Source organism: Corallococcus sp. EGB (assembly GCF_019968905.1).
Taxonomy (GTDB): domain Bacteria; phylum Myxococcota; class Myxococcia; order Myxococcales; family Myxococcaceae; genus Corallococcus.
In genome coordinates this window covers 7093528-7151198 of the sequence record NZ_CP079946.1, presented here as the reverse complement: position 1 = coordinate 7151198, position 57671 = coordinate 7093528, and the positions used below count along the sequence as shown (strand labels likewise).

At 69.4% G+C, this 57671-nt stretch carries 44 protein-coding genes and 1 other RNA gene (2 of these 45 only partly in view); 18 read left to right on the top strand and 27 right to left on the bottom strand.

What is annotated here, in order from left to right:
• The 5 genes from KYK13_RS29070 to KYK13_RS29050 all read right to left on the bottom strand — a co-directional run.
• Positions 1–145, bottom strand: the start of a protein-coding gene (locus KYK13_RS29070) for a non-ribosomal peptide synthetase (RefSeq protein ID WP_223636166.1). It extends 13706 nt beyond the left edge of the window; the window shows 145 of its 13851 coding nt (coding positions 1–145); the start codon lies at positions 143–145; its stop codon lies beyond the left edge, outside the window.
• A 218-nt stretch (positions 146–363) separates the two neighbouring features.
• A complete protein-coding gene (locus tag KYK13_RS29065; protein WP_223636164.1) occupies positions 364–2241 on the bottom strand; it encodes an OmpA family protein in 1878 nt (625 codons plus the stop codon).
• A 187-nt stretch (positions 2242–2428) separates the two neighbouring features.
• Entirely contained in the window at positions 2429–4030 is a 1602-nt protein-coding gene (locus KYK13_RS29060; RefSeq protein ID WP_223646815.1) for a pitrilysin family protein, read from the bottom strand.
• Positions 4030–5391 (bottom strand): pitrilysin family protein, encoded by a 1362-nt coding sequence (locus KYK13_RS29055; RefSeq protein ID WP_223636162.1) that lies wholly within the window; start codon positions 5389–5391, stop codon positions 4030–4032. The genes KYK13_RS29060 and KYK13_RS29055 overlap by 1 nt, the downstream gene beginning before the upstream one ends.
• A 141-nt stretch (positions 5392–5532) precedes the next feature.
• Positions 5533–6540 (bottom strand): NAD(P)-dependent alcohol dehydrogenase, encoded by a 1008-nt coding sequence (locus KYK13_RS29050; RefSeq protein WP_223636159.1) that lies wholly within the window; start codon positions 6538–6540, stop codon positions 5533–5535.
• 157 nt (positions 6541–6697) lie between these two features.
• Between KYK13_RS29050 and ssrA the strand changes: the two genes are divergently transcribed.
• The 4 genes from ssrA (at position 6698) to KYK13_RS29030 (ending at position 13082) form a co-directional block, all read left to right on the top strand.
• Positions 6698–7061: a transfer-messenger RNA gene (ssrA, locus tag KYK13_RS29045) on the top strand.
• Positions 7062–7738: 677 nt separating this feature from the next.
• Positions 7739–8320, top strand: coding sequence for a bacteriocin fulvocin C-related protein (locus tag KYK13_RS29040; protein ID WP_223636157.1), 582 nt, complete (start codon positions 7739–7741; stop codon positions 8318–8320).
• A gap of 681 nt (positions 8321–9001) precedes the next feature.
• Positions 9002–10246: a PQQ-dependent sugar dehydrogenase gene (locus tag KYK13_RS29035; protein ID WP_370645448.1), complete on the top strand. Its 1245-nt coding sequence runs from the start codon at positions 9002–9004 to the stop codon at positions 10244–10246.
• A 250-nt stretch (positions 10247–10496) separates the two neighbouring features.
• Positions 10497–13082: a galactose oxidase-like domain-containing protein gene (locus KYK13_RS29030; RefSeq protein ID WP_223636151.1), complete on the top strand. Its 2586-nt coding sequence runs from the start codon at positions 10497–10499 to the stop codon at positions 13080–13082.
• 152 nt (positions 13083–13234) lie between these two features.
• Here KYK13_RS29030 and KYK13_RS29025 read toward each other — a convergent pair whose 3' ends face one another.
• Positions 13235–14350, bottom strand: a complete 1116-nt coding sequence (locus KYK13_RS29025) for a sterol desaturase family protein (RefSeq protein WP_223646813.1) — start codon at positions 14348–14350, stop codon at positions 13235–13237.
• 223 nt (positions 14351–14573) lie between these two features.
• Positions 14574–15410 carry a dienelactone hydrolase family protein gene (locus KYK13_RS29020; RefSeq protein WP_223636148.1) on the bottom strand — a complete coding sequence of 279 codons (837 nt, stop codon included), beginning with the start codon at positions 15408–15410 and terminating at the stop codon, positions 14574–14576.
• 74 nt (positions 15411–15484) lie between these two features.
• Here KYK13_RS29020 and KYK13_RS29015 point away from each other — a divergent pair, with 74 nt between their 5' ends.
• Entirely contained in the window at positions 15485–16483 is a 999-nt protein-coding gene (locus KYK13_RS29015; RefSeq protein ID WP_223636144.1) for a GlxA family transcriptional regulator, read from the top strand.
• A 46-nt stretch (positions 16484–16529) separates the two neighbouring features.
• Here KYK13_RS29015 and KYK13_RS29010 read toward each other — a convergent pair whose 3' ends face one another.
• The 7 genes from KYK13_RS29010 to KYK13_RS28980 all read right to left on the bottom strand — a co-directional run bounded on the left by KYK13_RS29010 (position 16530) and on the right by KYK13_RS28980 (position 27280).
• Positions 16530–16991 (bottom strand): nucleoside deaminase, encoded by a 462-nt coding sequence (locus tag KYK13_RS29010; protein ID WP_223636142.1) that lies wholly within the window; start codon positions 16989–16991, stop codon positions 16530–16532.
• 137 nt (positions 16992–17128) lie between these two features.
• Entirely contained in the window at positions 17129–18280 is a 1152-nt protein-coding gene (locus KYK13_RS29005) for a TIGR03118 family protein (RefSeq protein WP_223636140.1), read from the bottom strand.
• Positions 18281–18449: 169 nt separating this feature from the next.
• On the bottom strand, positions 18450–20042 hold the full coding sequence (locus KYK13_RS29000) for a DUF1501 domain-containing protein (RefSeq protein WP_223636138.1): 1593 nt from the start codon (positions 20040–20042) through the stop codon (positions 18450–18452).
• A gap of 10 nt (positions 20043–20052) precedes the next feature.
• The gene (locus KYK13_RS28995; RefSeq protein ID WP_223636136.1) at positions 20053–21057 is read right to left on the bottom strand and encodes a hypothetical protein; all 1005 of its coding nucleotides are present in this window, start codon (positions 21055–21057) and stop codon (positions 20053–20055) included.
• A gap of 1 nt (position 21058) precedes the next feature.
• Positions 21059–22885 carry a hypothetical protein gene (locus KYK13_RS28990; protein ID WP_223636134.1) on the bottom strand — a complete coding sequence of 609 codons (1827 nt, stop codon included), beginning with the start codon at positions 22883–22885 and terminating at the stop codon, positions 21059–21061.
• A gap of 233 nt (positions 22886–23118) precedes the next feature.
• Positions 23119–24354 carry a hypothetical protein gene (locus KYK13_RS28985; protein ID WP_223636132.1) on the bottom strand — a complete coding sequence of 412 codons (1236 nt, stop codon included), beginning with the start codon at positions 24352–24354 and terminating at the stop codon, positions 23119–23121.
• A gap of 547 nt (positions 24355–24901) precedes the next feature.
• Positions 24902–27280, bottom strand: coding sequence for a N,N-dimethylformamidase beta subunit family domain-containing protein (locus KYK13_RS28980; protein WP_223636130.1), 2379 nt, complete (start codon positions 27278–27280; stop codon positions 24902–24904).
• 506 nt (positions 27281–27786) lie between these two features.
• Here KYK13_RS28980 and KYK13_RS28975 point away from each other — a divergent pair.
• Positions 27787–28746, top strand: a complete 960-nt coding sequence (locus tag KYK13_RS28975; RefSeq protein WP_223636128.1) for a polysaccharide lyase — start codon at positions 27787–27789, stop codon at positions 28744–28746.
• Between the two features lie 217 nt (positions 28747–28963).
• Positions 28964–29728: a hypothetical protein gene (locus KYK13_RS28970; protein WP_223636125.1), complete on the top strand. Its 765-nt coding sequence runs from the start codon at positions 28964–28966 to the stop codon at positions 29726–29728.
• Positions 29729–29791: 63 nt separating this feature from the next.
• Here the strand turns inward: KYK13_RS28970 and KYK13_RS28965 are convergent, their stop codons facing one another.
• The gene (locus KYK13_RS28965; protein WP_223636122.1) at positions 29792–29944 is read right to left on the bottom strand and encodes a hypothetical protein; all 153 of its coding nucleotides are present in this window, start codon (positions 29942–29944) and stop codon (positions 29792–29794) included.
• A gap of 749 nt (positions 29945–30693) precedes the next feature.
• Between KYK13_RS28965 and KYK13_RS28960 the strand changes: the two genes are divergently transcribed.
• Positions 30694–31299 carry a hypothetical protein gene (locus tag KYK13_RS28960; RefSeq protein WP_223636119.1) on the top strand — a complete coding sequence of 202 codons (606 nt, stop codon included), beginning with the start codon at positions 30694–30696 and terminating at the stop codon, positions 31297–31299.
• A 206-nt stretch (positions 31300–31505) separates the two neighbouring features.
• On the opposite strand, the gene KYK13_RS28955 is transcribed toward KYK13_RS28960, so the two are convergent.
• Complete coding sequence (locus tag KYK13_RS28955) at positions 31506–32309, bottom strand: hypothetical protein (RefSeq protein WP_223636117.1); 804 nt, start codon at positions 32307–32309, stop codon at positions 31506–31508.
• Between the two features lie 344 nt (positions 32310–32653).
• Between KYK13_RS28955 and KYK13_RS28950 the strand changes: the two genes are divergently transcribed.
• The 3 genes from KYK13_RS28950 to KYK13_RS28940 all read left to right on the top strand — a co-directional run bounded on the left by KYK13_RS28950 (position 32654) and on the right by KYK13_RS28940 (position 35468).
• A complete protein-coding gene (locus KYK13_RS28950) occupies positions 32654–33946 on the top strand; it encodes a hypothetical protein (RefSeq protein WP_223636114.1) in 1293 nt (430 codons plus the stop codon).
• A gap of 338 nt (positions 33947–34284) precedes the next feature.
• Positions 34285–35127, top strand: coding sequence for a DUF2092 domain-containing protein (locus KYK13_RS28945; protein WP_223636111.1), 843 nt, complete (start codon positions 34285–34287; stop codon positions 35125–35127).
• On the top strand, positions 35124–35468 hold the full coding sequence (locus tag KYK13_RS28940) for a hypothetical protein (protein WP_223636108.1): 345 nt from the start codon (positions 35124–35126) through the stop codon (positions 35466–35468). Before KYK13_RS28945 ends, KYK13_RS28940 begins: the two co-directional genes overlap by 4 nt.
• A gap of 52 nt (positions 35469–35520) precedes the next feature.
• Here the strand turns inward: KYK13_RS28940 and KYK13_RS28935 are convergent, their stop codons facing one another.
• Complete coding sequence (locus KYK13_RS28935; protein WP_223636105.1) at positions 35521–37065, bottom strand: FAD-dependent monooxygenase; 1545 nt, start codon at positions 37063–37065, stop codon at positions 35521–35523.
• Complete coding sequence (locus tag KYK13_RS28930; RefSeq protein ID WP_223636103.1) at positions 37055–38377, bottom strand: amidohydrolase family protein; 1323 nt, start codon at positions 38375–38377, stop codon at positions 37055–37057. Before KYK13_RS28930 ends, KYK13_RS28935 begins: the two co-directional genes overlap by 11 nt.
• 204 nt (positions 38378–38581) lie before the next feature.
• Between KYK13_RS28930 and KYK13_RS28925 the strand changes: the two genes are divergently transcribed.
• Entirely contained in the window at positions 38582–39181 is a 600-nt protein-coding gene (locus tag KYK13_RS28925) for an SRPBCC family protein (RefSeq protein ID WP_223636100.1), read from the top strand.
• Positions 39182–39238: 57 nt separating this feature from the next.
• Here KYK13_RS28925 and KYK13_RS28920 read toward each other — a convergent pair whose 3' ends face one another.
• From KYK13_RS28920 to KYK13_RS28910, 3 genes are all read right to left on the bottom strand, one after another.
• On the bottom strand, positions 39239–42466 hold the full coding sequence (locus tag KYK13_RS28920) for a type 2 lanthipeptide synthetase LanM family protein (RefSeq protein ID WP_223636097.1): 3228 nt from the start codon (positions 42464–42466) through the stop codon (positions 39239–39241).
• A gap of 116 nt (positions 42467–42582) precedes the next feature.
• Positions 42583–42813: a mersacidin/lichenicidin family type 2 lantibiotic gene (locus KYK13_RS28915; protein ID WP_223636094.1), complete on the bottom strand. Its 231-nt coding sequence runs from the start codon at positions 42811–42813 to the stop codon at positions 42583–42585.
• Between the two features lie 202 nt (positions 42814–43015).
• On the bottom strand, positions 43016–43951 hold the full coding sequence (locus KYK13_RS28910; RefSeq protein ID WP_223636091.1) for a hypothetical protein: 936 nt from the start codon (positions 43949–43951) through the stop codon (positions 43016–43018).
• A 384-nt stretch (positions 43952–44335) separates the two neighbouring features.
• Between KYK13_RS28910 and KYK13_RS28905 the strand changes: the two genes are divergently transcribed.
• From KYK13_RS28905 to KYK13_RS28890, 4 genes are all read left to right on the top strand, one after another.
• Complete coding sequence (locus tag KYK13_RS28905; RefSeq protein ID WP_223636088.1) at positions 44336–45136, top strand: efflux RND transporter periplasmic adaptor subunit; 801 nt, start codon at positions 44336–44338, stop codon at positions 45134–45136.
• Positions 45133–46080 carry an HlyD family efflux transporter periplasmic adaptor subunit gene (locus KYK13_RS28900; protein WP_223636085.1) on the top strand — a complete coding sequence of 316 codons (948 nt, stop codon included), beginning with the start codon at positions 45133–45135 and terminating at the stop codon, positions 46078–46080. The genes KYK13_RS28905 and KYK13_RS28900 overlap by 4 nt, the downstream gene beginning before the upstream one ends.
• The gene (locus KYK13_RS28895) at positions 46070–48268 is read left to right on the top strand and encodes a peptidase domain-containing ABC transporter (protein ID WP_223636083.1); all 2199 of its coding nucleotides are present in this window, start codon (positions 46070–46072) and stop codon (positions 48266–48268) included. The genes KYK13_RS28900 and KYK13_RS28895 overlap by 11 nt, the downstream gene beginning before the upstream one ends.
• Positions 48269–48578: 310 nt before the next feature.
• Positions 48579–49160, top strand: coding sequence for a hypothetical protein (locus KYK13_RS28890; RefSeq protein WP_223636081.1), 582 nt, complete (start codon positions 48579–48581; stop codon positions 49158–49160).
• Here KYK13_RS28890 and KYK13_RS28885 read toward each other — a convergent pair.
• Positions 49141–51282 (bottom strand): M28 family peptidase, encoded by a 2142-nt coding sequence (locus KYK13_RS28885; protein ID WP_223636079.1) that lies wholly within the window; start codon positions 51280–51282, stop codon positions 49141–49143. The two genes, KYK13_RS28890 and KYK13_RS28885, sit on opposite strands and share 20 nt — an antisense overlap.
• A 211-nt stretch (positions 51283–51493) precedes the next feature.
• Positions 51494–52063: a hypothetical protein gene (locus tag KYK13_RS28880; RefSeq protein ID WP_223636077.1), complete on the bottom strand. Its 570-nt coding sequence runs from the start codon at positions 52061–52063 to the stop codon at positions 51494–51496.
• A gap of 290 nt (positions 52064–52353) precedes the next feature.
• On the opposite strand from KYK13_RS28880, the gene KYK13_RS28875 reads away from it, so the two are divergent.
• A complete protein-coding gene (locus KYK13_RS28875) occupies positions 52354–53904 on the top strand; it encodes a glycosyltransferase family 39 protein (RefSeq protein ID WP_223636074.1) in 1551 nt (516 codons plus the stop codon).
• Here the strand turns inward: KYK13_RS28875 and KYK13_RS28870 are convergent.
• The 4 genes from KYK13_RS28870 to KYK13_RS28855 form a co-directional block, all read right to left on the bottom strand.
• Entirely contained in the window at positions 53819–54952 is a 1134-nt protein-coding gene (locus KYK13_RS28870; RefSeq protein ID WP_223636072.1) for a sensor histidine kinase KdpD, read from the bottom strand. The two genes, KYK13_RS28875 and KYK13_RS28870, sit on opposite strands and share 86 nt — an antisense overlap.
• Positions 54949–55623, bottom strand: a complete 675-nt coding sequence (locus KYK13_RS28865; protein WP_223636069.1) for a response regulator transcription factor — start codon at positions 55621–55623, stop codon at positions 54949–54951. Before KYK13_RS28865 ends, KYK13_RS28870 begins: the two co-directional genes overlap by 4 nt.
• Before the next feature lie 125 nt (positions 55624–55748).
• On the bottom strand, positions 55749–56165 hold the full coding sequence (locus KYK13_RS28860) for an EamA family transporter (protein WP_223636066.1): 417 nt from the start codon (positions 56163–56165) through the stop codon (positions 55749–55751).
• 18 nt (positions 56166–56183) lie between these two features.
• Positions 56184–57161 (bottom strand): metallophosphoesterase, encoded by a 978-nt coding sequence (locus tag KYK13_RS28855; protein WP_223636063.1) that lies wholly within the window; start codon positions 57159–57161, stop codon positions 56184–56186.
• Between the two features lie 27 nt (positions 57162–57188).
• Here KYK13_RS28855 and KYK13_RS28850 point away from each other — a divergent pair, with 27 nt between their 5' ends.
• Positions 57189–57671, top strand: partial view of a hypothetical protein gene (locus KYK13_RS28850; protein ID WP_223636061.1) — the beginning only. The gene runs 561 nt beyond the window's last position; the window shows 483 of its 1044 coding nt (coding positions 1–483); the start codon lies at positions 57189–57191; its stop codon lies off the right edge, out of view.

Genomic DNA, 57671 nt, shown 5'->3' with positions numbered 1-57671 from the left:
GGTCCTGGAACCACATGCGCTCCTGGCTGAAGGACACCGGTGCATGCGTGGGGCGGACCTTGCCGCGCAACAGCTCCGCCAGCCGCGCCCGCTTCTGCTCCGGGGTCAGCTCCGCGCCAATACCTTCCCCTTCAAATGTCCCCATGTTTCGAGAATATCCGGTCAGCGCGGGTCACTGGGTAAAAGCGACCCACGGCGATATTCCCGAGAATTTCGACGCAGCGCGCCCGACCAGGCGCGTCGTGCGGCGCGGGACGACGACGCGCGGGCGGGGCATTTCGCCCCAGTCCTCCCGCCACCCGGAGGAGAAACAATGCCGGTGATTTGGGACGGCCCGGGGAGGGGCCGTCCCAACGGCGCGGGTTACTTCTTGCCGGCTGGCGTGCCCGGCGCGGGCGTCGCGGGAGGCGCGCCGGGGCCGGGGACGGGCTCGGTGCCGGGCGGCGGCGGCTGGCCGTGGGGCACCACCGTCTCCTTCGGCCCGGTCTCCACCTCCGACTTCACCAGCTTGAAGTCCACGCGCCGGTTCTTCGCGCGGCCCAGGGCCGTGTCGTTGCTGGCGATGGGCCGGTCGAACCCGAAGCCCTCGGACGTGAGGCGCTTGCGGTCGATGCCCTTCTTCACCAGGTAGTCGAGCACCGACTTCGCGCGCCGGTTGGACAGGTCCATGTTCAGCGCGCGCGAGCCCTTGTTGTCCGTGTGCCCTTCAATCTGCACCGGCCCCAGCGTCGGGTTCTTGTTGAGCACCGTCGCCACCTCGTCCAGCAGCGGGTACGACTGCTTCTGGATGATCGCGGAGCCGGTCTCGAAGAGGATGTTGCCCTTGATGCGGATGCGGTCGGACTCCACCACCACGTAGGGCGGGGCGTCGTACGGGCAGCCGTTGTTCTCCGGCGGTCCGGCCACGTCGGGGCAGTCGTCCTCGCCGTCCGGAATCTCGTCGAGGTCCGTGTCCGGGCAGCCGTCGAAGTCCTTCGGGCCGGGCACCAGCGGGCACTTGTCCAGCCGGTCGACGACGCCGTCGCCGTCGGTGTCCTTGTCCGGCTCCACCGGGCAGCCCTTGTTCTCCTTCGGGCCGGGCTTGTTGGGGCACGCGTCCTCGCCGTCCGCCACGCCATCGCCGTCGTTGTCCGGATCCGGGCAGCCGTCTTCGTCCGCGAAGCCGTCCTTGTCCTCGGGCAGCGTGGGGCAGCGGTCGCGCACGTCGGGCACGCCGTCGCCGTCCGAGTCCGGGCCCTCGTCCTTGAAGGTCTTGTCGTAGCGCACGGCCAGCATCACCCGCAGGGCCTCGCGGCCGTAGCCAGTGGTGGCGTTGAGGCCGCGGCCCACGTCCAGCTCCACGCCCCAGTCGCCCCACACCTTCGCGCGAGCGCCCACCAACAGCTCCCACGGCGACTTGAGCGAAGCCGCCTGGTCGAAGTTGAAGGGGCGCGCCAGCGGCGTGCGCAGGTGCATCTCCGCGGTGGCCTTCACCTCGTGCAGCCGGCTGATGTCAGGCAGGTCCACGATGCCGCCCGCGCCCAGCGTCAGCTCGTCGTCCACGCGCAGGTTGAGGTACTGCGCGGCGGGGCGGATCAGCACGCCCGCGTTGCCCAGCACGCGCACCGGGCCGAACTTCCGCTCCACCGCCAGGCGCGGGGCCACGACCACGCCGCGCTCACCCGTGAAGCTCTGCGCGCTGCCCGTGGGCAGCCGCACCTCCGCCACCAGCGAGAGCCCCACCGGGAAGTGGTTCGGGTTGAGCAGGCTCACGCGCGGCAGCACGCGGATGTCGCCCAGCGTGGTGCTGCTCACGCCCGCGGCGCCGGGGAAGTTCGGGGAGTTCAGCGCGTCCCCGAGGAGCGAGAAGTTGTCGCCCTGCACCAGCGTGACGGGCAGGTCCACGCCCAGCTCCAACCGCTCCAGCAACTGGTAGGAGAACAGCAGGTGCGCGTCCAGCCGGTACGGCAGCAGGTCCCCCAGCTTGTCGTCACCCAGCTTCAACGCGAGGATTCGCCAGTTGAAGTCCAGGAGCAGCGCGCCCCGGTAGCTGCCCACCGGCTCCACGGTGGCGCCCTCCAGTCCAATGCCGCTGTCCTGCGCGGGCGTCGGTTTCACCGGGACGGCGTCGAAGCCGCGGGAGAAGGGGTCTGGCTGGGCGTGGGCCGCTGCCGTGGTGAGCAGCAGGCCCAGGAGCGCGAGTCGCAGGGCCGCGCCGCACGCGGACCGGCTCCACGAAGGTTCGGAGTCGGGGCATTGCATCCTGAGGCTCTTAGCACCCACCTCCTCCCGCCGGAAGAAAACCCACCCTCCGCGTGCGCGCTACAGCTCCATGCCATTTCTACACATGCGGGATGCGTGGCTGTGTTTCAGGGGGTGTTGCTCAAGACACACTTCCAGGCTGCCCCGGCGCTCGAAAAGAGCTCGAGCGCCGGGAGGAGCGCGGACCTCAGCGCTCCATGAACTGCGCCGCCGGGACGACCTGGATGGCGTCCGGGCGCACCGGCAGCTTCTGCTGGATGAGCGTCTCATCCAGCTTGAGCAGCTCCGGCGTCTTGGGCGACGCATAGGTGATGGGCGATGGCGCGCCTGACTTCAGCTGCTGCGTCAGCCCCTGCGCGTCCTCCGTCACGTAGACGAACGCCAGCTTCTCCGGCGGGAGCTGGCGGCGCACGGCGGCCTGCACGGACTCCGGCGTCATCGTCTTCAGCGCCTCGCGGTACGCGTCCAGGAAGTCCGGCGTGCCGTAGTAGAGCGAGTCGATGGCGTAGCCCAGCCGCCGCTGGTCCGTCTGCTCCCACAGGCGCGTGTAGCCCTGGAGGAAGCCGCGGACCAGGTCGAAGCGGTCCTGCGAGAGGGGCTCCTTCGACATGCGCTCCAGGAAGTACACCGCGCCACGCGTGGCGAACACGGCGTTGGCGGGCACCACGGGACGCAGCCAGAGCGAGATGTCCTGCTGCGTGCGCACCAGGTTGGTGCGGTTGAAGGTGCCGTTGCCCCGGTCCTCGATGAAGTGCTCGGCGTAGGCGTAGTCGCCGTAATTGAGGCCGCGCTGCTCCCGCAGCTCGTTGAAGAGCACGCCGATGAACTGGCGGTGCTCGCCCAGGTTCGACAGCGCGAACGCCACGGGGAAGAAGTCCGGGTCTCCGCGGCGCAGCGGCGTGACGAAGCCCATGCTCACGGCGGTGGAGAGCGCGGGCTTCTGGAGGATGAGCGTGCGCCCCGCGGACGACGGCACGGGGGGCAGCTCCACCCGGGGCGCGCCCGTGGCGGGCAGCGCGCCCAGGCGCGAGGTGACGGTCTGCTGGAGCTTCGCATCCACCGGGCCCGCGAGCCCGATGACGAGCCGGTCCTGCGTGAAGACGCGGCGCGCGTGCGCCTTCACGTCCTCCAGCGTGAGGGACTGCAGCCCCTGCACGGTGCCGCCGGTGAAGTGGGCGTAGGGGTGCCCCGCGTAGAGCAGCGCGTCCAGGCCCACCTTGCCCAGCGTCTCGTCGTCCTCGCTGCGCAGGCCGTTGCGCACGGCGTTGAGCGCGTTGGCGCGCTGGCGCTCGAACTCCGCGGAGTCGAAGCGCGGCGCGAGCAGCGTGTCGGTGAAGATCTCCAGGAACGCGGGCAGGTAGTCCTGGTGGACGCGGCCGGAGAGGGTGGTCATCTCCTTGTCGGTGAAGACCTTGAGCTCCGCGGCCATGGGGTAGAGCGCTTCCAGGAGCTGCGCGGCGGTGAGCTTCTGCGTGCCGCCCTCCGCCATCAGCTTCGCGGTGAGGGCGGTGAGCCCCTCCTTGCCCTTCGGGTCGTCGATGGAGCCCGTGTGGAAGACGAGCCGCAGGCTGACGATCGGCGTGTCCGGCCGGGCCTGCACCACGAGCTGCATCGGCTGTGGCTGCTTCAGCGGCACCGCGGGCACGGCGCCCGGCTCCGCCTCCAGGGGCGCGGGCTTCTCGGGCGGGGGCGGCGGCGGAGCCTCCGGAGCGGGCTTGGGCGCGGAGGCGCAGCCGGCGAGCGACAGCGCGGCGGCCAGGACAAGCGACACGGTGGCGTGGGTCTTCATCACGGCGTCCCTCCGGCGGAGACCTTGGGGGTGAGGGTGAGGACGGTGAGGTTGGTGTCCTTGAGGTACTTCTTCGCGAACGTGGTGAGCTGCTGGGGCGTCACGGTGCCCAGGAACTTCAGGTAGCTGGCGAGCGCATCCGGGCGGCCCATCACGCCCGCGTAGAGGGCCAGGTCGATGGCCACGTCGCGCGGCGTCTCCATGTCCATCAGCAGGCCGTAGCGCAGGTGGTCCTGGATGGCCTTCACGCGCGCGGGGTCCACCTTGCCGTCGGCCAGGGTCTTCACCTCGCGGCGCAGCACGGCGTCCACGTCGGCGCGGTACTTCTCGTCCTGGAGCGTGACGTCGATGGGGAAGAGGTACGGGTCGCGGTGGGGCGTGGTGTAGACGTTCACCGACTCCACGTACTGCTTCTCCAGCACCAGCTCCTTGTACGCGGGGCTGGTGTCGCCCACGAGGTACTCGGCGAGGATGGCCTGGATGGAGGCGTCGGGGGTGTCCGCGCGGGCCGCGGGCGTGTGCCACGCGAGCACGTGGCGCGGCTGGGTGGGCTGCGGCCAGTCCACGTGGACGGAGCGCTGCTTCGTCTGCTCGGGCTCGGTGGGGATGGTGACGTTGGTGGGCTTGGGCTGCCAGTTGCCGTAGGCCTTCGTCACCTGGGCGACCACCTGCGCGTCGTTGAAGTCACCGACGATGAAGATGAGGGTGTTGGCGGGCGTGTACCAGCGCTCGAAGAACGAGCGGCTGTACGCATACGCCTGGGGCATGGCCTTGACGTCCTCGTAGAAGCCGAGCGTGGTGTGCTGGTACGTGTGGCGGGTGAAGGCCGTCTTCGCCAGGGCCTCCTCCAGCTTCAGGTCCGGGCCCGCGGCGTTCTTGTGGTACTCGCCCAGGACGGCGAGCGCCTCCGTCTGGAAGGACGGCTCGGAGTACTCCAGGTGCTGGAAGCGGTCCGCCTCCAGGTTGATGAGCTTCTCCAGGCCGGCGGTGGGGCCGTACACCTGATACACGGTGATGTCGTCGGTGGTGAAGGCGTTGTCGTCGAAGCCGAAGCCGCCGAGGATGCGCTCGCGCTGGCCCTCCGGGTTCGCCTTCGTCCCCTTGAACATCATGTGTTCGAAGAAGTGGGCGAAGCCGGTGCGCCCGGGCTCCACCTCGTTGCGCGAGCCCACGCGCACGGCGGTGACGTACGCGACGATGCCGGGCGAGTTGAACGGCACGCGCACCACGGTGAGCCCGTTGGGCAGGCGCGTGGTGTTCATCGTGTAGGGGAAGAAGCGGGAGGCGTCTGAAGGCTGCTGTGCCAGCGCCGGCAGCGCCGGCATCAGGAGCAGCAGCAGGAGGGGCAACAGGCGGCGCATGCGCGGACCCTTTCGTTGCCGGGACGCGCCCCTGTGCTGGAGCGGACGGTCCCGGGAGGAACGCGGGACCTTACGCTGGAGGTAGGCCGGATGGGGGAGGCTTTCTGATGGCGCCTGTCGTCTGCGCGCCAGAGTCGCGCCTCACACGCTGATGACGATCTTCCCGAAGTGGCCGCCGGACTCCATGTACTGGAGGGCCTCGCGCGCCTGGGCGAAGGGGAAGACGCGGTCGATGACGGGCCGGGTCTTCTCCTGGGACATGGCCTTGAGCATGCCCTCGAACATCTCGCGGCTGCCCACGTAGGTGCTGATGACGCGCAGCCCCTTGGTGCCGGTGGCGGCGGGGTCCGGCTTGCCGGGGGCGCCGGTGAGCAGGCCGATGAGCGCGATGTGGCCGCCCGCCTTGGTGGCCGTGATGGAGCGCGGCAGCGTGCCCGCGCCGCCCACCTCCAGCACGTGGTCCACGCCCTGGTTGCCGGTGAGGGTGAGCACCTCCTGCTCCCAGTCCGGCGTGCGGCGGTAGTTGACGAGCCCTTGCGCGCCCAGCTCCTTCGCGCGCTGGAGCTTGTCGTCCTGGCTGGAGGTGATGATGACGCGCGCTCCGAGGAGGCGGGCGAACTGGAGCGCGAAGACGGACACGCCCCCGGTGCCCTGCGCGAGCACGGTATGCCCCCGCTTGAGGCCGCCCTGGGGGATGAGCGCGTTCCAGGCGGTGACGGCGGCGCAGGGGAGGGTGGCGCCCTCCTCGAAGGAGAGCCAGTCCGGCAGGTGCACGAGCCCTTCGGCGTCCACGCAGACGTACTCCGCGAGGACGCCGGGGACGCTGCCGCCGAGCGCGTGGGCGACCCGCTCCGGGGTGCGCTCACCGTCGGTCCAGACCTGGAAGAAGGTGGGGGCGACGCGGTCGCCGGGCTTCACGCGGGTGACGCCGGGGCCCACGGCGACGACCTGGCCAGCGCCGTCAGAGCAGGGGATGAGGGGCAGCTTGAGGCCGGGGTAGGTGCCCCGGGCGATGATGAGGTCGCGGTAGTTGAGGGAGACGGCGTGGATGCGGACGAGCGCCTGGCCGGAGCCCGGCTGGGGCTGGGGCGCCTCCACGAGGTTCCAACTGGAGGAGCCGGTGGGAGTCTTCAGCTCGTACGCCTGCATGGAAGTGTCTCCAGTGAGGGGCCTGCCCGAGGAGCAGGCAGGGGAGGGGATGTAGCAGGGGCGACCGTCGTGGCCTCAGGAGGATTGACGGGGGGCGTTCAGCGGTTAATGTAGGTCGAGTGCGGAGCCGTTGGGGCCGCATGACGTACATCGAACCGGGGGCGACCTGGCTTCGACGGGGGCAATGACGTTCGAGACGCGTGCCGAGCTTGTTGGGTGCTCGTAAAACTTCCGACAACAACACAAAAGCCAACGACAACGTTGAGCTCGCGCTGGCTGCCTAACTAGCAGTCTCTAGTGCGCGGTCCCCCTGCTCTCGGTCCGTGGGGTAGGGATGGGCCGTCATAATGCGGACTGGCTGCCGAGGGTGCCTGGGCCCGAGGCGGCGAGACCTTTCCAGGACCGGCATCAGGTATCCCGTCCGTGGGAGCCCTGGTGACGTAGCAAATCGCGGACTACGCACGTAGGGTCGAAGAGCCGACGGCTTTCGGACGAGGGTTCGATTCCCTCCGCCTCCACTTGAAAGGGCCCGTAATCCTCAGGGATTACGGGCCCTTTCATTTTCCACCGCACGGCCGGTGCCCCTGTCTTGCCCCACGCCAGCAAGGGCGTGTCGAGGCCTGGGGCCACGTCCCGCTTCACCGGCCGCTGGCCGTTGTGGGGGACCACGAAGCCTCGGCCGCCAAGCGTGATGCGCGGCTCCAGCGCAGGGGCTCATCCTGGAATCATTCGCGTGGCTTGCGAACGTTCTTGCACGAATCGACACCTACCCGGTTCGAGCTCACGCGCTTTACGTTCGTGACATTCGTCCGCTGACGCTCGGACACCTACGCTGGTTCTGCACCGGGACATCGGCTCGGACAGGGCTCGCAAGCGCCCGCTCGAAGCGCGCCGAGTCTTCGCAAAGGATCGGGCATCAATCCACGCCGATTACCCTTCAGCCTTCGAGCCTGACGTCACGGTTGAGATTGGCTTTCCATGCAAGTCTGGCTTCGCGCCGCCGGCCCCAAAGGGCAAAGAGGTGTTTCCCTTTGGACGGAGGTTGGGTCTATCTGGTTATGGAGGTTTTACATGTTGATGGTTGTTGATAGGGATGGCCTGGGCTCCCGTGGCCCGATTGAGGAGTTTGTCCCGACAGGTGTGGTTCCCTCTCAATGCCGGAGTGGAAATGAATATCTGGATCAGGATGTCGAGTCGAATGGCTGGTTTGGTCGTTGCGATGGCCATGGGCGTGCTTGGATTGCTCCCTGCTCACGCATTGGCGAGTGGTTGCGAGGAGGCCAATGCATGGGTGGCGCAGCATGCGGATTCGCTCCCTAGGACATATGCTGAATTCATTCAGCAGCCAATGATGTATCGAAAGGCTATCTATTCCGCATCGTCGCCTGAGACGAAGGCGGCGCTCTGGAGGGCCCACCTTGAGCAGTACCTCCAGGAGCATCCCGCGCTGAACTCTAAGCAGGTGGAGTTCATTCAACAGGCAATTGCCACGCTGACGCCCGAGTTCTTTCAGAATGCTACCGCGGCCAGCGGTTCGTACCAGATTGGTGCCTTGAAGACGCGCGGCTCAGAGGTCTTCACGAAGGACGAACTCGCGAACATCATCGCGCAGCTCGGCCCCGAAGAGGCTGCTGCGGTGCCAGGAGTCCAGTGTTCCTGTTCGACGGCATCTGACTATTGTGGCTCCGGCCATAAGTGCTACTCCGCCAATTGCGATCAGGTTAATGGTTGCGGAACTTTGTGGTCTTACAAGTGTAATGGGATTTGCTACGTGCCGTAGTCTACGTGTTCCTCGAAGCGCGGTTGCTTGTCGGAGGCGACATGTCCTGCGGGTGAGGCGGAGCAGGGCCTCATCCCGCAGTTGGCGTATCCGCCCCCACCGGCACCAGCTCACGGGGGAGTCTTCTGCCGCCGGTCACCATGGCGGCGTGATCTGGGCGCGGCAGGGGCCAGGTGCGCACTCGCCGTGGGCAACCCCAGGTGCTCCAGAATCGCTCTCGCCCCTCCTGCTCCCCTCACGTGCGCGAACACGTCCAGGGCGAACGTCCTCTTCAGCAGCCCGGCTCAGCCCCAACGGGGTGTGCGCTCCTTCACCATCACGGCCGAGGCGGCCTCTCTCGACATGGCGACCGCCTCCCATGATGGCTTCCTGTCCTTCGCTCCTGGAGGGCTGCTCAATGCCGCCATCGCCGCACTGAGCACATCCTTTGCGTGACGGCTTGCATGGGCTCGCGCTGCTCGCGCCATGTCTCGGTGAACCCAGGTCCAGGGCGCGCTCCTGACAGTGAACACTGTCGGGGAGCGCCCCCTCCCCCCAGGGCAGATCCTGGCCTTGCGCGTGTTTGGACATGCACAGCGGCGTGAGGCATTGGGCCGCGCGTCGCGCGCGCGGTGGTTAGCTGCTGCACGCCCCACTCAGCCGCCCCAAGAGGAGTGCCCCATGCGCTTGCGCGCCGTCCTGATGTCCCTTGCCTTCCTATCCCTCCTATCCTTCGCGGGGCCCGCGCGAGGACAGGAGTCCGTGGAGCCCACGGCCCCAAGCGAAGATCCGGTCCCGGGTCCGGCGGAGAGCGCCTCGCCGCAAGCCTCTCCCACGGCGTCCCAGTTCCCTCCGGCCTTCCCCGGCCAGACGAACGCCCCTGCCGTCACATCACAGACCCGCTATCAGGTCACGCAGGTGGCCTCTGGCTTCGACTATCCCTGGGCCGTCGCCTTCCTTCCGGACCGGCGGATGCTGGTGACGGAGAAGCACACCGGCAACCTCTTCATCGTCACGCCCGAGGGCGTGAAGTCCCCTCCCATCGCGGGCCTGCCCCCCGTGGATGGCAGGGATCAAGGCGGCCTGCTGGACGTGGAGGTGTCACCCGACTTCGCCACGAGCCGCCTCATCTTCTGGACCTATTACGAGCCGCGCGCGGCCGGCAACGGGCTCGCGGTGGGCCGCGGGAAGCTCAAGGAGGGCCCGCAGCCCCGCATTGAAGCGCTGCGGATCATCTTCCGCATGAAGCCCACGCTCGACTCGACGATGCACGCAGGCGGGCGTCTGGTGTTCCATCCCGACGGTACCCTGTTCGTCACCCTGGGGGAGCGCTCCATCCTCCCGGGCCGCGTCCAGGCCCGAAAGCTGAACAGCCACTTCGGGAAGACGGTCCGCATCAACCCCGACGGCACGGTGCCCGCGGACAACCCCTTCGTGAATCGCAGCGACGCGCGGCCGGAGATCTATTCCCTGGGCCACCGCAACGTCCTGGCCGCCGCGCTCGACAGCCAGAACCGCCTCTGGGAGGTGGAGATGGGGCCGCTCGGAGGGGACGAGCTCAACCTCATTGGCGCGGGCAAGGACTATGGCTGGCCCACCATCGGCTACGGCAGGGAGTACTCCGGCGCGCCCATCCACCAGAGCGCCCAGGGCCCGGGCATGGAGCAGCCGGTCTACTTCTGGGATCCGGTCATCGCTCCCTCCGGGATGACCATCTACTCCGGGAACCTCTTCCCGGAGTGGAAGGGCAACTTCTTCATCGGCGGGCTGGCCGGTCACGCCCTGGTGCGCCTGGTGATGAAGAACGACCGGGTGCAAGGCGAGGAGCGGATGCACCCCGCGGGGAACGCCCGCATCCGCGACGTCGTGCAGGGCCCTGAAGGCGCGCTCTATCTGCTCACGGATGAGCCGACGAACGGCCGACTGCTCAAGATAACGCCGCGCTGAGTGTCCTCCGTCGCATCACTGTCCGCCCGTCGTCGTTGCCCCTGCATGGGGAGCCGATGGTGTACGCAGTGCGCTTGTCTACGATGGCTCGCACTCGCAACCAATACACGGGGGGTGGACTGTGCTGTTCCGTGCGTGGCGTTTCGCAGTCATGGCCGTATGGGCATTCACGGCGACGGCCGGGGCACAGTCCCTGGACCCGGCCGTCGCAGGTCAATGGACGCCCGTCCAGAACTGGCCCTATTCCGCAGTGCACACCCATCTCCTGCCAACCGGCAAGGTGATGTTCTTCTCCGAGTTCGCGGACGGCGACAACCCGACGCTGTGGGACCCGCAGACCAACGCCATCACGGCCCTCCCCAAGGCGGGCTACAACATCTTCTGCGCGGGGCACGCCTTCCTGCCGGACGGCCGCCTGCTCGTGGCGGGGGGGCACATCACGGACGACTCGGGGCTCCCCTACGCCACCATCTTCAATCCCTTCACCAACACCTGGACGCGGCTGCCGAACATGAACGCCGGCCGCTGGTACCCCACCGTCACCGCGCTCCCCAACGGAGAGATGCTGGTCATCGGCGGGGCCAAGGAGGACACGAGCAAGAACCTGATTCCACAGGTCTGGCAGCCGTCGAAGAACGCATGGCGCAACCTGACCGGCGCGAGCCTCGAGCTCATGTATTACCCGTGGATGTTCGTCGCGCCCAACGGCAAGCAGTTGATGGCGGGGTACTGGAAGCCGGCGCGCTTCCTGTCCACCGAAGGCACGGGCTCGTGGACCACCGGGCCGCGCACCCAATACGCGAACAGCCGCAACGCGGGCAGCGCGGCCATGTATGACGAGGGCAAGGTCATCATCACTGGCGGAGACAATCCTCCGACGAACAACGTGGAGGTCATCGACCTCAACGCGGCGAACCCCGTCTGGCGCACGGTGGCCCCCATGAAGTACGTGCGTCGCCAGCACAACTCCACGCTCCTTCCCGACGGGACGGTGCTCGTCACCGGCGGCCACAGCGGTCCTGGGGTCGACAACCCCCGCTTCCCCCGCTACGAAACCGAGCTGTGGAACCCCACCACCGAGACCTGGTCCGAGCTCGCTCCCAGCTCCGCCTATCGTGGGTATCACTCCACGACCCTGCTCCTGCCGGATGGGCGGGTGCTCTCCGCGGGCAGCCGCGGCGTGCGCACCATGCAGGTGTTCTCTCCGCCGTATCTCTTCAAGGGCACCAGGCCCACCATCACCACCGCGCCCACTTCCGTGGCCTATGGCGAGAAGTTCCAGGTCACGACGCCGAACGCGGCGGCCATCTCCAAGGTGTCCTGGATCCGGCTGGGCTCGGTCACGCACGCGTTCGACGAGAATCAGCGCTTCCAGTGGCTGAAGTTCACGGCAGGCAACGGCGTGCTCACCGTCACCGCGCCCACCAGCGCGAACGGGGCCCCGCCGGGTCACTACATGCTGTTCCTGCTCAACGCCAATCGCGTTCCCTCGGTGGCGAAGATCATCCGCATTGGCGGAGGCACCTCGACGTCAGACCCCACGGAGCCGCCGCCCAACTCCGGTTTCACCGCGGTGGCCTTCGGCGCGGAGTGGAAATACAACGACAGCAACGTGGACCCGGGGCCCGGATGGACCGCGCCCACCTTCGATGACTCCGCCTGGAAGAAGGGGCCGGGGCAGCTCGGCTATGGCGACGGCGACGAGGCGACGGTGCTGACCGCGAAGACGCCTCGCCAGCCCAGCGTGTATTTCCGCCACAAGTTCATGCTGCACGGCATGGTGGACGCGGCCACGCTCAAGGTGCTGTATGACGATGGCGTCGTGGTCTGGCTCAACGGCACCCAGGTGTTCTCCAAGCTGGTGGACAACATCGCGCACAGCGCCTACGCCCAGGGCACCAGCGCCGACAATGCGATCAGCGAAGGCTCCATCCCCGGCGCTCGCTTCGTGATGGGGGAGAACACGCTGGCCGTCATGGTGAAGCAGGCGAACGCGACGTCCAGCGACACCTCTTTCGATCTGGAACTCAAGGTCGTCACGGAGGAGGACGCGCACTCCTCCCTCCTCCTGGAGAGCCCCAACGGCGGAGAGACGCTGCGCCCTGGAAACGTCCAGACGCTGCAATGGATGACCCATGGCGCGGGCATCAACACCGTTCAGCTCCAGTTCTCACCCAACAATGGGAAGGACTGGACGACCGTCAAGACGGGCATCGCCAATACCGGCTTCTATGACTGGACGGTGCCGAACACGGAGACGTCCGCGGGCCTGCTGCGGATCTCGGACTCGGCGCGGGCGGACGTCTCCGACCAGACTGACGGGGTCTTCACCATCTCCGCGAGCCCGAAGTTCCGGGCCATTGGCTTCGGTGAGTACTGGAAGTTCGATGACCGCAACGTGGATCCGGGCAGCGCCTGGACGTCGCTGAACTTCAACGACAGCGCGTGGCGCTCGGGCCCCGGCAAGTTTGGCTACGGGGTGGGGGACGAGCACACGGTGCTCAACAAGACGAACCCCAGTCAGCCCACCCTGTACTTCCGCAAGAAGCTCACCCTGGTGGACGCCATCCGCTCCGCCAGCATCCGCGTGCAGCATGACGATGGCGTGGCGATCTGGGTGAACGGAAGGCTTGTGTACTCCCGGTACATGGACAACGGCTTCGCCCACGGGGTCTTCGCGAGCGGCGTCTTGAAGGACCCCATCATCAGCACGGCCACCTTCGACGGCGCTCCGTTCGTGGTGGGGGAGAACATCATCGCGGTGATGGTGAAGCAGGCGAACGGTGAGTCACACGACGCGGCGTTCGACCTGGAGCTGAACCTGGAGGCGAAGTAGCAACGCCGGATGCGCTCGGGGCGTGACTCCCCGGGCGCATCCCCTGGACGTCCGTCGGCTTCGGCCTCGCGGCTCGACTCGCCAGCCGTCGCTTCGGTGCTCTCCGGAACGACGCGGGTTCAGCGGCTCACCGGCGGACGCGCGTTTGTGGCCTACCCGTAGGGCGTTTCCTTGTGGCGCTGGAAGGGGTACGCCAGCTGGCCCAGATAGGTCTCCGGCGGCTGGAACTTCGTGGTCCCGTACTTCGAGGGCCAGTGGTCCGGCATGTACGCGGTGCCGAAGATGACGTCGATGAACGACAGGAAGACGGCGAAGTTCTTGTCGATGCCTTCGTCATCCGACGTGTGGTGCCAGTGGTGGAACTCCGGCGTCGCGAAGATCCAGCGCAGGTAGGGCCAGCGGTGGCTGACGTTGGCGTGGATGTACACCGCGTGGAAGGACACGAAGACCAGGTAGCCGTAGATGGCGGACGGGTGGAAGCCCAGGAGGAACACCGGCACGAAGCCCGCGAAGCGGTTGACCAGGGTGTCCACCAGGTGGCTGCGTGAGGCGGCCAGCCAGTCCATCTGCAGCGGCGAGTGGTGGATGGCGTGGAAGTTCCACATCCACCCGAAGGTATGGAAGGCCCGGTGCACCCAGTAGCTCACCAGGTCGATGACCAGCAGGATCTCGAAGAACTGCAGCCAGATGGGCTGCGCGGCCACGTGCGCCTGGAAGTCGAGCTTCACGGCCCAGGACAGGAACACCTGCACGGGGATGAGCACCGCGAAGGAGATGAGCTGCACGCCCACGTGGCTGACGAAGAAGTGCTTGAGGTCGGTCTGCCAGCCGGTGCGGAAGATCTTCTGCTCGTGCAGCCCCCACAGCCGCTCCATGGGGATGAACACCAGCCCGAGCACCAGCAGATCCAACGCGAAGAAGTCCAGGCCCGCGCTCATCGCGCGCGGCGTATGCGTCAGGGGCTCCGCCTCGCTGCCTCCCAGAAGCAGCGCCACCAGCGCCAGCACCATGGCGATGCCGCCGTGCGCCTTGGAGCGCAGGGTCATCACGCTGAAGGTGCCCAGCAGGAAGGTGGCGACGATGGACACCTGGAGGATGCCCCGGAAGACCTCCAGGTGCTCTACGTAGAAGGCCCGGCCATCGTTGGATACGAGCACGTGGGGGAACAGGAAGCAGAACTCCGCGACCACGCAGAGCACGCCCAACAGCCCGCCCGTGACACCGGCGCGCTTGCCCAGGTCGATGCGCCGGGCGGGAGCAAGAAGCATTTCCAAGGAGGACCGTCCAGAAGGAGTGTGGCGAGGCGTGAGCCTACACCACCCTCATGAGGGGCCCAGGCCCTCTGGTCCCGGCCGCGGAACAACGGCGAGCGGCGCTTCTCGATGGGGCCGTCGAACGTATTGGTACACCTGAGGGAGAGCAGGGCGAGCACATCGCACGGCATGGTGCGCTCGTGAAGACGGTGCTCACGGTGTCTTCTTCACCGGCGCCTCACGGAGCCACCGCCTGGTGGAGCCTCCGCGCGAAGAAGGACAGGATCTCATCTCGCGCCGCGAGGGTCGGCTCTCCGGCCGCGTCGATGAGGTGCGCGGTCACGACGCTGTGCGCGCCACCGACGATCCGTTCGAAGAAGGGTGGGGGGGTGGGATTCGCGGCTGAAGAGGGCAGCACCTTGGAGTGGAAGCGAGGCCCCAGCGCTTCGGCGTACGCGGCGAAGCGCTGCGCCGTGCAGAAGCGGTCGCCGTCGAAGCGGTACGCGAGCACCGTGAGGTCCTCACGCTCGAGCCGCTCCTTCACGGCCGCGGCTTCCTCGGGAGCGATCTGAATCGCGCCCGGGTTGTCGAGCGGCAGCGAGGGCTGACACAGGACGGGCGCCAGCACCGCGGGCTCGAGCATCATGCTGAGCGCGAAGTTGCCGGTGAAGCACATGCCGATGGCACCCACGCCCGGTCCTCCACATTCCTGGTGGGCGAGGCTCGCGAGCGCTCGCAGCCACTGTGTCACCGGGCTTGACGCATTCGCCGCGAACGCGCGGAACTCCGCGCTCACGCAGGCCTTCTTCATCACGGCGAGCCCCGCCTCCGCCTGCGGATAGGCCCCATCCCTCCCGAACAACGACGGCATGTAGACCGTGAAGCCGGCGTCCCGGACCCAGCGCGCGAAGCGCGCGACGTGAGGGCTGATGCCAGGCATCTCGGCCATGACGATGACCGCGGGACCTCGACCGGCGACGTAGACGGCGCGCGGGGTCGACTGAAGCGTGAGCGTGCGTCGCTCGAAGTCATCCAGGGGATCGTCGGCGGTGGGCTCGAGAGCGGGAGGAGTCATGCCCGGACGATGATGGAACCCTCCCTGCCGAGCCAGTGGCGACACTGACAAGTTTCGGTCTACTCTTGCCACGCATGATCCTGCATGTCGTGCTGGATGGCGTGGCCGAGGGCCCGCTGGGTGTCGGCCTCGATGTGATCAACACGGCCACGCGCCTCTTGGAGGCAGGACTCGTCCCGGGCGCTCCACGCGCGAACCCCCTGCGGCAACGCGTGGTGTCGCTGGACGGCCGCCCGGTCCGCTCCGGCACGGGACGCTCCGTCAGCGTGGACGGCGCGCTGAGCCTGCGAAGCGTGAAGGCGGGAGACGTGCTGCTGGTGCCCGGACTCTCCGCGGCCAGCGAGCGCGCCGTCGAACAGCTGCTCTCCCGCGCCGACACCGCGCGCGGCATGGAGCTGCTCGCGCGAGCGGCGTCGAAGGGGGCGAGGGTCGCGGCATCGTGCTCGGCGACCTTCGTCCTGGCGGCGGCGGGGCTCCTCGCGGGACGCAACGCGACGACGACCTGGTGGCTGGTGCCTGCGTTCGTGCGCCGCTTCCCCCAGGTCACCGTCCGCGCGGACCGGATGGTCATCGAAAGTGACGGCGTCCTCACCGCGGGTTCAGCCTTCGCGCATGCCGACCTGATGCTGGCCATCGTCGCGCGCGTCGTGAGCCCGTCACTGGCGCACCTGGTGGCCCGCTACCTCGTGCTCGACGAGCGCGTTTCACAGGCCCGCTACATGGTGATGGAGCACCTGCGCGTCTCGGACCCGGTGCTTCGCTCGGTCGAACGGTTCATCGTCGCGAACCTCGGCCGGCAGTTGACGCTGGAGGAACTCGCCCGCGCCGCCGCCACGTCCCCGCGCACGCTCGCGCGACGGGTCAAGGCCGGCCTGGGCATGACGCCGCTCGAGTTCGTGCAGCGGGTCCGCGTGGCGCATGCCTCCCACCTCCTGGAGACGACCCGGGACTCGGTCGAGGACGTCGCCGCCCGGGTGGGCTACGCGGACGCGGCTGCCTTTCGACGCGTATACCGGCGGTACGCCGGCGAGAGCCCCCGCGGCAGACTGCCGAGGAGCTCCCGTCAGGGATGAGCACCGCGCCAGGCAACCCGCGGCGCTTGTCTGGAGTTCATCCCGTTCATTCCTGGTGACGCTTCCACGCGTCGTACAGCCCATGCTCGTCCGCCGGGCGCAGGGGCCGCAAGGCGACGGACTGGGCTTGGGGCCCGCGGGCCATCTGCGCGTAGATCGACGCCGTGGAGAGGCCGAAGGCTTCGCCCTCCTCGTTGGAGTACGCGAACCAGGCGCTCTGGATACCGCACAGGTGCATGGCGGCCAGACACATCGGACAGGGATGCCCGCTGGCGTAGATGACACAGCCGCTCAAACGGGCGCTGCCGAGGCTCTGGCTTGCATCGCGAATGGCCAGAAGCTCGGCGTGGGCGGTGGGATCCTGCGTTTGATTGACCTGGTTGACCGCTCGCGCGATCACCCGGCCGTCGCGCACGAGCACGGCCCCGAACGGACGGCCCCCCGACTCGATGTTGGCGCGGGCCAGGGCGATGGCCTCACGCATGAATTCCTCGGCGGATGACTCCATCAGGGACCTCCGGCGGCGGCGAGCAACCTGGCAATCGCATCTTGTCCGCGCTCGCGGGCATGTGGGAAGCAGGATGCGCCCGGGCAGGCTCCCCCGGGCGCATCCCTGAGATGTTCCCCGCCTTGGCCCCGCGCGGCTCAGCGCACGGGACTGAGGGGGACTTCGGTCGTGCTGGTGGTGGCCGCGTCCAGCCGGCCGTACAGGCCCTCGGTCTCTTCCTTCGGACCCGCGGTGAAGAACAGCGTGCTGGTGGGCTGGTTCATGACGCCGTTGCCGAACTCGAGCGCCCAGAGGCCATCGATGACGATCGGCTTCCCGTCGGTGTCCTGGAGCGTGCCATCCGGAGCGCCCGTCACGATGTCGAAGGCGTTGATGGTGCCGTCGCCGAAGTTGCCCACCAGCAGGCGCCCGGCGAACCGCCCGAAGCTGGCCGGCGCCATGGCAATGCCCCACGGCGCGTTCAGGCTGCCGTCGGAGATGAGCCGGCGGATCAGCTTCCCGTTCGCATCGAAGACGTTGACATAGCCAAGGCCCGCGCCATTCACGTTGTCGTGGCGCTCCTCGTTCTGCTTCGCATAGGTGACGTAGAGGTCGCCGTGGATGTTCTGGATGCCGAACGGGGCGAAGCCCTCAGGCAGGTTCGGGTCCGTGAAGCTTCCGCTCAGCTTGACGGGCGCGAACTTGCTGTCAAAGACATCCACCTTCGCGTTGTGGAAGTCGGTCGCGTAGAGATAGGTGGCGGTGCCATTGCTCGCCAGCGCGACGCCCTTGTAGACCGAGTTCTTGCCGGAGTTGTCCACCGCGAGGATGGCACTGGCTGGGGCCGCCATCGGAGACCAGCCGGCCACGACGCCCTGCTCCGTCACGAAGATGAAGCGAGCAGGTCCGCTGTTTTCTCCCTCGCTGACCACGAAGCCCTCGGAGCCGTTGTAGACGACGCCCGTGGGGCTCGAAGGCGCCTGGGCTCCCGTGGGCACCGGGATGGTGACCACCAGCGGCTGCGCGTTCCCCTTGCCGTCATAGAGGGTTGAGACCCCCGTCCCGTTGTCGGCGATCCATGCGGGGCCGAACGGGTTGAAGGCAAGCCCCCAGCTGTTGATCAGATGGGAGTCCTTGTGCTCCGCGCTCACGCTGCCGTCGGAGACAAGGTTCTTCTGGGTGTACGCATTGGGAAGGTCGCTGGCTGCCTGGGCGTGGGCCGCTCCAGGCAGGCCCACCACGGCAAGCGACAAACCAAGCACATACCCACCACACCGCAGCCCCAGTCCGCGAATCGACGTTGTCTTCATGCTCCCCCCTCTGAGATATCGCGCTGCTGTGACCTTCTCTTCGGACTAAAACCTGAGAAGAGGAGGGACGCGCCGCAACAGGCCCTGTTGCGCTGGGAAGTGATTGCCAGTGTTTATTGCCCGGCTTCCAACGCATCCTCCGTCTCGGGGGCCGGGCTGGGACCTCGGTTCAGGACTTCACGACGCCGTCGAAGACGCCGTAGCCGCCGGGGATGAAGAAGTCCTTCCCCGGCTCCAGGCCGAAGGCGTTGAGCACCGTCGCCGCGATGTCCTGAGAGCGCGGCGCACGGGACACGCGGCTCCCGTCCTCCTCCACCAGCGACACCGGCGTCCCCATGGGGGAGCCGTTCATCGTCTCGTCGTAGCCGCCGAGCATCTGGTTGCCCTGGATGCCGCCACCCACGAGCAGCGCGCAGGTCGCCGGGTGGTGATCGCTGCCCTGCTTCGGGAAGGTCCGCCCGAAGTCGCTGTAGACATACACGAGCGTCTCATCCAGCAGCGACCGGGACGGGTCGGACCTGCTGGGGGTGAGGCTCATCTCGATGCACAGCCGCCCCACCATCTCCAGCGCGATGCGCAGGTGGTTGGTGTGCATCTGGACGCCGTTCGCGCTGTGGGTGTCGAAGGAGTTGTTGTTGAAGCTCGTGGCCCGCAGGTTCACCGACGTCACCAGGTCCGACTTCAACAGCTGCAGCGCGAAGTCATATGAACCCATCGACGCGCCCTGGCCGCACGAATCCGCGACGCCGATGCACGCGGCCCAGTCCACCGGGTAGCGCGGGTCCGCCTTGAGCTTCTCCCACGACGGCGTCGCGGCCAGCACCGACAGGATGTCGCGGCGGATGGTCCGGCTCGCGCCCTTGTAGGTGTCGTAGAGCTGCTCGAGCAGGGCATCCGTGCCGCTCGTGGAGATGCCCCGCTCCTCACGCAGGGCCTTCAGGAGCGCCGCGTCCACCGCCGTCGCCGGCACCGTCCCCGGGAGCGCCGAGCCGTCAAAGGCCTGGTCGGGCACGTCGTTGCGGGTGCGCAGTCCGTTCCAGGCGTTGCCGCGCCGGTCGGACAGCGTCGGCTCCACCGTCGCCGCGGAGCGCAGCACCGTCGGGTTTACCCGCGCGGGCAGGCCGGAGGCGCTCGGCAGCGTGCCGCCCAGGCCGACGTTGGGGATGGACCGGTCCGGGAAGCGCTGGGCCATGGCGTTGGCGATGACCGCCTGCACCGCCGGAGCCCGGAAGCTCGAGCCCGCGACGCCGCACATGCTGGCGACGATGCCGCTCGCGTGCGCGGCCGTGTTCTGGTCCGCGCCCACCAGCAGCGCGGCCTTCTCATAGAGCTTGTACGTGGGGTCCGCCCACGCATAGCCCCACGGCCGGTACCGCTGGTTGTTGTTGGCCGCGGGGTTCGTGCCCTGCGCGTCGGAGGGGTTCGCCCAGTTCCAGTAGATGGGCCCGCGCAGCCTCCGCACGGGCCCCGGCGCGTCCAGGTCCACCGGCGAGCGGTCGAAGTTCTCCACCTGCCCGGGCGCGTAGCCCACGGGGATGACCCCTCCCTGCGGCGACGGGATGAACTTCGTGATGCCCGCGCTCGACAGCGGGGAGAAGAAGCTCTCCCAGTGCAGGCCTCCATCCAGCCAGATGCCCAGCAGCTTGGTGGGACGTCCCGGCGTGGACGCAGCCGAGGCCGTGGACAACCCGTAGCGCGCCAGGAGCCCCATCTGGGTGGCCCCCAGGGCCAGCTCGAACAGCTTGCGACGTGAGAGCTTCATGGGTGCCCCTTCAGTAGAAGATCCAGTGCGGGTGGCGGATGAAGTAGGAGCACACGCCCACGTAGGCGGGCTCGGTGTCCGTCGGGGTCGAGAGCGGCACGAAGACCTCCGCGTAGAGCGCGTCCACCTGCGCATCGCTGAAGTGCTCCCCCAGGAAGTGCAGCGACCAGCGGCGCAGCGTGGCCTTCACGTCCACGGGGTCGGCGGTGCGCTTCGAGCCCGCGGGGAAGAGGGCCGTGTTGCCGCTCTTCGCCAGGGCCAGACGGCACCAGCGCTGGGACACCTGCGTCAGCGTGAGCGCGAACGTGGGGGACGCGCTCCGGTCCGGCGTCGACTGGTTCATGACCGAGCCTCCGCCCAGCCCGTAGAAGCGCTCGCTCGTGGCCTGCTGCCGGGGAGCCGGCACGGCGTCGGGCGGCTGCATCGGGTAGCGATCATCCTCGTAGGACTCGGCCATCGGGATGCCGAACTCCGTCGCGGAGCTGAAGAAGTCGTCATGCGTGAGGCCCAGCTGCTGGTACAGCGCCCGCTGCACCTGCGTCGCGCTCATGCGCGTGATGCGCGGCGCCTCGGGGTCCGGTCGCGCGTCTCGCTGCTGGGTGGAGAGCGCCTGGATCCACGCGCGGACGTCCGCGACGGACAGCGTCGCCGTACCGTCGGAGACGAGCTGCGCGTAGGACTTCTCTCCAATGGGCATCTGCTTGAACGCCGCGCTGCCCCGGCCCTCCAGCAGCCGGATGAGCTCGCTGTCGTCCGGGCTGCCCGCCTTCACCAGCCGCGGGTCGGACACCATCAGGCCCTGGAACGCGTCCACCGACGCGAAGTAGCCGCGCGCGCCCTGCGCGTGGCAGCCCTCACAGTGCGGCTTCAGGCCCTGCATGACGCGGACGGTTTCGGAGCTGGCCGGGGTGCCGCAGGCCTTCTGGGCCTGCGTGGACGGGGCGGACGTGGCGCCGTCCCTGCCGCAGGCGAGCGCCACCGGGAGTGCGAGCAGGAGGTGTGCGAAGCGGTTCATGTCAGCGCCCCCGCAGGAAGAGGTTGGACTGCGTGAGGGACTTGACGAACGGGCGGACCTTGCGGCCCCCCGCGATGAAGCGCTCCACCTGCGCGTCCAGGTAGCCCGCCTCGCGGGCCGGGTCGATGTCCCGCCCCAGCACCTGCGCATGGAGGTGCCGCACCACGCAGCGGTCGAAGGCCCCCGCCGCGACGATGAGCTTCGCGAAGCCGAGCGGGCCCACCGTCCCGTCCCCCGTCTGCCCCAGCAGCGTCTGCCCTGGCGGGAGGAAGTCGATGAAGAGGGCCTCGGGGTTCGTCTGCGCCTGGGCCTCGGTGACGGGCGTGAGCATCGTGTCGGCCGCGTACCACCGGTTCCAGTGGCTGAACGGATCCCCGCCGTAGGGGTACTCACCCCGGCGCCATTGGATGGGCCAATGCCAGGCGGTGCCCACGCCGGGCATCAGGTACTTCGCGCCATATCCCTCGCTCGCCGAGCCCTCCTTCGCGAAGCGCTTGAAGTGGATGGCCGCGGGATCGAGCCGGCGGTGGCAGTGCTGGCAGGGCCCTTCCGTGCCTGGATCCCTCCGGTACTCGTTGAACTTCTGCCCCAGGGGCGGCGCGAGGACCTCGCACGCCAGCGTCTCCAGGGCTCGCGCACCGCGCACGCGCTCGCGCGGGTAGCCCGCGAGGAACCCCATGCTGGTGAGCATGCCCGCGGCGGGGATCCCCCGGGCCGGGGTGGCCTGCGTGCGAGGGTCGTAGCGGTAGTCGCGATCCGCCAGGAGGAAGGGGTCGCGCACGGGGACCTGATACTCGCGCCAGGCGAGCGGATCCCCCGGCGAGTGTTCCGGATCCACCGGCGCGGTGGAGAAGCGCGACGGGCGCCACCAGGAGTCATCATCGAGCAGCCCGGTCGCGCCGCCCGCCAGGCCCTGCATCACATACGCCGCCTGGAGCCGGGTGGGCGCGACGGAGTAGGTGCCGAGGATGAGGTCCGTCACCGGCCGGTCGTGCCACGCGAGGTGGGCGAAGAGGCGCGCGGGCTCCTCGGCCACGAGCCGCCGCTGGCCCTGCTCGTGGTAGTGCAGGAAGTCCTCCCAGCCGGCGTACTGCTGGAAGTCGGCGTGGCAGCGCACGGCGTTGGGGCCGCAGCCGCAGGTGCCCACCGGGCCGGCGGTGGCGCAGGTGACGGGCACGGGGTTGCCGTTGACGTTCGAGGTGCCCGTGGCGGCGGCGTTGGCCGCGGCCCCCACCAGCGTCACCGTGGTGCCCGGCGCCCACCACGGCTCCAGCGTGCGCTCGTCCGCGGGCGAGCCATCCGCCTTCACCCCGTTGCACGCGGTGTCGTCGCCCCGGAAGTACTTCCAGGCGCCGGCCTTCGCGGTGCCCGCGGGGCAGCGCTGGATGGACCGCTGCTGCTGCACGCCGTACTCCGGCGCGTCGGCGGTGAGCGGGACGGGCGGGATGTTGAACCAGTCGCGCGCCTGCTCGAACATCGTCCGGTAGAACACGGGCTGCCCGAGCGCCTCGTCGACGAAGTGCTCCACGAAGGCCCGCTGCGCGGCGTCGTCTCCCGCGGCATCGAGCGCGGCGAACTCCTCGTCCGTCGGAGGTGTCCCGCGCAGCGCGAGCGAGGCCCGCCGCAGCAGCCGGCTGGGGGCGAGCATGTCGTTCTTCTCGCCCGCATCGGGGTCACCCGAAGGCGCGGGGTCCTCACAGCCGGCGTCCGGCGACCCCGAAGGATCCACGTCCTGGTCGGACGGCCCGCCCACCACGCCGGTGCAGGCCGTCCAGAGGACGAGCAGCAGGGCCCACCCGCTGGAGCGTCGCCAGGTGCCAGGTGCCATCGCGTCGCGCGAAATCATCCGCCGCCGCAAAGGCAATGCTTGTGCCAGAAACCCGACACGGAGGTGACTCCATCGCTCGCCCGGACGGAGCGCGGACGCCGCCGTGGAAACCGTGGTGCGTGGCGATGGATCTCCCCCACACAGTGAGGTCCACGCCCCTCATCCCGTTGCCCCGGCGCCTCACGCCACCCGGATGCTCGCGGTGACGTGAGAAGTCGTGGCTCACGGCAGGGTCACTGTCCCCCCGTGCCGGTGTTCCACAGCGGCTGTCCCTGCGGCGAGTAGATGACCAGGTTGCCGTCGTTCTGGAGCTGCAGCGTGGAGCCCGGTCGGCCTCCGGTGTAGGTATGCCAGAGGGGCCGCATCAGGCCGGTGTAGATGACCAGGTTGCCGTCGCCCTGCATGTACATGCCATAGCCCGCCTGCCCACTGGTCGAGGCCGCCGTGGACCAGGTGGTCTGATACGTATATCCGCTGGATGTGGGGATCACCTTGACCAGTTGGAGCACCCCGAACGCGGTGAACGAGAGGTAGTGCAACCCATCACACGAGTAGATCAGCTCCCCCACGCCAAGCCCCTTGCCCGCGGCGATCTCTCCACAGCCCGTCGCTGTGACCGGGCGGGCCAGGACGCGGCTGCCATAGAGCTGGCTGACGCCCTCCACGTCGCTCTGGCTCAGGCTGGTGCCACCGGTGCCGCCGCACTCGGGATAGGGATAGTTCATGATCGAACCCGGGTCATAAGGCGTGACGCCTCGCCAGTTCTGGGGCTCGCTGCTCGCGTAGCACATGCCGGAGCGGAGGAACTCGTGACGAAGCCCGAGCGTATGCCCCAGCTCGTGCGTCAGGATTCCCGCCAGGGGCCAGCTGCTGTTGAGCGCCGAGCTGGTGATGAAGACCGTGCGCTGCGCACGTGCATAGCCAGGCATGAACGCCCTGGCGGTGTACGGGGCGTTGACGATGGGGCTGACGTCGAAGAAGACGTTGGTGTTCTGGCTGTTGCAGTTGGCGTCCTGGGCCGCGACATAGACGAAGTTGACGAGCAGCTGCGCCCCCCAGGCGGCACCGGCGGAGCTCATGGCATTGACGATGGCCTGTTTGTTGGCACCGAAGTCGTTGCTGACGCAATAGCTCAGGTTGAGCTGCTCGCCATTCTTCCAGGTGTTGTCGAGCGCCGCGTTGAGCTGATCGACGGTGAGGGCGCCGTCCTTCGGAGACAGCTGCTCCCAGGCGCGCCGCAGGTCCGCCATGTCACGGGCTGGCATGTCTCCGTCGTAGACGTATTGGCCGTTCGAGTCCCGCTGGACGGTGGAAAGGAACTCCTCGAACGTGGCGCCTCTCCGGGAGGTGGTGGCGAGGTCGTCACGGGGGCTCTCCGGTGCGTCCGGAGCGCCACAGGCGCTGCACACCAGGGTCATGGCCAGCGCGGCGGGGACAAGGGGCGTGGGCTTCTTCATGGGTCGGGGCATTTCGCGTTTCCTGGATGAGAGGTTTTGAACGCGGCGCATTCATAGTCCATGCGCAGTGCCTACCCAATCCCACACGTGAATGATGGGCTGCGATATGTGTGGGTGTTGTTTCACCCATGGGGCGGATGGAACAGGTCCTTTGTCATGGGAGTGTCTTGGAAGCACATGGGGCAGTCGTGTGTATGTGCTTGATTGTCTTTGCCGGGGCTTGCTCTATGCGGGCATCCAGGGCTTTGGCCCGTGGGTGGTTCAATCGGACCTCTGAGCGGGCTTTCACATGTCTTGTCGAAGCGCTCGCCGCGTACAGGAGTGATTCCGACGCCCAGGGCTCCTTCGAGGCCGCGGTGTGGTACACGAAGAACATCACCTTCGCGGCGACCTGTTTCAGCGGCTTCGGGGCCCCCGGCGTTCGGCTGGCGTGGCCTTCGGCGGGGGCTCGACGAACTTCTCTGTCCTTGATGCGAGGGCTTCCGCGTGCGTTACGCGCTGTAGCCCCAGAAGCAGGCCTGCTTCCTGGAGTCGGGACGCAGGCCTGGTGGAGCTTCATTCATGGCGTGACGACGCGGATGACCTGGTTGAAGGCATCACTCACGTAGAGGTGCCCCTCAGCGTCGAAGGCGAGTCCCGCGGGGGCCCCGAGGTCTGTCTCGTCCGCGCGGCCCAGGGCCGTGCCGGCGCGGCCCGAGCCCGCGAAGGTGACGACCTGCGTGGTCGCCGCGCTGTCGCCTGGAATCACCTTGCGCAGCCGCAGGTTCGCGGTGTCCGCGAGCAGCACCTCGCCGTGGGGGCCCATCGCCATGCCGAGCTGGGCGCGGAATCGGGCCTCGCTGCCCGTGCCATCCCGGAAGTCGAATGGCTGGCCCTCGCCCGTGCCCGTGAGCGTCACCACGGGACGTGCTCCCTGCAGCGACACGCGGCGCAGGCGCTGGCTCGCCGCGTCCAGCACGTAGAGCGCGCTCGCCCCGCTGAGCGCGATCGCGGATGGCGCCGCGAAGCTGGCATCCCGCCCCCGCGGCGCGTCCGTCGTGCCCAGGGTGCCCGTGCCCGCGAGCGTGATGACCTCGCGCGTGCCCGCGCGCACCATGCGGATGCGGTGGTTGTCCTGGTCCGCCACGTAGAGATTGCCCACCGCGTCGATGGCGAGCGCCATGGGACGGCTGAGGCGCGCCCGTGCCGGGCCTCCGTCCGCGTAGCCCGCGACATAGCCCTGCCCGGCCCAGGTGGTGACCTGCCACCCCTCCGCTTCCCGGTCGAGCCGGCGAATGACGTGGTTGCCCGAGTCCGCCACGTAGAGCTCTCCCGCCGGCCCCTCCACCACCGCCGTGGGGAAGCGGAACATCGCCTGGCTGCCCGCGCCGTCGCGGTAGCCCAGGTCCCCATTGCCGGCAATCGTGCTCACCATCCGGTCCGCGCCCTGCTGCTGGATGAGGCGGATGCGGTTGTTGCGGGTGTCCGCCACCACCACCTCCCCCGTGCGTGTCACCACCAGCCCGGAGGGCGCCTGGAACCTCGCCGTGTCCGCCGGGCCGTCCTGCCAGCCTGGCTCGCCCACGCGTCCGGCATGGGCCTCCACCGAGGCCGCCCACTGGCCCATCGGCGCGGGCTGAGTAGGCACGGGCCCCTCGAGCGGCCCGGCCTCGTCCTGTGCGAGCCGGTGCATCAAGGCGCGCTCCAGCACGTTGCGCGTCATGCGCTCCACGCGCGCGTCCCTCGCGCCCGGGGCCTTGTCCGTCAGCCCCAGCGCCCACCAGATGGTGCCCGCGGAGAACACCAGCCGCCCCGACGGCAGCGTCCGGTCGACGGCCGTCGAGTAGGAGGGGAGGCCCTCTCCGCTCACGACCGGGCTCTTGAAGCTGACGCGGTTGCCCTGCGGATACCCCGGCTCGTTCGGGAACGCGCGGTCATACTCGAAGCCGACGAGGCCCGGCAGCACGTCACCCTGTTTCAGCCCCGTCCCGTTGAAGAGCCAGTGCGATTCATCACTCACGACCAGCGGGTAGCCGAAGAAAACCCAGCCCTCGTACATGCCGCCGAAGAGGTTGTTCTCCGCGCGCACCTCGGGAGGGTCCCGGTAGCGGGTCGTCGAAAAGGGGACGGGGTCCTTCTGGGGCTCGCTCTTGTAGCAGGCGATGGTGCGCAGCGCGGTGCCCTGCGCGTCCGGCAGCAGGCGGACGCGCCAGTACGAGCCATTGGCGCCGAAGTACACGAGGCTCAGCTGTCCCCGGGCCAGCGCGGCGTCCACCTGGTCGCGCTCCTGGACGGGCCAGTACTCATCCTGCCCGCCGTGCACGAAGACGTTGACGTCCTTCAGCAGGTCGGGGAAGCGCACGAAGTCGAGCTGGGTGGCGTAGGTGACGTCGTAGCCATGGCGCTCCATGAAGCTCACGAGCGGCTGATCCAGGTAGAACGTCTTCCCGGTGCCATCCATCACCTGGTACGGCCGGTTGAAGGACACCTCCCACGCGCGGCCGCTCGGCATCTGCCGCGAGTCGTCGGAGTAGAGGCTCTCCCCGCCATAGGTGTTGTACGCCTGGTACGTCGTGAAGTTCGGCGTGTAGAGGAAGTCGGCCTTGCGCCGGTCTCTCACCACGAAGGGCGTGAAGCGCATGAACCCGTCCTGGCGCAACACCTTCACCACATACAGGCCTGACAGCCACGAGCCGTCCGCGGGGATGGGGACGGTGAAGGCGTCGTGCCAGTTGCACTCGACGCGCGAGGTGGCGGGCATACGGGTGCACGGCGCCTGACGGCGCACCTGCCAGGGCCCGCCGCTCCACACCTTCCGCGCGCCCGCGCCGCCGTAGTCACCGATGCGGAAGACCTCCGCGGTGATGGGCGCGCTGTCGAGGTTGGTGGAGACCTTCACCTTCAGCGTCTCGTCCGCCTCCAGGGACTCGGGGCTGGCGTAGACTTCCAGCTCGCCCATCACCGCGCTCCGGCCGGATGCCCAGTCCGCGTCCCCTGGCTTCTGATTCTCCAGGGTGATGGGATTGGGCGGACCAGGCGGCGTGGCATCCGAGCCGGGACCTTCCGGCCCGCCGTCACCCGGAGCGGAGGGGGACGCGTTGGGCCCGCCGGGCGTGGGTGTCTGTCGGATGGTGCCCGCGTCTCGATCGGCGACCGACCGTGTTCCCTTCTCACGGCAACCCATCAGGGTGACGAGCACACCCAGGGCAAGCGCCCATCTGCTCCACCCAAGCCTCAACTCACGCGCCATCGGGGCCTCCCTGTGAAGGCCGCGTGGTAGTTCGCGCGCGCCTCGGACCTCAATCGGCTTGGGAGGCAGCGCCCTGGCAGCGGAGGCAATCGTTGCTCGACGCCGGGCAGCGGGCCCTTCAGGCCACTGGTGGCGCGGCCTGTCCGTTCAGTTTCGGGAAGAGGATTGCGCCGGGGCGTGTCCTGAACACCTCACGCATCGCTGAAAGGAACTGAATGAAGCGAGCAGGCACGATGGCCCTCTTGATGGTGCTCCCCCTGACGACGTGGGCTTCGCCCGTATGGCACGGGGACTTCGAATCGGGGGACCTCTCCCAGTGGACGGGCCGCGAGTCCGTCGCGGCCAACCGGCTCCAGATTGTGGAGGACCCCGTGCGCGAGGGCCGGTTCGCCCTCAAGGCAACGGTGTATCAGGGGGACGACCCAATCGGAGCGAGTGGCAACCGCAACGAGCTCTTGCACTACGGCAACGAGTCCGAGGGGACCGAGTACTTCTACAAGTGGAGCACGATGTTCGCGCCGGACTTCCCCAGCGTGAACACCTGGCAGTTGTTCACGCAGTGGCATCACGACGGCAACAGCGGCTCGCCGCCGCTGGAGTTCTTCGTGCGCGGCGAGAACATGCATCTGCGCGTCGAGGGCCGGGATGACCGCATCGTCTGGAAGGCTCCGCTGGAGCGCGGCAAGTGGCTCGACTTCGTGCTGCACGTGAAGTGGTCTTCCGACCGGAACGTCGGCTTCGTCGAGCTGTACTACAACGGCCAGCTCGTCCTTCCGAGGACGCCCGCCGCCACCCTCTACTGGGGCATGCAGAACTACCTGAAGCAGGGGCTGTATCGGGACGCGGCCGTGGGCCCCGCGGGCGTCGTCTACCACGACGGCATGATCCAGGCGACGAGCCTCGAGGACGTGATGCCGCCGCCCGCGCCCGTGCAGGACGCTCCGGTGGCGGCGCCCGTGGAGGCGCCTCCTCCGGTGGCGTCCGCCCCGGCCCCCGGGCAGCCGCCGAGCGGTGGCGGCCAGCTGGCCTCCAACACGCCTGCCCCCACCACGCCCGCCCAGAAGGACGGGTGTTCCTCGACGGGTGAGTCCATGGCCGGCCTGGGGCTGCCCGCCCTGTGTGCCGCCGCGGGTCGCGTGATGTTCAGCCAGAAGGCTGTGCGGCGCGGCGTGTAAGCGGGATGGCTGCCATGTCGCAGCCTCACGCCCGGCTTGCAGCACTTCGCGCTGGGGGAGCGTTCCCCAGCGCGAAGTGCATCTCGCCACTTGAACCCGGCTGACAGGGCGCCGACTGACGCAGGCCGCTCCGCAAGATGAGGCTCGGGGCTCGTTCGTCCGGCCGCTGTGGTATGGCACTTCGCTTCAGATCTTCCCTTCTGATTCGGAGCGAGTCATGCGAAGCCTCATTCTCGGGACCTTGCTGTTGTTCTCCACGACAGCCTTTGCAGCGGAGACACGGCTGGTCGTGAGGGCTCGCGCCCGGGACGGCAAGTTCGTCGGGACGTCCATGGGGGGCGCGCGAGTGGTGCTTCGGGACGCGCAGACCGGCCAGGTGCTGGCCAATGGCGTCACCGCCGGCTCGACAGGCAACACCCAGACGCTGATGAAGCAGCCACAAGTGCGGGGTGCTCCGCTCGCGGATGAGTCCTCCGCGAAGTTCACGGCCACCCTCGACATCGCCGAGCCGCGGCTGGTGACGGTGGAGGTGTCGGGGCCCCTTGCGCAGCGGCAGGCGCTCGCGACCAGCACGACCCAGTTGTGGCTGCTGCCCGGCAAGCACATCGAGGGCGATGGCCTCATCCTGGAGCTGCCTGGCTTCGTGGTGGGTGTGGTGACGCCCTCCGCTCATGAGTTCTTCAAGCTCGCGGGAGACAAGAAGCTCACCCTTCCGCTTCGCGCCAACCTCACCCTCATGTGCGGTTGCCCGACCGAGCCCAAGGGGCTCTGGGACTCCAGCCGGTATGAGTTGCAGGCCACGGTGAAGCTCAATGGGAAGCCGCTGACCCAGGTCCCCCTGAAGTACGCAGGGAAGACCAGCACCTTCGAGGCAGAGCTCTCCGTCCAGCAGCAGGGCGCATATGAAGTCACGGTGACTGCATACGACCCCGCCACCGGCAACACCGGGGTGGACTCCACCACGTTCATCGTCGAGTCGTGACGGGGGAGCTACCTGTCAGGGCATTCGCGGGCGAGGACTCCCCGGCCTCGCCCGTCTGGCGCGTCAGCGTCCGGATCCGAGCCCTCGTCCGAAGCGCAGCCACGCTCCGGTGGCCAGGAGCGCGACGGCGGTGAGAAGGAGCAGCGCCTGACGGCTCGCGACGAGCAGGGCCACGCACACGGCACCGCCCAGCAGCAACCCGCGGGCGAGCCACACGCGGCTCCGGTTCCTTTCTCCTCCGATTCGCAAGGAGGGGGCGGATGCGCGGAGCAAGTCCCCAGTTTCTGTGGGGAGAACAGCGTCGAGTCCTCCCACGGGAGTGGACGCCCTTCGGCAGTGCGCCACCCACCATCGCTGTGGACGAGCCGCCGCGAGAGTTCTCCAGCGTCATGGTGGACGATGCAGCGCACGCTGGCGGTGGTCTGGAGCTGAACCCAGAAGGCCTCCACGCCCCGCTCGCGAGACACCCTCCGGGCCAGCCCGGCACCATCCTGCAACCCCCCCAGCGCCAGCTCCGTCCAGCCCCGCCAGCGCCGGGCCTCCAACGTGCCCGAGAACTCCGGGCGAAGCGATTGGAGTGCCTGCTCGTCCAGCAGCGACGGATCGCGCACGTAGACCGCGTTCCATGTCCCCGTAGGAGATGAGATGTTGGCCGGATCGCCCACCTGATGCCTGGCGGGAGGGAGCGTGCCCGCGAAGCCAGGGCGTGATGCTCCAGGTGGCGTTGGCGCCGCCGTTGCGTTCAAGCGTGGCGACCAGGGGCCCCACGTAGAGCGTCCGCGTTCCCGACACGAACACCCTTCCATCCAACCGTGTCGGTGTGCCCACGAGGCTCCTTTGGGCGACATCAATAGTCGCCGCCCCATCCGCTTCCCATCCCGCTAACGCCTGGTCATGAAGCCATTCTTCTCAAAACGTGCTATGTTTGCTTAAGCAGTGTCCGCGCAACCCGGACCCAGGAGGCAATGATGCAGCGTTTGAATCCGTGGACGGTCGTCTGTGCAGTGGGTCTGCTGATGGGATGTGGAGGGGCGCCCGAAGATGCGCAGACGCAGACTCCCGAGGGCCAGGATGACGGGCTCGTTTCGCAAACCATCGTCCGGCAGCTCCCGGATGGGACGCTCTCCCAGGAGACGACGTTCATCACCCGGGAGGAGCAGCAGGCCCAGATCGCGGCCCGCGATGCATTCGTCCAGCGCCGGGCCGAAGGGGTCACCCAGCAGGACCTGGATGACCTCGTCGTGGATGGCGGGTGTGCTGGTTCCAGCCTCTGGCTCTTTGATCAAACGTCGCGCCAGGGCAACCAGCTCTGTCTCTACAAGCAGGTTGGGGCCTATCAAGGCTGGCTGAACCTGGGAACGATCCTCCGGCGCTTTGACGGCACCCGCTTCCTGACCTGGGCGGGGGCCGTTCGCAGCCTCTATTCGGGCGCCCACCCTGGCGGCCTGCAATATTGCACCGCCACCCTCTGCTACAGCAGCCCCTACCAGAGCTTCAATGCCTATGAGCTGCACAACACCATCATTGGATCCGGAGCACAGCTGAACTGGGCCTATTTGTATGACCCGTGAGCCGGGGCGCCAGTGGCTCGACCCGCGCTGAAGCCCGTCTGGCTCGACGGAGCCGTCCGCGAGGTACGGCTCCGTCGGTTGCGGGATCCCTTCTGAGCCCCTGGAGTGGGATGGGGCTTGCTGTCGGCCTGCTCCGACAAGGCGGACACGCTGCCCTCGCTGGTGTACCCGGGAGGCGCGAGGGTGTCCCTGGTCACACCCGGCGCTCAGCAGTTGAGGTTGAACGACCGGGTGTCGCCGTTTGGCGCGCTGACCTGAACGCTGTTGCTGCCGTTGAAGGTCGTGGTGAACGTCCCCTCGCTCGTATGCACCTGCACCGAGCCCGCCGTGGGGCACTGGTGGTCGCAGCGCTGGTAGCCGGAGACGGTGGTCGTCGAGCTGAGGCTGCCCCTCGTGGACTGCGCCTGGCTGTCCACGGTGATGCACCCGCTGCCCGCCACCCAGGTGACCGTCCCCTGGTTCGAGCGCGAGTCGAGGTGAGCCGGCGAGAAGCTGTTGGAGGTGATGGTCACCTTGCGCTGGTCCCCCTGAGGCGGGGAGGCGACAATCTGCATGGACAGGGTGTACGGCTCTCCGTTGATGGAGAGGTTGTTGGAGGTGGCCGTGGCGGCAAGCTGCCCCTGGTTGTTCGAGAGCGCTACCTGCACGTTGCCGGAGATCTGCGTGAGCGAGATCGCCGCGGTGCAGTTGTTGAAGGTGTAGTTCACCGTCGCGCCCGACGCGGTCGCGGTGGCGCAGCCGGCCGGGGTGAAGGCGGCGTTGGCGTTCGCCGCGAGCTGGGCGGCCGCCGCGTTCGGATCCGTGTTGGCCTGCTGGCGCAGAACCCGGGGCAGCGCCGGGAGGCTTAGATACCAGGAGCCATACACGGGGTCGATCCAGGCGTAGCTCCATGCCGCGTCGTACGCGCCGTAGTAGGGGTCGTAGTAGGCGTCATCGTAGTAGTACGGGTCGTAGGTGGTGGAGCAGCCGAGGCCCGCACCCAGCGCCAGCGACCACAGTGCCCATTTCATCCGTTTCATCATGCCCCCTTGAGTAGGTCTCCAGAACCGGGCCGAAAGTGGGACCCCGTCCCTGTCAGGAGGTACTGGTCCGCGGAGCGGCCCGACTGCTCGACGGAGGCCAGGTCCTCGGGCTTGGGGGGCCACGGCTTTCCCCGAAGGGCTGCACCGTTCACCACAGGTGGATGCCCGCGCCTGCCCCCCCCGTGAGCATGGTCCGGAGTGCCCGCGGCAACGCTCGCGCGGCACCGGCGCCCTGTACTCGGCCGGGGCCGCCGCCCCTATCAATTCGCTTCGCGCGGCGGGCCAGTGCCTTCCGCGCCTGCCGTTCTACCCGCAACACCCGAGGTCTCTGAATGAACCAGGAACAGTTCTCCATGCAGGGGCAGCAGATGTTTGGCGAGGCTCTCAAGGCTCGCATCGTCGATGCCGTGCACGAGCGCGTCGTGTCCGGCCTGGAGGAGCGGATCGGCTCGGAAATCCGTGAGCGCGTCGGCGACGCGGTTCGCGGTGCGATTCGCGAGCGCGTGACGAACATGCATCCGGGGGAGGGGAGCGGGCAGTTGTTCGACATGGATCCGATCGCCGAGGCCATCCACCACCGGCTCACCGACACCGTCCATGAGCGCGTGCTCAGCGGCGTGCACGAGCGCGTCCGCGAGGTGCTCCGGGAGCGGATGGGCGAGGCGCTGCGCTCCGCCCTGGCCGAGAACTGGATGAGCATGCAGCAGGGGCACGGGCAGTTCGACCCGCAGCGCATCGCCGAGCGCGTGCGCATCAAGCTGGAGGACGTCCTGCGCGACCGGCTCGCCTTGGTCGTGCGCGAGCGCGTGCGCGATGCGCTGCGCGAGCGGCTGGGCGAGGCGCTGCGCTCCGCGATGATGGAGCGGCGCATGGGCATGGAGGGCTTCTCGGGCATGGACCCCGAGCGCCTCGCCGAGACGATCCGCACCCGGATCGCCGACAGCGTGTCCGACCGGATCCACACCGCCGTGCGCGAGCGCGTCCGCGAGGCGATGCGGGAGCGCATGACGGACATGCTGCGCTCCGCGCTGGCCGAGCGCCGGATGCAGGGCATGGGGCAGATCGACCCGGAGCGGATCGCGGACACCCTGCGCGAGCGCTTCGCGGACGCCGTGCGCGAGCGCGTCCAGAGCGGCCTGCGTGAGCGCGTGCGCGACGTGCTGCGCGAGCGGCTGGGCGACGAGCTGCGCGCCAGGATGAGCGAGCGCATGCAGGGCTTCGGGGGCTTCCAGCAGCAGGGCTTCGGGGGCATGGACCCCGAGCGCCTCGCCGAGGCGCTCCGCGGGCGGCTCGTCGACACGCTCCACGAGCGGATGTCGAGCAACCTCCGTGAGCACCTGAACGACGTGCTTCGCGAGCGGCTGGGTGACGCCATCCGCGAGTCGATGGGCTCCATGGGCGGGATGGGCCCCATGATGCGTGGCGGGTACGGGGAGCAGTTCATGGGTGGCATGCAGGGGCCGGGCGTCAGCCAGATCGACACGGAGAGCCTCGTGTCCGCCATCCGCGAGCGCGTGGGGGAGGACCTCCGCGAGCGCATGGCCCAGCTGGTCCGTGAGCGCGTCAGCGAGGCGGTGCGCAGGGAGCTGAAGAACGGCGCCGGCACCCAGCCCCTGGCGTCCTGACGAATTCCGCGGCCAGGGCCGGGCCTCTGCCTCGGGGGGAGCAGGCCCGCCCTGGAACCGCGGCCTCCCTCCCCTCCTCCATCGCCGCACGTGGAGGAGGGGAGGGCGGTCCTTCCGGGCGCCGCCTTCGCCATCACAGGCCGGGCATGCGCCTCTTGAGCCAGGCTCCTCCTGAAGCAGTTCCCTTTGCGCGAGCCACCCGCCAGCGCGGCGGTCGAACCGGTGAGCCTTTGTGCCCGGGGACCCCGCCCCCAACGTCCTGGGGAAGTGTCCGATGTCGTGAGGCGAAGCCGCCTGGCGTCGGATGCGTTTCTCGGGACACAAGAAGGGGTCGGCTCATGACAGACACAGGTCGCAGCGCAAGGTGGAGGAGGAGGAGGTGCGGGCCGCTGCTCGCCCTGCTCCTTGGAACGGCCCCCCTGCTCGGAGGCGCGCAGCAGGAACAGGCCTCCGCCGAGCGCACCGGGTCCGATGCTCAAGCCCAGATCGACCCCCAGGCCCAGCGCATCCTGCGCCAGATGAGCGACTTCCTGGGGGCGCAGCGTGAGTTCTCCGTCCGCACCGAGGGGTCGCTCGATGAACTGCTCGACTCGGGGCAGAAGGTCCAACTGCAGCGCGCGGGCGACGTGCGCGTGCAGCGCCCCAATCGGCTGCGCGTGGATCGCGCCGGAGACCTGGCCCGGCTCCATCTCTTCTACGACGGCCAGCGGCTCACCCTCTACGGCGAGCGCTCCAACGCCTATGCGACGACGCCGGCCCTCTCCACCCTGGATGCCACGCTGGACATGGCCTCACAGCGGCTTGGCGTGGATGCGCCGGGTTCGGACCTCCTCGTCAGCAATCCCTACGCGGCCCTCACCGAGGACGTCTGCTCTGGGCGCTACCTTGGCCAATCCAAGGTGGACGGTGTGCCCGTGCACCATCTGGCGTTCCGCAACCGCGACGGAGTGGACTGGGAGTTGTGGGTCGAAGATGGCCCTCGGCCCCTGCCGCGCAAGTACGTCATCACCTCCCGGGACCTGCCAGGAGCGCCGCAGTACTCGGTGCGCCTGTCCAACTGGAACCTGTCGCCCCAGTTCACCCCGGAGCTGTTCCAGTTCACTCCCCCCCGCGATGCGGTGCGCGTGTCGTTCCTCGCACCGGACTCGCAGGATGGAGCGCAGCAAGGAGGTGCGAAATGAAGATGATGCACTCGCGCAGGCCTCGCCAGCGAGCAGCGGCGATGTTGCTGGGGCTCTTCTTCCTCGGAGAGATGGTTCCTCAGGTGGTGCTGGCCCAGGATTACGGCACGTCGCGCCGGGTGGCGCGGCGCACCGCGCGACGCACATCCGCACGTCAGGACGCCATCCATGACTCCGCGGACACGACCGTGGTGGCGGTGCCAGCGGGCGCCCACACCGTCACGGCGCTCCCCGCGGGCTGCACGGCCACGTCCGTGGGCGGCGTCGCCTACCAGCAGTGCGGCTCCGTCCGCTACCGGCCCTACTACCAGGGGGATCATCTCGTGTACGTCGCCGAGTAATCCCTGGCGCCCGTGCGCGGGCGCCAGCTCCTCTCCGGTGAACCGCTTCGTTTCAGCGAGGGATGGCCTGCGGCTCGCGGCTCGTGAACCACCTCGCCGCGGCGCGTGTGATGTCTTCGGGATCGGGAGCCGTATCGCTCGCCCAGGCAACGAATCCATCCGGCCGCACGAGCACCGCGCTCAGTCCAAGGCGATTCCTGGCGTCGCTGGCCACGTACCGGACCTGGTCGCCCCAGTGGCCCTCCAGCGCCTGGAGCGACGGCTGGCGGTCGAAGTCCAACAGCACGCCGTTTCCAGCCCGGAGCAATGTGCCGAGCCTCGTTCCGTCCTCGAATTCGAAGTCCGGGCAGCTGCGGCCCACCAACGGGTGCTCACCGCCGAGGTCGTAGCGCAGCGATACACCCCAGAGGCGTTCAGCGAAGTAGGTCGCACCGTCGCGCGTCTCGAGCAGGTCGCGGAGGATGGCTGCGAGCGCGCGGGAACGGGGGGTGGGGTGCATCAGCGCGACCTGGGCCCGCGTCCAATCGAGGATGCGCGCGCCAATCGGATGCCGCTCGGCGGTGTAGCTGTCGAGCAAGCCATCCGGGGCATCGCCTCGGAGGGTCGCGGCGAGCTTCCACCCGAGGTTCATGGCGTCCCCCAATCCGAGGTTCAGCCCCTGTCCGCCAAGCGGTGAATGGATGTGCGCGGCGTCGCCCGCCAGCAGCACCCGGCCCTTGCGGTAGGTCGTGGCCTGCTGTGAGCGGTCGGTCCAGGTGGTGGCGACGTGCAACGCCGTGACGGTCACGTCGGTGCCGGACACGCGCCGGAGGACCGCTTGCACGTGCTCGAGGGTGATGGGCTGGGTGCGATGGAACGCGCCGCCGTCGAAGTCGACCATCGCGATCGCCCCGCGCTGCATCTGGGTGTACGTCCCGGTCGGCGTGGAGACACGACCGATCCGGAGCTTCTCCGGATCGGCGAGCTCGACCTGGACCGAATAGCCCGTGAGCTCAGGCCCGGTCCCGACGAACTCGAAGCCCCCTTGCTTGCGGATGGTGCTGCGGCCGCCGTCGCACCCCACGAGCCAACGCGCGCGAAAGCGCTGCTCGCCGGCCCTGACGGTGACGTCATCGTTTGATGCCTCGAAGCCTTCGACACCCTGGCCGCGCTGGAGCTCCACTCCGAGGGAGAGTGCGTGAGCGGCGAGGACGCGCTCGATGTGCTCCATTTCGACCCCCAGTTGGGTGTCGGCCGGGCCCGGGAGATGGTACGTCCACCGCGACGCATCGATATTGCTGTAGTCGAATGGGATGCCCGCGAAGTGGCCGCCCGGGCCGCTCCGCTGTGCGCCGGACGCGACGGCTCCAGGTCTCGGTTGGCCAGGGTCACCCCCGGTAGGACGTTGCGACGCAATCTGTTCCAGCAGCCCGCGCCGGTGGAAGGCTTCGATGCTGGGGCCCCAGAGCCCCCGCCTTCCAAACGGGAACCGCTTCAGGGGGGAGTGCGGATCCTCCAGTTGTTCGAGCACCAGCACGGAGCGCTTCGCGAGCCGCAGCTCGCAGGCCAGGAACAGGCCCACCGGGCCAGCCCCTGCGATGATCACGTCATGGACCAAGGGGGCCTCCAGGCCCGGGGCTGGGCCGGGCGCCCGCGAGCGTATCGACGCCGGCTCGGTCAGCCGCCGCGCGGACGAAGAGTAGCTTGCCCGCGCGAAACGTGCACTTCACGTGGGTGAACCGCCGGACGTCCGCCGCGGGATCGCCGTCGAGCACCACCAGGTCCGCGTCGAAGCCCGGCTTGACGCGGCCGCGGCGCTCGCTGGCGCTCCAGCGTGCCGCGGGGGCGGTGGTCAGTGACGCGAGGATCTGCATCGGCGTCAGCCCCGCGTGGGCCATGAGGACGTATTCGCGCGTCGGATCCCACTCGGTCATGTATCCCACGTCGGTGCCGAACAGGACCTGTCCGCCAGCGCGGGAGAACGCGGCGAGCTGCCGCTCGGCATCGCCCACGATGCGCTCGGTCACCTCCGCGGGCACCTGGGCCTTGGCGAGCTCGTAGCCCCAGAGCTGGAGCGTCGGCACCACGGACACGTGGCGCTCCACCATCTGGTGGATGAGCTCGGGGCTCCACGTGGACTTAGGCGGGTCGATGGTCGTGTGCACGACGACGTCCACTCCGGCCTGCACCGCGGCGCTCACGCCTTCGGGGTCCGTGGGATGCACCATGACCAGGCCCTTGTGCGAGTGGGTCTCCTCCGCCACGGCGCGCGCGATGTCCGCGGACATGCGGCGGATCTCTCCGTGCCCCTGGGGCGTGGCGACGAACAGCTTGGTCCCGCCCGCGCCGTTCTCGAAGTTCTTCCGGACGATGTCGCGACCCTCCTCCGCCGACGCGGGCTGCGCGAGCTGCCGCAGCAGCTCGGGCGGCAGGTCCCGCAGGTAGAAGGGGATGCCGTTCTCCGGATACATCGGGGAACCGACGGTGAGGACTTCCGGCCCCTGCAGCTCGCCGCGCTCGATGCGCTGGCGGAGTGCCCCGGTGTTCGCGGGATCAGAGCCGGTGTCGACGACGGTGGTGAAGCCGAAGCGCGTGGTCATCCCGCTCAACGGCGGCTGGAGCTCGGTGCTCGGCCGGCTGGCGGCCCCGGCGAACGCGGGGTCCGTGAAGTGGACGTGGCTGTTCTGGAAGCCGGCGGTGATGACCCCGCCGCTGCATGCGTCCTCACGGCGGAGACCCGCTGGCGGAGCGTCGGACGCGGAGCCAATGGCCTCAATCTTCCCGTCGCTCACGAGCACCCAGGCGTTGTCCACCGGGGGCTGGTCCGGAGCCACATAGAGCCGCGTGCCGGTGAGGAGCCAGCGATTGGCGGCCGCGGGATGCTGCCGCGACGCGCAGCCCGCGGTGGCCAGGCAGAGAACCAGTGCCATTCGTTTCATGAAATCCACCTCCGTGGAGCCGCACCGTGCCCCCGGGAGCGGAACCCGTCAAATCGGCGTGGCATCCCGAACGTCGACAATGCCCCTGTGATTCCGGGGGTTTGTGCGAAGTTCCAGGAAAAGCTCCGGACGTGTCGATTTGCTGGGGGCTCGTTCGACGCGTTGGAAAGCCCTCGTTGGAATCAGGAGTTCCGCATGCTCAAGAAGATCCTGCTCGGTGTCGGCGTCGTCCTCGTTGCGTTCCTCGGCTTTGTCGCGACACGTCCGTCCACCTTCAAGGTGGAGCGCTCCACCACGGTGAGCGCGCCGGCCGACGTGGTGTACGGATTCGTTGCTGACTTCAACAAGGTGGGGGCCTGGTCGCCGTTCCTGAAGCCCGACCCTGCCCGGAAGGACACCTACACGGGCACTCCCGCCACGGTGGGCCACTCGGTCGCCTGGGCCACCAGCGACGGCTCCAGCCAGGGCAAGATGACGATCGTCGCGCTCAACCCGCCCGCGCAGCTCCAGCTCCAGCTCGACTTCGTCAAGCCGTTCGAGGTCACCAATGAAACGGTCTTCCGGTTCGAGTCGGCAGGGGACGGCACCCGGGTCACGTGGGTGATGAGCGGTCAGAACGGTTTCTTGAGCAAGGCATTCTCCGTGTTCATGGACATGGACAAGCTGGTCGGCTCGGACTTCGAGGCGGGGCTCGCCGCGTTGAAGAACCTCTCCGAGGCCGAGGCAAAGGCGGCGGCACGGACCGTTGAGGCCGCTGCTCCGGCCGGGACGGTGGCCACCGACACGGTGAAGTAGCCGCCGTATCGGCCGGCGGGTGGGGAGGCGGACCGGTGCGGTGGCCCGCCGTCCCTTTCAGGGCGCGGATGAAGGGAAGGGGCCGCGGCGGGGAGCCTGCAACGCCAGCACGGACGGCACGACGTCGGGCGCGGCGAGGCGCAGGAGCCCCATCCCGATGCCGGCCAATCCCAGCATCAGCCCGGGGGCCTCGGTGAACCGGGGCAGGCCACAGCGCCATGTCCCATCGAGGCCCTGCGCCAGCACCCGCGCGGCTCGCGAGCGCGCGGCCTGCTTCCAGGCCTCCTCGCCCAGCACCTCTCCCGCCAGGTGCAGCACCTCCAGGTTGCCCACGTCCCCGTGGCAGAGGCAGTGGCTGCCGCCGAAGCCCTCTCGCTGCACGGTGGCGAGCCCCGCGCGAAGCTCGTCGCGCAGCCGCGCATCGTCCAGGTGGCGCAGGGACAACAGCCGGGCCAGGGCGCCGCCCGCGGCCCCGTTGCACCAGGCCGTCATGAAGCCGCCGGGCACCATCGGCTCGCCGTTCTTCGACGTGCGCAAATCCTTCCAGTTGCCGCGCTCCGGAACGAACAAGGCCCGTTCGAAGGCGAGGCCCTGGCGCGCGGCCTCCCGGTAGCGCTCGTCGCCGGTGAGCGCGGCCAGCTCCAGCAGGGCCCAGATGAAGCCGGATGCGCCGTGGGCCAGGCCCGTGAGCGCGCGACCCGCCGTGGGCACCACCCAGGCGCGGCCTCCGTGCTCGGCGTCGCTCGCGGTCTGGAGCATCCGCTCTCCGCACCGCCGCGCCAGCCGGAGCGCCTCCTCGCTGCCGGTCTGCTGGTGGAGCCGCATCAGCACCAGCGCGGCCCCCGCGACGCCCGCGACCAGGTCCAGCGCCGTGTCCGCGTCGATCCTCGCCTCCAGCGAGCCCAGGCCCGCGTGGACCTCCTCCAGCAGCGCGGCGTCGCCCAGCGCCACGGCGAGGTGGCTGAGGACATAGACGTGCGACGCACGGCCCGAGAAAGCCCCCACGCCGGGAGGGTGCTGGGACTCGGACGCGCGCCACGCTTCGCGCACCGGCATCGCCGCCCTGCGCGCCAGCGACCTGAAGTCCTCCCGGCCCGTCACCGCCGCCAGGTAGCCGAAGAAGAGCGCCGGGCCTCCGACGCCATCGAAGAGGTCCGTGTGCAGCGGGGAGAGTCCCCACCGGCGACGCTCCAGGTCCTGAAGGCCCATTCCAATCCAGCCAGCGTCGTGCGTGCCATGGATGGCTTGGGCCGCCAGCCGCTCGCCCAGTTGGATCGCGCCAGCCAGGCACGCCTCGGGCATGGCGGGAGGGGGCAGGGTGTCTCCGGTGGTTGGCCCCGGCGCGCGGGGCATCGGCTCCTGCTCCCGTTCGAGCGTCACCAGTGACTGACGGATGAGCGCCACCTGCGCGGCGCAGTCCTCGGCGCTCAGGGACTCCAGCAGTTGGAGCGAGCCCTCCAGGGCGGGGCGCGGCAGATGATCCGGGATGCAGCGCCCCCGGCTGTCCCAGACGTGGCGGGAGCCGGGCCGGGCGGTGAAGACGGGCACGTCGCCCAGCCGGAGGTCCTCGTGCTCGGAGGCCGTGAGCCGCGCCAGCGCGGGGCGCACGCGAACCTCCGCCCACAGCTTGTCGAGCAGCTGATCCCTGTCGAGCGCGTCGCGCAGGAAGTCCGGGTGGAGGCCCTCCTGGAGGAGGAAGCCGTAGCGCATCGTCGCGCGGGCGATGTGACGCACCTCCACGTCCCGGAAACCTTCGAGTGTCCGCGCCACCGTCTCGCGATGCTGGAGCAGCAGCGAGTAGGTCTCCTGGAAGCCCTCTTCGATGCACGCCGCGAACGCGGTGACGTCCACGGGCTGCCCGTGGAGCAGCGGGCGATTGTGGGCCGCTGCCGTGGCCGGCTGCCGGCGGACGACGTGCAGGGTGTCCCGTGCGCGGTCCTCCAGCGTGGGCGCGGCGTAGGGGAAGAGCTGACCGGCCTCGCCGCCCAGCCCGCTCAGGTCCACGCCGGCCTGGCCCTCCCTGCCGAAGAGCAGCGTGGGCAGCAGGCCGCTGCTGATCACGGACCGCTCGAGCAGGCGCGCGGCCCGGGACATCGCCGTGTCATCGGTACGAGGGATGGCCAGCTGGTGGAAGAGCCCCTCCAGGTCCACCAGGACGGGGAACTCCCCGGCGGCGAGGAGGTTGCCGGAGTGGAGGTCCACCCCGCGCAGCAGATACACCAGCGCCAGGTGGCTGCCCTGACGCCAGTAGAAGCGCGCCACGGCGTCGCGGTCCTCGCACCCGCCGGTCTCCACGTACTCCACCCAGCCGTGCGACTCGCGCGTGAGCACCTTCAAGCGGCGGTGCGGACGGCGCAACCCCCAGCGCTCCAGCTGCTCCAGCAGGTCCTGGTAGCGCGCTTCGATCTCCAGCGACCGCGGCTTGTAGACGACGCGCAGTCCGGAGCGGAAGGTCAGCAGCGCCACGCTGCGGCCCTCGCGGTGTGAGTCGCCCGCTCCGGCGCGCACCTCCACGAGCGGGCCCGGATCCACGCCCGCGTCCAGCAGGGCCACCAATGCCTCGCGGTCCTCCGCCAGGCGCGTCAGCAGCTCCAGGCTCGTATGGAGCCAGCGCTCCAGGTGCGTCACCAGCAGTCGCGCCAGGACCGGGTACTCCTCCAGGAACGCGGTGAGCCGGCCCGGGGCCTCCAGGGCGTGCAGGGCGAAGTGCTCGAAGCGCGCTTGAGGCGTCTCGCCCACCAGCTCGCCCCGGAGCCGGGCCACGTTGAGCTCCAGCACCAGGGACCGGGTCGCGGCCTGGATCAACCGCTGCTCCAGCGCCTCCACGAGCCAGGCCACGGCGCGCGCGTCCAGCAACGTGTCCGCGGCCCGCTTCGTCCGGGCGGCCAGTGCCGCGATTCCGGTGCGCAGCCGGCGAAGGCCCAGTTGGAGGAACCGGCGGGTCAGGGACGGCACACGCATCCGCGGGCCCGCGTCCACGGGGGGCGGCAGGACGACATCGGCCGCGCGGTCCGCCAGCACTTCCTCGAGGAGTGGCCGCCACGTCAGGGCTTCGGGCCGCGCGGTGCCCGCGGCGAGCCTGCGCACGAAGGAGGCCGCGTCGAGTCCCACGCCGCGGAGCCGCTCGTCGAAGGACGCCTCATCGCCCAGCGTGCTGCGCCGCCACGCCTGGTGGCGCGCCTCGGCCTTCTGGAGCGCCGGGGCGGAAGGGTCCGCATCCGTGGCCTCCCGCTCATGGAGGAAGGCTGCCCGTTCCCACGCACCCATCTTCGAGCCCTCACGCATGCACGCACTTCACGTCCGGCGGGACGTGGAAAAAGACAGGCGCGAGGGCCGGAGCCCCCGCGCCTCGGGTGAAACGGGAGGGCTCCCCGTGGGAGCTGCCCATCACACCCCGTCCCTCAGCACACGAACGTCAGGTTGGTGCAGATGTACTCACAGGAGTTGGTGGCGGTGAAAAAGTCGCCTACGTCCTTCAGGCCGCCAACGACGTCCAGCAGCTCGGACTCGTTCAGCTCGTTCAGCGTCGCGCCCGAGGGATTCGCGGGCAGCTGAGCGCGCTGCTCGGCGGTGAGGCTCTCGCGGAACGACGGGTCCTTCCAGGCGCGGATGATCAGGTCGGGAGTCATCATGGTGGGGCCGCCTCCTTGTGACGGCCCGCCAAGGGTATCTCGCGCAGTCCGGTCGCTTCAAACCTCTCCAGCATTTCCATGTATCAGCGAGTGACGCGGACATGAGTCGCGAATGCCTCACTTTTCCCGGAGCGCTGAAGGGGGGCACATTCAGTGAAGTGCCCGGCCGCTGTGAAGCTTTGAATGAGTCAGCGGTGGAGGCTTAGTAGGTCCCCCAGCGGGAAGGCAGAGGGCCGCTCCATTGTGTCTGGATTCCCGGAGTCGTCAGCGGTGAGGCGCCACTGATGCGCATGATGCTGGTGCTCGCGTTGAGGTCGGACCAGTTCACGGAGATGTTCCGGCAGTAGCGGTCCTTGGCGAAGCCCGTGGTCATGTCGTGGATGCAAGGGGTGGAATCCCAGACACGGTCCGCCTGCAGGCGCTGGACGGCGGCGACGATGCTCGAGGGCATCTCCCCGGAGGCTCGGACGAAGGGAACGCCATCGACAGGCGTCCCCTTGGACGAAATCAATTCAAACACCTTGCCTGAGTAGCTCAGCGTGCCTGGCATGCTGAAATCCCAGGCACTGGCGCTGAACGGGGATGTCTGTCCGCAGGAGGCCGGATTGCCAGGAGCGTCGGTGCAGGAGCCACCGAGGTGGAGCACGAGCACGGCGCCTGTCTCCACCGTATAGCCCTGGGGAAAGGTGAAGGTGAAATCCGAGTTGGTGAGCTCCTGGAGGGAGATGCCCGCCAGGGTCCCGCCGCTGACGGCCACCAGCTCGATGAGGTCCTGCGGGAGGTCGGGGTTGATCTCGGTGATGCGGAGCGAGGCTTCCGGAGGAGGCGGCCCACCGCCATCCACGCTGCCCGCATCCGCTTCGCCGGCATCCGTGGAGCCCGCGTCGGGAGTCCCCGCGTCGGGAGTCCCCGCGTCGCCGGAGCCCGCGTCATCCGAGCCCGCGTCATCCGCGCCCGCGTCATCCGCGCCTGCGTCATGGGGCCCCGCGTCTGGCGCGGAAGCCTGAACGCAACGCTCTTCAACACAAACGATGTCGGGGCCTCGGGACGCACAATCCGTTGTGTCCGTGCACTCCGGGGAGGAACAGGCGGAGACGAGCGGGAGCAGTGCAAGGGCTGCGAATCGCGGACGAAGCATGGGATGACCTGGATGCGCGGTGGGGGGCAGAGACTGAATCGGTGCGCCGAACATACGAGAAATGGGGCGCGGGTGAAGGGGGCGCACGAAATGGAAAGTGGCGCCGGGGCCCGCCGAAGTACAATGCGGCATCCGGGGGATGCCGGGCTGTCCGGCCTCGAACCTGGATTGTCACAACGTGTCTCATCTTCTTTCGTTTCAGTCCCCGGCTCCCGTGCGCTCCGCACCCCGTATGACTCCCGCGTGATTTCACGACGCACGACATTGGCGCTGAGCTTTGGTGCTCTGGTCTTCCTGGGGGCGCTCCTGCTCATCCGCTGGCACGGTGGCCGCGGAGCCGTCGCTCCGAGAGCGCCGGCCTCCTCTCCGCAGTCCGGACCCCGCGTGGCTGGGACGACGCCCCATCGCGAAGGATTCCTCGGCGTCATCGTCGCCAGCGGCAGCGTGGACGTGGCCGCGCGGATGGAGGGCACCGTCGAGCGCATGAACGCGCAGGTGGGAGACACCGTGCGCCAGGGCGCCGTCCTCGCCCAACTGGACACGCGGGCCCTGCAACGGGAGCTGGCCGTGGCGCAGGCGTCGCTCCAGGCGGGCGAGGCGGAGCAACACATCGCCTCCATCGCGCTCACGGAGATGCAGGAGCGGCTCCAGCGCCGGGCCGATCCGCGGCAGCGGGCCCTGGGCGCCCTCTCCGAGGAGGAGGTGGCCACGGCTCGCTACCAGGAGCAGACCGCCGTGGGCCGCCTGCGCGCGGCGGAGGCCGTCGTGGCCGAGCGCAAGGCTCGGGTGGCGCAGATCTCCCAGAAGCTCTCCGATGCCTCCGTGCTCGCGCCCTTCGACGGACAGGTGGCGAACCGCTACCTGGACACCGGCGCGATGGTGTCCCCCGGCCGCGCCCTCTACCACCTCATCCGCTCCGGGGCGCAGCAGGTGCGCTTCGCCATCCCAGAGGACCAGGCGGCGGACCTCACCGTGGGGACGCGGCTGTCCGTGGAGGTCCCGTCCCTGAAGCAGATCCTGGAGGGCAGGGTGGCGCACGTGGCGCCAGAGGTGGACGCGGCCTCACGCATGATCCTGGCCATCGCGAGCGTGCCCCGCGAGGACTCCTCCGCGCCGGTGTCTTCGGGCGTCGTGGTGCGGGTGTTCGTCCAGGTCGAGGCTCCTTCCCAGGCGGCCACGCCATGACGTCCCGGCCGAGCCCGTTCCGCAAGGAGGCGCTGGAGTACCGGCAGCGGGCCCACGCGGAGTCTGGTGGGGACGTCTTGCGGATCAGCCCCGCGTGGACCCGGTGGGCCTACGGGTTGCTCGTGGGCGTGATGGTCTGCTCGCTGCTCTTCTTCTGCGTGGGCACGCTCTTCGAGTATGCGTCGGGCCCCGCGCTCATCCGCGTGGAGGGCAAGACGGACCTGACGGTCGCGTTCTCCGGCGTGGTGCTGACGGTGGACGTGCAGCCCGGTCAGCGGGTCGTGGCGGGCCAGCCGCTGGTGCACTTCGCGTCCGAACAGGAGCAGGGGACCCTGGCGCGCATCTCCCGCGAGTTCGAGCTGCAACTCGTCCGCTACCTGCGCGACCCCACGGACGAGGGCGCGCGCCAGGCGCTCACGGGGCTTCGCGCCGAACGTGAGCTGGCCCAGGCCCGTCTGGAGGAGCGCACGCTGCGGGCGCCCCACGCGGGCGTCGTGGGGGACGTGCGGCTCCAGCCCGGGCAGTACATCTCCTCGGGCATGCGCGCGCTGTCGCTGTTGGGAGATGACGCGACGGTGGCGGTGCTGGCCTTCCTGCCGGGCCAGTACCGTCCGCTGCTCGTGCCGGGCATGGACCTGCGCCTGGAGCTGCAGGGCTTCGCCTACGAGTACCGCGACCTCGTCATCGAGTCCGTGGGTGATCAGATCATCGGGCCTGGTGAAGCGCGGCGCTACCTGGGCCCGGAGCTGGCGGATGCCATTCCCCTGGAGGGCGCGCTGGTGCTCGTGCGCGCGCGGCTGCCGCTGCGGACGTTCGTCCGCGAGGGGCGGACCTTCAACTACTACGACGGCATGCCGGCACGGGCGGAGGCGCGGGTGAAGGCGGAGAGCATCCTGCTCACGCTCGTCCCCGGACTGAAGGAGCTGCTCCCCCATGGCGGATGAGACGGGACGGGGACTCGTGGAGCGCTTCCCCGCGCTGAGGCGGCTGCAGGAAGCGGCGCGCGGCCGGCGCATCCCGGAAGTGCGGCAGATGACCGCGGCGGAGTGCGGGCTCGCGTGCCTGGCCATGGTGCTGGGCTTCCACGGCCGGGGCGTGGGCCTGGACGAGGTGCGGCGGGTGACGGGAGCCGCCCAGGCCGGGCTCGCGGCGGCGCACCTGCTGGCCGCGGGGCGCACCTTCGGCCTGCGGGGGCGGGGCGTCTCCATCGACCTGGACGGCGTGCCCTTCCTGCCCCCGGCGGCGGTCCTCCATTGGAAGTTCACCCACTACGTCGTCTTCGAGCGGTGGACCCCCGAAGGCGTGCACATCGTCGACCCGGAGCAGGGCCGACGCTTCGTGCTCATGGAGCAGTTCCGCCAGTTCTTCACCGGCGTGGCGCTGCTCTTCGAGCCCGGCGAGGGTTTCGTGCGCGGCCCGGGCAAGGCCCGGCGCATGTCCCGCTACGTGGAGAAGTTCGCGCGCCAATCCCAGACGCTCACGCGGGTGTTCGTCCTGTCGTTGATGTTGCAGGTCCTGACGCTCTCCATCCCGCTGCTGACGGGCCTGGTGGTGGACCGGGTCGTTCCCCGGGGCGACTACCACCTGCTGCTGGTGCTGGGCGTGGGGCTGGGCGCGCTGGTGTGCTTCCACCTGCTGACCTCGCTGGTGCGCAGTCATCTGCTGCTGGAGCTGCGCACGCGGGTGGACTCGGACATGACGCTCGGGTTCCTCGAGCACCTGGTGTCACTGGCGTATCCCTTCTTCCAGGTGCGCGCGGCGGGTGACCTGATGGCGCGCCTCAACGTCACGTCCACCGTGCGCGAGGTGCTCTCCTCCAGCCTCGTGTCCACGCTGCTGGATGGCCTGCTGGTGGTGCTCTACCTCGTCATCCTGGTCGTGGCGAGCCCCGGCACGGCCCTGCTGGTGGGCGGCCTGGGCGCGCTGCAATTGCTGGTGTTCTGGGCGTCCCGGCGCCAGCAGCGCAGCCTCCTCGCCCGGAACCTGGAGCTGGAGGCGCGCAACCAGAGCTACCAGATTGAGATGCTGACGGGCATGCAGACGCTGAAGGCCTTCGGCGCGGAGCAGCGCGCCGTCCAGCACTACTCCGGCCTCTTCGTGGACGTGCTCAACGTCACGCTCGCGCGAGGCCGGCTGACCGCCTGGGTGGATGCCCTCTCCGGCACGCTGAAGTTGAGCGCGCCGCTGCTGCTGTTATGCCTGGGCGCGCTGCAGGTGCTGGAGGGCAAGCTGAGCCTGGGGACGATGTTGAGCCTCAACGCGCTGGCCGTGGCCCTGCTCACACCACTGGCGAACCTGGTGGCCACGATGGGGCAGCTGCAACTGGTGGGCAGCTACGTCGAGCGCATCGACGAGGTGCTGGACACCCCGGCGGAGCGCGACACGGCACGGCCGGAGGCCCGCGTGGACCTCCAGGGCCGCATCGAGATGGAGCGCGTGTCGTTCCGCTTCAGCCCCCTGTCGTCCATGGTGGTCCAGGACGTGTCCGTGCGCATCGAGCCTGGGCAGCTGGTGGCCATCGTGGGGCGCTCCGGCGCGGGGAAGAGCACGCTCGCGAACCTGCTGTTGGGGCTCTACCTGCCCACGGGCGGACGGGTGCTCTACGACGGGGTCGACCTGTCGGAGCTGTCCTTGAGCGCGGTGCGGGGACAGGTGGGCATCGTCCTGCAGGAGCCGTCGTTCTTCGGGACGACCCTGCGCGCGAACATCGCGCTCAGCGACCCCTCGGTGCCCCCGGCGCGCATCGTGGACGCGGCGAAGCAGGCGCAGATCCACGATGACATCATGGCCATGCCCCTCCAGTACGACACGCCGCTGGCGGACCGGGGAATGTCCCTGTCCGGGGGGCAGCGGCAGCGTCTGGCATTGGCTCGCGCCCTGGTCCGGGAGCCGAAGATCCTCCTCTTGGATGAAGCGACGAGCGCCCTGGACGCCGTCACGGAGCACCGGGTCCAGGATGCATTGGCTTCCCTGAACTGCACCCGCATCGTCATCGCGCACCGGCTGAGCACCATCCGCAAGGCGGACCTCATCCTGGTCATGGAGAACGGGCGCATCGTCGAGCAGGGGCGCCACGAGGCGCTCCTGCAACAGGAAGGGAACTACGCCAGGCTGGTGGCCGCGCAGCTCTGACGCCCTGCCTGTGCAGCCAAGGCCCCTGGAGCCGGGGAGATGTGCCAGGGGCCGCGAACATTCGAAAGGGCCGTGCATGCTTGGATTCGTCGTGATGTTGGGCGGGGTCATCTTCCTTCCGGGGCCCGGATTCTTCGCGCTCGGGCTCAGCGCCCTGCGAAGGGCTCCCGCGCTTCAGGGGCCATCATGACGGCCATTGGCACCGCGACGATGGGGTTGACGATCGGGGTCGTGATCTGGAACCGCTACGTCATCGACCACACGGACTTCTCGAAGGGACGCGTGCTTGCGGCTCAAGGGGCGCGCTCGCGTGGCCCGTCGCGCCCTGGATGAGGTCCGTCATTCCCGGCGGTGCTTCGCGCTCGCGCGGGCCTACCCGGGGCTGCCCTGGAGCGCGGGTGCGATTCCGGAGCTGGCACAGGAGCGCCCCCAGCAGCCCGGCCCGGACGAAGGTGATGCATGGGCCCGGCTGGTGCGCGGGTCGTTGCTGGAGGGATGCCTGGGGGAGGGGCTGGCCGCCAGCGTCGCCGGTGAAGCGTCGAGGCGGGCCAGCGGCCCCGTCGTGCGTGAGACGCTGGCGGTCATCTCCGAGGACGAGGGCCGCCACGCGGAGCTGGCCTGGGACATCATCGCCTTCGCCCCGGAGCGGGGCGGCGGCAAGGCACGGCAGGCGTTGCGTCAGGCGTTGGACGCGCTGGAGACGCGGCGGACGCCCGCGCTCCCCAACATCCCCGGAGTCGACGAGTCCTTCCTCGAAACCAACGGGGTGTTGCCCCAGCCGGAGCTGGGGCGGCTGATGGACGAGTGCGTCCAGCGGACGCGGGAGCGGGCCGGGGCGTGCTTGGAGCCTGGCCGGACGTGGTGGCCAGTCCCTATCGCCCGCGCGTCATGATGCCGCCCTGCTCCAGCAGCCCGAACAGCTCCAGCAGGGCCTCCACGGGAAAGACATAGCCGTACTCGGCATAGGCCGCGTCGCGGATGTCGGCCACGGAGCGCTTGCCGTCGGCGTAGCTCGCGAGCGCATCCGCCAGTTGGTAGAAGCGCAGCTCGCTCTCGCCCCGCTCCCGCAGGGCCGTGGCCGCGGTGTTCATGGCGCTCTTCACGGTGTCCACGCGGGCCTTGGATTCGGGGGCGGCACCGCGCTCCACGTCGTCGAACGACGCGAGCTCCTGGCCCTTCACGCGACGCGGAGTGAAGGCCCGCGCGCGACGCTCGGCCTCGCTCGGGGCGGGCTCCTTCAGGGACACTTTGCGCGCCTTGCCGTCCGCTTCCAGGCGCGCCAGGGCCTGCTCCTCGGCGTTCTCCAGGGCCCGGACCAGCCCCTTCACCGGCTCGGCGGGCGCGCCCAATGGCAGACAGGAGCGCAGGGCGTCGCGCTCACGCTGGTAGCCGGCGCGCACTGCCGCGCGTGCCAGGCGGGCGAAGCCGGGAACCTCCGCGTCGGGCTTCGCGGCCAGGTCGCGGCGTGCCCGGAACTCGTCCTCGGCCACGCGCTTCGCGCCGTGCACCGCCACCAGGCGCGAAAGCTCCAGGGCACCCGGCCCCTCGGCCCACGCCGCGACGGTGACGCCTGCGAGGCCCGCGAAGACGGTCCGGTGCAGTTGGGTGGGGTCCACGTTCTCCGGCCGGTCGCCGCTGGTGTGGTAGCCGTCGTCCGGCCACGTGGAGTAGGCGACGCCGGGGATGCCGTAGTCGTTGAAGATCTGGTGATCCGAGCCCCGGCTGTAGCGGTCCATGTGCGCGTCCAGCGGATCCCTCGAGCCGGTGACCGAGCCGATGCGGAAATCCTTCCTCGGCGGGTAGGCCACGCTGTTGAAGCGGTTCATGAAGTCCACCGTGGACTCGGACACGGCGTTCACGAAGCTGCCGTTCCAGTCCGGCGTGTACGAAACCAGGAAGCGGGAGTGGGAGCGGGTCAGGCTGGCGCCGAGCATGTCGAAGTTGAACTGCGCCACCCGCCGCACCGGCTCAGCGCCGTGGTGGGCGAACCACTCGCGGGTGCCCTCGAACTCCGGCAGCCACAGCACGCGCAGGGTGCGCACCGGCGGCGGCAGCACGCCCCGCCGGATGAGCGCGGTGTACGTGCGCACCAGCTCCAACAACGTGGCGGAGCCGGACGCGTTGTCGTTGGCTCCGGGCTTGTAATGGTCCAGGTGGGCGGTGAGGACGACCTCCTCGCCCGCGTGCGTCCCGGGGATGACGCCGCTGACGATGCTGAGATGCCCCGTGGGCGCCTGCGTGGCGACGCTCACGTCCACCTTCACCGGGCCCTCCCGCAGCTGGGTGCGCAGCTCCCGCCCCCGCCGGTCCGACACCATGAACAGGAAGGGCATCCGCATGCCCTGCGGGAAGAGGCTCCGGGGGACGCCGGCCCAGCCCACCTGCTCCGGAAAGTCGCCGTCCATGCGGTGGGGCGCGTCCCAGGGCGGTGTCGAGTAGGACGACACCAGGCCCACGGCGCCGTACTTCACCACGGCGTTGCGCAGCGTGGCCGAGAACGGCCCCTGGGTGAGCACCACCTTGCCCTTGACGTCCTTGCCTGCGTAGTCGGAGTCCTGGGTGCCCATGCCCACGTCGACCAGGTCCAGGTCCGTGCCCTCGAAGCTGCCGCTGCCCGCCGCCAGCGACATGGGCAGATCCGCGTAGGACGTCACCTGGTAGCGGTGGGGACCGGCCACCCACAGCTCGCCGCGCGTGGCCCGCCACTGGGGACCGTCCTTCATCGCCTCCAACCGGACGTCCTGGAGCCCCGCGGCCTCGGCGGCGGACTTCATCCAGGCGGCCGCCTCCGAATAGCCATCGAGGCTGTCTCGCGCGAGGAGGGACAGGCGCTGCACGCCATCATGGATGCGGTCCCCCGAGCTCTCCTGGATGAGGGCGCGCACCACATCGTCCCGGAGCACCAGGCCGGTGGTGGGGGAGATGGGGGCCAGCGGGGACGACGGAGCCTGGGCGGAGGCGCTGAGCGAGGCGAGCAGCGCGAGGAGGACGAAGGGCTTTGCGCGAGAGGTCATGGGTGTCTCGCGGAACCTATCACCGGGGCCTCGGGTGTCGCCCACGGAGCTCGTGCCGCGAGCGGACCCGCGATGGGCAGACAGCGGTCTCGGACGCGTCTGACTTTGGCTTCGACGGGTCCACCGGGAGGGTCCCCACCCTGCGAGGAGACGGTAGCCCCGCGTACGACGTCGCCGGAGGCGCCAGCGTCAGCGCATGCACGAGGTGGAGCTACAGGGCGGGGGGCTCTTCGGGGGGACGCTGCATCGACTCACGCGCGCGGGCCCGCTCCTCGCGCTGCTTCTCAAGCAGCTCCCGCGCCTTCACCTTCTGAGGCTCATCCAGGAGCGCTTCGACCTGGCGGTACGCCGCCGCCTCGTTGTCTTCCATCGCCTGGAGAATGGCCTGCTGCCGCTTCTTGTCCTCCTCGCTGAGGGGCGCGGCGGGGCGCTCGGGGGGCCGGTACGGAGGCCGTCCGCCCAGGCCCACCGGGGCGTTCCTTCCGGTCATCCCGGTTCCGGGCGGAGGCCGTCCGCCCGGGGGGGGGGCGGGATGCCAGACCTCCCGGAGTTGCTCACGCAGGGGCTTGTTGGCCGCGGTGAGGGCTTCGTCCATCTGGCCGATCTTGATCAGCTGGTCGGTGTTCAGCATCAGCTCCTCGTGATGCTCCAGCAGCAACGCGAGGGGGGACTCGAAGAGCACCCTGGGGGGCGGCCGCCTTCTCTGCTCCGGCGGCGAGGATGCGCAGGCAGTAACAAGGGCCACCAGCAACAACCACGGCATGAGCGGGCGCGGCGACATCGGTCCTCCTTGGGACGTGTGTCTGCTCGCTCTCTATGCCGATGTCGCGCCGCGTAGAAGGGCACGGGCGTGAAGATGCCCACATTCGCACCTCCTGCCCCGGCCCCGGCCCAATGAACACCGCACGTGACGCCAGGACGAATGGGTGTGGCGAAGATGAATCGGCGATGAAAAGTCTCTCAGGGAGGCGGGGGCTCACGGACACGAGCCGCCCACATCAGGCATGACTCGGGGCGCCTCGCGCTCCGGCACAGGGATGCCCGGGTGTCATCGGGGCGAAGGGATGCCAGATGCCAAGCACATCCGGAGCCGCCTCCTGGCGCCGTGGGTGGTCATGGGGCCTGGGCGCGACCGGGGTGCTCGTGCTCGTGCGGCTGCTCTACTCGGAGCAGGTGGAGCTGGCGCCGCAGGAAGCCTACTACTGGCAATACACGCGCCACCTGGACCTGTCCTATCTGGACCATCCTCCCATGTGCGCCTGGTGGATGGCTTTGTCCGTCCGCCTCCTGGGCAGCTCGCAGCTTGCCTTGCGCCTGCCCGCCATCCTGTCCTCGGCGGCACTCGGGGGCCTCCTCTTTTCACTCGGCAAACGGTTGTACTCGCCCGCGGTCGGGGTGCTGACGGCGGTCGCCGCGAACGCCACGGTCCTCTTCGGCCTGGGGGCGGTGGTGATGACGCCGGACGTCCCGCTCGTGCTCTTCTGGGCCGCCGCGCTGCGTGTGCTCTGCGAACTGGTGCTGCCGGATGGACAGGGCCCCGGGCGCCTGGGCTGGCGCTGGTACCTGCTGGGCCTGCTCTGTGGCTGTGGATTGCTGTCGAAGTACACCGCCGCGCTGCTACCGCTCCAGGTGCTCGGGACGGCGCTGGTGACACGGCGGGGCCGCGAGGCCCTGCGCACCGCGCATCCCTACGCCGCCTGCCTCGTCATGCTCGCGGTGTTCTCACCGGTGCTGCTCTGGAACCACGAGCATGCGTGGGCCTCCTTCGCGTTCCAGACCACGGGCCGTGCCCACACGGTGGATGGCTTTCATGCCTTCCTCGTGGGGCGCTACCTGGGCCTGCAGGCGCTGGCCGTGGGGCCGCTGCTCTACGTGGCGCTGTGGGTGGCGGCGGGCGTCCTCGTTCGCCAGGCCTGGCGGGGGGATGACCGTGCCCGGCTGCTGGCATTCGCCAGCGTGCCGGGACTCGCCCTGTTCACCCTCGTGAGTCCCCTGCACTGGGTGAAGATGAACTGGGTGGCCCCCGCCTACCTGGGCGTGATGGTGGCCGCCGCCGCGGGCGCGTGGGCATTGCGTGAGCACCGGGCCGTGCGTGGCTACGCGGCGCTGAGCGTGGGCGTGGGCGCGGTGCTGATGATCGGCATGTACCTGATGCCGCTCTGCCCCTGGATTCCCTTCCGCGAGCGCGACAACCTGGTGAGCGGCTGGCGCGAGCTGGCCAATGCCGTGCAACTCCACCGCGCGGCGGCCGGTACGCCCGCGCCAATGGTGGTGGGGTGGGGCTACAAGACGGCCAGCGAGCTGGCCTGGTATCTGCCCGACCGCCCGGAGACCCAGTCCGACTCCGCGCTGGGCGGCGACGGGCTGGCGTATGGCTTCTGGCTGGACCGGGTGCGCCCCGGCGCGGACGCCCTCATCGTGTCGGACCTGCGCCAGCCGCTGCGCGACGCGGAGGTGCGGCTGACGGAGTATTGCGCGTCGGTGCGCGAGCTGCCCTCCGTGACGGTGCACCGAGGCGAGCAGCCGGTGACGACCTTCAGGCTGTGGTCCTGTCAGCGCTGGCATGCCCGGCCAGAGGCGGTGGCCCGGCAGACGCCTCCGGTCTCGGGAGGCGCAAGGTGAAGCGGCTCTCGCCATCGACCCGCGCGTAGTCGAGCGTGCCGCCATGCGCCTGGGCGATGGTCCTCGACACCGCGAGCCCCAGGCCGGTGCCCTCGCCCTGCCGTGATGGAGTCGCGCGGGCGAAGCGCTGGAAGAGCCGGGCCTCGAAGGCGGCGTCCACCCCCTTGCCGTCATCCGCCACGGTGATGAGGACGCCGGTGGGAGTCGAGTCCAGCTCCACCCGGATGCGCTCGCGGGCGTAGCGGCACGCATTGGAGAGCAGGTTCTCCAGCACGTGCGTCAACAGGACCGGATCGCCCCGGGCCTGCGTGGGGGCGCCCGTCAGCTCCAGCGTCAGGCTCCGGGACCGCGCCGCCAGGAGCTGCTCCGTGCGCTGGAGGGACTGGCGCGCCAGGGCATGCAGCTCCACGGGCTCCTGGGTGATGACCTGGGTGCCGGCATCCGCGCGCGCCAGTTGCAGCAGCGCGTCCACCAGGACGCTGAGCTGACGGGTCTCGTCGAGCACGATGGAGAGCGTGCGGCGGTACTCCTCCGGCGTTCGCTCCCGCCGCAGGCAGACCTCCGTCTCGCCCATGATGATGGTGAGCGGCGTGCGCAGCTCGTGCGCCGCGTCGGAGGTGAAGGACTGGATGCGCGCGAGCGACGCGCGGGCATCCGAGAGCAGCTCGTTCAGGGTCGCCGCCAGCGTGTCCCACTCATCCCCGGTCCCGCGGTCGGGAAGGCTCAGGTCCAGCTCCGAGGCCCGCGCGGCACGGACCCGGTCGCGGGCATCCCGCAGCGGCGCCAGCGCCCTGCGGGCCAGCGCGCCGCCCACCACGATGGACCCCACCACCACGATGGGCATGCTGAAGACGATGGCGCCCAGGGCCTGGAGCGCTTCGTCGAAGATTCCCTCGTGCAGCCCCAGGCTGGGGTTCTCCGCGTGCTGGAAGAACTCGCTGGCGGCCAGCACCACCGTCACCAGCGCGCCGTAGAGCAGGGTCGTGCCCAGGACGGCGCCGGCGAAGAAGAAGGTCAACTGCGCGCGCAGCGAGCGCGGGCGCCTCATGCGCGGCTCCGGAGCACGTAGCCCACGCCGCGCACGGTGTGGATGAGCTTGGTGGGGAAGGGGATGTCCACCTTGGCCCGCAGATAGCGGATGTAGACCTCCACGACGTTGGAGAAGGTCTCGAAGTCGTGCTCCCACACGGCCTGCACGATGCGGGTCCGGGACAGGACCTCGCCCGCGTGCTCGAGCAGGAATTGCAGCAGCGCGTACTCCCGGGCGGTCAGCGGAATCTCCACGCCGGCCCGGACCACCTTCCGGGTGGTGGGGTCCATGGTCAGGTCCGCGTGGGTCAGCAGCGGCGTGGCGCGGTTGTCGACGCGGCGGAGGATGGCGCGGATGCGCGCCAGCAGCTCATCGAAGGCGAAGGGCTTGATGAGATAGTCGTCCGCGCCGGCATTGAGCGCCTGGATGCGGTCCGCGACCGCGTCCTTCGCGGTGAGCATGAGGATGGGGGTCACGTCCTGCTTCGCGCGCAGCGACCGGAGCACGTCCAGTCCGGACATTCCCGGCAGCATCCAGTCCAGGATGATGAGGGCGAAGCGCTCGTGGCGCATCAGCTCCTGGGCCTCGACGCCGTCCGCGCTTTCGCGCACGCGGAAGCCCTCTTCGGTGAGGCCCCGGGAGATGAAGGCGCGGACCCGCAGTTCGTCTTCGACGATGAGGATGGACACGATGGATTCCCGGATGACGAGGACTCGCGTGGCGGGCTTCTCGGTCGGAGCTATACCACTGGCGGGGAGGTTCCGGCCCGGAGCCCCCAGGGCCGTTCAGCCGCCGTTCAAGCCCGACGGGCGGTTCAGCCCAGCGTCAGCAGCGCGCCGCAGACCATCAATCCCACGCCGACGACGAGCTTCCACGACAGGGGCTCGCCCAGCAGGCCCCACGCGAGCACGAGCGTGAGGGCCAGGCTGAGCTTGTCGATGGGCGCCACCCGCGACGCGGGAGCGAGCTGGAGCGCCCGGAAGTAGGCCAGCCAGGACAGGCCCGTGGCCACTCCGGAGAGCGCGAGGAAGAGGAGCGTGCGGCGGCCGAGCGTGGGAAGGGCGGCCCCCTCGCCGCGGGCCAGCGCGATGGTCCAGGCGAAGGCGAGCACCACCACGGTGCGCAGCGCGGTGGCGAGCGTGGAAGGCACCCCCTCCACGCCCACCTTGGCAAGGATGGCGGTCATCGCGGCGAAGCCCGCGGAGGCCAGGGCGTAGATCCACCACGTCATGTGTGTGTCTCCTGGGATTCAGCGCACGTGTCCATGGGGCCGTCCGGAACGCGCGCGAGCGCGGGCCTTATACCCCGGCTGTGGGACGGCGGAGACCGTCTCCAAGCGCAGGCGCCCGTCTTGAAGTTCCGCGACGGCGTAGCCATCCGGTGCATCCGGGAGGTTCACGTGGAAGGTGCCCCGGTACCAGCGGGCCCTGCCGTCTTCCGACGCGGGCACGGGGAGCCGTTCCCGCAGCGGCTCGGGAAGCGCGGCCGCGGCGGCGGCGAGGCGCGCCTCGGCTTCGGCGGGCCCGCGGATCGCGAAGTCATCCCAGACACATCCATAGGGCGAGCCCATGTGCCCGGACACCGTGAGGTCCACGTCCAGCGCCGAGGCGAGCAGCGCCACCAGCGGCTCCTTTCCCGGGCTCACGTGCGTCACGAGCACCCGGACCTCTCCCGGCACCCGGGGCCGCGCCGAGTCCAGCAGCGCGGTGAGGTCCTTCTCCGTCGCGTGAATCTTCCCGCGGCCTCCGTCGATGGGGGCGTCCTCCCCGAGCCGCTCGGAGAGCAGGTTCCCTCCGAGCCCGAAGAAGCGGAACGGTCCATGCGTCGCCGTTCCCAGCAGCGTCAGGTTCGGGACGCGCTGGCGCCCCGACAGGAGCGAGGCGACGACGGCGCCATCCTCGTGATTGCCCCAGATGCCGAACATGGGCAGGGAGAAGCCCCTCCCCGCCGGCAGCCACTCCGCGAGGTCCGACAGGGGCAGCTCCTGGCGGATGAAGGCACGGAGGGCGTCGCCCTTCAGCTTCTTGGCCCGCTGCTTCACGTCCGCGGGGAGCGCCGAGTGGACCACGCGCAGGAAGAGCTCGCGGGACTCGATGCGGTCCGCGCTCTCCCGGTCATAGAAGCCGAAGTCTCCCGCGTGCAAGACTGCGTCGGCCCGGGCCTCCTTCGCGAGCCGCTCGATGATGTCGAGGTGGCCGTGGGTATCGGAGACGAGCAACAGGCGCATGGGGCGCCTCCTTTCGAGGTGACCAAGATGGCAGCCAGGGGCCCGCGCCGGAACGGACAGAAAACCGGACACGTCGCGGGCGCGTCCCAGGCCCCGGTCGGCTTCACGTGGTCCGATTACCTCGACGCCCTGGTGCAGGAGCACGGCTCCCTGGCCGCGGTCGCCTGGAAGCTCGTCGAACGCGGCCTGGCGGAGGACACCACCTCCGTGGAGCGGGCCCTGCGGCGCCTGCGGGGCAGGGGACAGCGGGACGGCGGACTCATGGGGCAGCGGCTGCTGCGCGTCTTCGGCGTGCCCGCCACCCTCGAGGCCCAGGCCCGATGGATGGGCACGTACCACAGCCCCTTCAACGACCTGCCCGTCCGGCTCTGCCTGGATCAGCTTCGCCTCTGGGAGCGCCCGCCGCTCTCCGAGTCCCGAGCGCGCGTGTGGATCCTCCTGGGACTGGCGACGGTGGCGCTGCGACAGCGGGCCTTCGAGGACGCGGGCCCCCTGCTCGAGGGGGCGGCG

Excerpts from the sequence above, each read along its gene's own strand:
- KYK13_RS29065 (WP_223636164.1), bottom strand. The coding sequence starts at position 2,241 with ATGCAATGCCCCGACTCCGAACCTTCGTGGAGCCGGTCCGCGTGCGGC.
- KYK13_RS29060 (WP_223646815.1), bottom strand. The coding sequence starts at position 4,030 with ATGAAGACCCACGCCACCGTGTCGCTTGTCCTGGCCGCCGCGCTGTCG.
- KYK13_RS29055 (WP_223636162.1), bottom strand. The coding sequence starts at position 5,391 with ATGCGCCGCCTGTTGCCCCTCCTGCTGCTGCTCCTGATGCCGGCGCTG.
- KYK13_RS29050 (WP_223636159.1), bottom strand. The coding sequence starts at position 6,540 with ATGCAGGCGTACGAGCTGAAGACTCCCACCGGCTCCTCCAGTTGGAAC.
- KYK13_RS29040 (WP_223636157.1), top strand. The coding sequence starts at position 7,739 with ATGGCTGGTTTGGTCGTTGCGATGGCCATGGGCGTGCTTGGATTGCTC.
- KYK13_RS29035 (WP_370645448.1), top strand. The coding sequence starts at position 9,002 with ATGTCCCTTGCCTTCCTATCCCTCCTATCCTTCGCGGGGCCCGCGCGA.
- KYK13_RS29025 (WP_223646813.1), bottom strand. The coding sequence starts at position 14,350 with ATGCTTCTTGCTCCCGCCCGGCGCATCGACCTGGGCAAGCGCGCCGGT.
- KYK13_RS29020 (WP_223636148.1), bottom strand. The coding sequence starts at position 15,410 with ATGACTCCTCCCGCTCTCGAGCCCACCGCCGACGATCCCCTGGATGAC.
- KYK13_RS29015 (WP_223636144.1), top strand. The coding sequence starts at position 15,485 with ATGATCCTGCATGTCGTGCTGGATGGCGTGGCCGAGGGCCCGCTGGGT.
- KYK13_RS29010 (WP_223636142.1), bottom strand. The coding sequence starts at position 16,991 with ATGGAGTCATCCGCCGAGGAATTCATGCGTGAGGCCATCGCCCTGGCC.
- KYK13_RS29005 (WP_223636140.1), bottom strand. The coding sequence starts at position 18,280 with ATGAAGACAACGTCGATTCGCGGACTGGGGCTGCGGTGTGGTGGGTAT.
- KYK13_RS29000 (WP_223636138.1), bottom strand. The coding sequence starts at position 20,042 with ATGAAGCTCTCACGTCGCAAGCTGTTCGAGCTGGCCCTGGGGGCCACC.
- KYK13_RS28995 (WP_223636136.1), bottom strand. The coding sequence starts at position 21,057 with ATGAACCGCTTCGCACACCTCCTGCTCGCACTCCCGGTGGCGCTCGCC.
- KYK13_RS28990 (WP_223636134.1), bottom strand. The coding sequence starts at position 22,885 with ATGGCACCTGGCACCTGGCGACGCTCCAGCGGGTGGGCCCTGCTGCTC.
- KYK13_RS28985 (WP_223636132.1), bottom strand. The coding sequence starts at position 24,354 with ATGCCCCGACCCATGAAGAAGCCCACGCCCCTTGTCCCCGCCGCGCTG.
- KYK13_RS28980 (WP_223636130.1), bottom strand. The coding sequence starts at position 27,280 with ATGGGCGAGCTGGAAGTCTACGCCAGCCCCGAGTCCCTGGAGGCGGAC.
- KYK13_RS28975 (WP_223636128.1), top strand. The coding sequence starts at position 27,787 with ATGAAGCGAGCAGGCACGATGGCCCTCTTGATGGTGCTCCCCCTGACG.
- KYK13_RS28970 (WP_223636125.1), top strand. The coding sequence starts at position 28,964 with ATGCGAAGCCTCATTCTCGGGACCTTGCTGTTGTTCTCCACGACAGCC.
- KYK13_RS28960 (WP_223636119.1), top strand. The coding sequence starts at position 30,694 with ATGATGCAGCGTTTGAATCCGTGGACGGTCGTCTGTGCAGTGGGTCTG.
- KYK13_RS28955 (WP_223636117.1), bottom strand. The coding sequence starts at position 32,309 with ATGAAATGGGCACTGTGGTCGCTGGCGCTGGGTGCGGGCCTCGGCTGC.
- KYK13_RS28950 (WP_223636114.1), top strand. The coding sequence starts at position 32,654 with ATGAACCAGGAACAGTTCTCCATGCAGGGGCAGCAGATGTTTGGCGAG.
- KYK13_RS28945 (WP_223636111.1), top strand. The coding sequence starts at position 34,285 with ATGACAGACACAGGTCGCAGCGCAAGGTGGAGGAGGAGGAGGTGCGGG.
- KYK13_RS28940 (WP_223636108.1), top strand. The coding sequence starts at position 35,124 with ATGAAGATGATGCACTCGCGCAGGCCTCGCCAGCGAGCAGCGGCGATG.
- KYK13_RS28930 (WP_223636103.1), bottom strand. The coding sequence starts at position 38,377 with ATGGCACTGGTTCTCTGCCTGGCCACCGCGGGCTGCGCGTCGCGGCAG.
- KYK13_RS28925 (WP_223636100.1), top strand. The coding sequence starts at position 38,582 with ATGCTCAAGAAGATCCTGCTCGGTGTCGGCGTCGTCCTCGTTGCGTTC.
- KYK13_RS28920 (WP_223636097.1), bottom strand. The coding sequence starts at position 42,466 with ATGCGTGAGGGCTCGAAGATGGGTGCGTGGGAACGGGCAGCCTTCCTC.
- KYK13_RS28915 (WP_223636094.1), bottom strand. The coding sequence starts at position 42,813 with ATGATGACTCCCGACCTGATCATCCGCGCCTGGAAGGACCCGTCGTTC.
- KYK13_RS28910 (WP_223636091.1), bottom strand. The coding sequence starts at position 43,951 with ATGCTTCGTCCGCGATTCGCAGCCCTTGCACTGCTCCCGCTCGTCTCC.
- KYK13_RS28900 (WP_223636085.1), top strand. The coding sequence starts at position 45,133 with ATGACGTCCCGGCCGAGCCCGTTCCGCAAGGAGGCGCTGGAGTACCGG.
- KYK13_RS28895 (WP_223636083.1), top strand. The coding sequence starts at position 46,070 with ATGGCGGATGAGACGGGACGGGGACTCGTGGAGCGCTTCCCCGCGCTG.
- KYK13_RS28885 (WP_223636079.1), bottom strand. The coding sequence starts at position 51,282 with ATGACCTCTCGCGCAAAGCCCTTCGTCCTCCTCGCGCTGCTCGCCTCG.
- KYK13_RS28880 (WP_223636077.1), bottom strand. The coding sequence starts at position 52,063 with ATGTCGCCGCGCCCGCTCATGCCGTGGTTGTTGCTGGTGGCCCTTGTT.
- KYK13_RS28875 (WP_223636074.1), top strand. The coding sequence starts at position 52,354 with ATGCCAAGCACATCCGGAGCCGCCTCCTGGCGCCGTGGGTGGTCATGG.
- KYK13_RS28870 (WP_223636072.1), bottom strand. The coding sequence starts at position 54,952 with ATGAGGCGCCCGCGCTCGCTGCGCGCGCAGTTGACCTTCTTCTTCGCC.
- KYK13_RS28860 (WP_223636066.1), bottom strand. The coding sequence starts at position 56,165 with ATGACGTGGTGGATCTACGCCCTGGCCTCCGCGGGCTTCGCCGCGATG.
- KYK13_RS28855 (WP_223636063.1), bottom strand. The coding sequence starts at position 57,161 with ATGCGCCTGTTGCTCGTCTCCGATACCCACGGCCACCTCGACATCATC.